This window comes from Pseudomonas sp. WS 5532 (assembly GCF_012985445.1).
Taxonomy (GTDB): Bacteria; Pseudomonadota; Gammaproteobacteria; order Pseudomonadales; family Pseudomonadaceae; genus Aquipseudomonas; species Aquipseudomonas edaphica.
Genome location: NZ_JAAQWK010000020.1, coordinates 1 through 57,671, shown reverse-complemented (window position 1 = coordinate 57,671; position 57,671 = coordinate 1). Strand labels below are relative to the sequence as shown.

The window sequence follows — 57,671 nt, the reverse complement described above, 5'->3', positions numbered from 1 at the left end:
CCTCATCCTCGCCGCCCTGCTGTTGCTGCCCTTTGCCGCACACGCCAGCGACGCCGAAGACTTCATCAACGCCAACCCGATGCAACAAGCCAAGCTGCTCCAGGACTGGGCCGCCCAGCCCGACCCGGCGCGCATCGAGCTGGTGGACGCGCTGCAACAAGGCCAACTTAACGTCAACGGCGAAACCAAAACCGTGCGCCTGAACAACCGCCTGCGCGGCTTGATCGACAACGTGCAAGCCAGCCAGCAACTGCTCGCCGCCGACCCCAAGGTGCGCCTCGCTGCTGCGCAAACCCTGCAAAAAAGCGCACAACCTGCACAGCTCAAATTCCTCGACCAGCAAGTGGCCGCCGAGACCAACGAGGCCGTGCACACCGCGTTGAGCCTGGCCCTGGCCAACCTGCAACTGGTCGACCCCGACCCGGTCATTCGTCTTGCCGCGGTGCGCCTGCTAGGCAGTACCGGTGACCCGCTGGCGCGCACACGCCTTGAGGCGCTGCTGGCGCCCGGTGTCGAAACCGATGCCGCCGTGCACACCGCCGCCGAGACCAGCCTGGCTCAGGTCAAACGCAAATTGATGTTCGGCGAGATCCTCGGCCAGGCTTTCAGTGGCATGTCTTTGGGTTCGATCCTGCTGCTCGCGGCCCTGGGCCTGGCGATCACCTTCGGCCTGCTTGGCGTGATCAACATGGCCCACGGCGAGATGCTGATGCTCGGCGCTTACTCCACGTATGTGGTGCAGTTGATGATGCAGCGCTACGTACCGTCGGCCATCGAGTTCTACCCGCTGATTGCGCTGCCGGTGGCTTTCTTTGTGACTGCCGCGATTGGCATGGCGCTGGAGCGCACGGTGATTCGCCACCTCTACGGGCGGCCGCTGGAAACCCTGCTGGCCACCTGGGGCATCAGCCTGATGCTGATCCAACTGGTGCGCCTGGTGTTCGGTGCGCAGAACGTCGAAGTCGCCAACCCCGAATGGCTGTCCGGCGGCATTCAAGTGCTGCCCAACCTGGTGCTGCCGTACAACCGCATCGTGATCATCGCCTTTGCCCTGTGCGTGGTAGTGCTGACCTGGCTGCTGCTGAACAAGACGCGCCTGGGCCTCAACGTGCGCGCCGTCACCCAGAACCGCAACATGGCCGCCTGCTGCGGCGTGCCCACCGGGCGTGTGGACATGCTCGCCTTTGGCCTTGGCTCCGGTATCGCGGGCCTGGGTGGTGTGGCGCTGAGCCAGATCGGCAACGTCGGCCCGGACCTGGGCCAGAGCTACATCATCGACTCGTTCCTGGTGGTGGTGCTCGGCGGCGTCGGCCAGTTGGCCGGTAGCGTGATGGCCGCCTTCGGGCTGGGCATCGCCAACAAGATTCTTGAACCGCAGATCGGCGCCGTGCTCGGCAAGATCCTGATCCTCGCGCTGATCATTCTGTTTATCCAGAAACGCCCGCAAGGACTCTTTGCACTGAAAGGACGGGTGATCGACTGATGAACCAGCCATTGATGCTTACCGCCGCGCAAAAGGCCGGCCCCAAGATCACGATAGCGGTGGGTACGGTGATTTTGGTCCTGCTGCTGGCGCTGCCTTTGTGCTCGCTGCTGTCGCCGGCAAATCCGTTTTACGTCTCGGCCTACACCCTGACGCTGGTGGGCAAGATCCTCTGCTACGCCATCGTCGCCCTCGCGCTGGATCTGGTGTGGGGCTATGCGGGGATGTTGTCCCTCGGCCACGGTTTGTTCTTTGCCCTCGGCGGTTATGCGATGGGCATGTACCTGATGCGCCAGGCGTCCGGCGATGAGTTGCCGGCGTTCATGACCTTTTTGTCGTGGACCGAATTGCCGTGGTATTGGGTCGGCACCGAGCACTTCCTCTGGGCCATGTGCCTGGTGGTATTGGCACCCGGTTTATTGGCGTTGGTGTTCGGGTTCTTCGCCTTTCGTTCGCGGATCAAGGGCGTGTACTTCTCGATCATGACCCAGGCGTTGACCTTTGCCGGGATGCTGCTGTTTTTCCGCAACGAAACCGGGTTTGGCGGCAATAACGGCTTCACAAACTTTCGCAGCATTCTGGGCTTTGGCATCACCGAGCCGGGCACCCGGGCGGTGCTGTTTGTGGCCACCGTACTGTTGCTGGTCGCCAGTTTGTACACCGGCTGGCGCCTGGCGCAGAGCAAGTTCGGCCGCGTGCTGACGGCATTGCGTGACGCCGAGAACCGCCTGATGTTCTGCGGCTACGACCCACGTGGCTTCAAGCTGTTTGTGTGGGTGTTGAGTGCGGTGCTGTGTGGTTTGGCAGGCGCGTTGTATGTACCGCAAGTGGGCATTATCAACCCCAGCGAAATGTCGCCGACCAACTCTATCGAAGCCGCCGTATGGGTAGCCCTGGGCGGGCGCGGCACCTTGATCGGGCCGTTGCTGGGCGCCGGTGTGGTCAATGGCATGAAGAGCTGGTTCACCGTGGCCTTCCCGGAATACTGGCTGTTCTTCCTTGGGGCGCTGTTCATCATCGTCACCCTGTACCTGCCCAAGGGCATCATCGGCCTGCTGAAGAAATGAGGAACGTCATGCTTGAACCTATTTTCGATGCAGGCAGCGGCCGCGATGCCATCGGTATCGGCCAGGCTGCCGGCAAGGGGCTGAACACACGCCACGGCACCATCCTGACCCTGGAAGACATCAGCGTCAGCTTCGATGGCTTCAAGGCGCTCAATGACTTGAACCTGTATATCGGCGTCGGCGAGCTGCGCTGCATCATCGGCCCCAACGGCGCGGGCAAGACCACACTGATGGACGTGATCACCGGCAAGACCCGCCCCAGCCACGGCAAGGCCTGGTTTGGCGAAACTCTCGACTTGACCAGCATGAGCGAAGTGCAGATCGCCCAGGCCGGCATTGGCCGCAAGTTCCAGAAGCCTACGGTGTTCGAAGCCCTGAGCGTGTTCGAAAACCTGGAGCTGGCGCAAAAGACTGACAAGTCGGTATGGGCCAGCCTGCGCGCACGTCTGAGCGGTGAGCAGAAAGACCGCATCGAGGAAGTGCTCGATACCATCCGCCTGACCGCCTCGGCACAGCGCCCGGCGGGCTTGCTGTCCCACGGGCAGAAGCAGTTCCTGGAAATCGGCATGTTGCTGATGCAGGACCCGCAACTGTTGCTGCTGGATGAACCAGTGGCGGGCATGACCGACGCCGAAACCGAGTTCACCGCCGAGCTGTTCAAGCGCCTGGCGGGCAAGCATTCGCTGATGGTGGTGGAACACGACATGGGGTTTGTCGGTTCGATTGCCGACCACGTGACCGTGTTGCACCAGGGCAGCGTGCTGGCCGAAGGGTCGCTTGCACAGGTGCAGGAAAACGAGCGCGTTATCGAGGTTTACCTCGGTCGCTGACGCGCACCGCTTTATGTGGGAGCTGGCTTGCCTGCGATAGCGGTGAGCCTGATACACCGCCATCGCAGGCAAGCCAGCTCCCACATTTGATCCAGTTCCCTCAGTGGGGAATTGAGGAGGTTTTGAACATGCTGCAAGTCGACAAGCTGCACCAGTACTACGGTGGTAGCCACATCCTGCGCGGGCTCTCATTTGACGTGAAGATCGGCGAAGTCACCTGCCTGCTCGGCCGTAACGGCGTGGGCAAGACCACCTTGCTCAAATGCCTGATGGGTTTGCTGCCGGCCAAAGACGGCGCGGTGAATTGGGAAGGCAAGGCCATCACCGGGTTCAAACCGCACCAGCGCGTACACGCGGGCATCGCCTACGTGCCCCAGGGCCGGGAGATTTTCGGGCGGCTGACGGTGGAAGAAAACCTGTTGATGGGGCTGTCGCGCTTCCCAGGCTCCGAAGCCAAGGAAGTCCCGGCGTTTATCTATGAACTGTTCCCCGTATTGCTGCAGATGAAACATCGGCGCGGTGGCGACCTGTCCGGCGGTCAACAGCAGCAGTTGGCAATTGGCCGCGCACTGGCCAGCCGCCCGCGCCTGTTGATTCTCGACGAGCCTACCGAGGGCATCCAGCCGTCAGTCATCAAGGAGATCGGTGCAGTGATCAAAAAGCTCGCGGCGCGCGGCGATATGGCGATCCTTTTGGTGGAGCAGTTCTACGACTTCGCCGCCGAACTGGCCGACCAGTACCTGGTGATGTCTCGTGGTGAAATCGTGCAGCAGGGCCGAGGTGAAAATATGGAAAGCGAGGGTGTGCGCGGGCTGGTTACGATTTAATCTGTTGTGTCCTGACGATAAGTAAAAAAACATGAACCTGCCCGTTACCCCTGCCCTGTTCACCCCCAGCTGGCATGCCGAGCTGGAACTCGGCTACGCGCGCTTCGGCGACACCACGCGCCCGGTAATGCGCCGCCACCTCGGCCCGCTGCGGGTGCAAAAGCACTTGTACGCCGAAGGCCCCGAGGTGTGCCAGCACATCATCGTCCACCCGCCCGGCGGGATTGCCGGCGGGGACCGCCTGGACATCAGCGCACACGTGGGTGCAGGCGCATGGGCGCAACTGACCAGCCCCGGTGCGGCCAAGTGGTATCGCGCCAGCGGCCCGGCCTATCAAACACTCGACCTCACCGTGGAAGCTGGTGCGACCCTGGAATGGCTGCCCCAGGAAACCATCGTGTTCAGCGCTGCCCAGGCCGAACTCAGCACGCGCATCGACCTGCAAGGCGATGCCCGGCTGTTCTACTGGGACGTGATCGCCCTTGGCCGCCCGGCCAGTGGTGAACGTTTTGACCTGGGCCACTTTCAATCGCAGCTGGATATTCGCCGCGACGGCCAGTTGCTCTGGCATGAGCGCCAGCGCATTGTAGGCGCCGACGGTTTGCTCGACTCGCCCATCGGGCTGGACGGGCAACCGGTGTTTGCCACGCTGTTGCTGACCGGCGATATAGACCCTCAATTATTGGAAACCTGCCGCGCCCTGCCCCATGCGATTCGCGGCGACCTGACCCAACTGCCCGGCTTGCTGGTCGCCCGCTGCCTGGCCAGTGAGGCGCTGCTGGCGCGGGGTTGGCTGATTGATTTATGGAAATTGTTACGTCCGAGTGTGCTTGGGCGAGAAGCGGTTCCACCCAGAATCTGGAGCACATGAAGATCAACCTGTGGAACTGAGTTTATGTGGGAGCTGGCTTGCCTGCGATGGCGGTGTGCCTGATACACCGCTATCGCAGGCAAGCCAGCTCCCACACAAGCCTGTTTCCACAGGGGATCTGCGGTGTTTTTATGAATGCTGTTTGAAGGACCTTGAACCATGGATTTGACCCCACGGGAAAAAGACAAACTGCTGATCTTCACTGCTGGCCTGGTGGCCGAGCGCCGCTTGGCGCGGGGTGTGAAGCTCAACTACCCGGAAACCATCGCCTATATCTCGGCCGCGCTGATGGAAGGTGCCCGCGATGGCCGCACCGTGGCCGAGTTGATGCACTACGGCACCACCCTGCTCAGCCGCGAGCAAGTGATGGAAGGCATCCCGGAAATGATCCCGGATATCCAGGTGGAAGCCACCTTCCCCGATGGCACCAAGCTGGTGACCGTCCACCAGCCAATCGCGTGAGGCCCGGCCATGATTCGTGATGCTACCGAGCAAGACCTGCCGGCGATCCGCGACATCTACAACGATGCGGTGCTCAACACCACGGCCATCTGGAACGAGCAACCGGTGGACCTGGCCAACCGTCAGGCCTGGTTCGCTGCGCGTCAAACCCAGGGCTATCCGATTCTGGTGGCGGTGGAAAACGATGAAGTCACCGGCTACGCCTCATTCGGCGATTGGCGCCCGTTCGAAGGTTTTCGCTACAGCGTTGAGCACTCGGTGTACGTGCGCAATGACCAACGCGGCAAAGGCCTCGGCCCGCGGCTGATGCAAGCGCTGATCGAGCGCGCCGCAACCTGCGGCAAGCACGTGATGGTCGCGGCTATCGAAAGCGGCAACCAGGCGTCTATTCGCCTGCATGAGCGCCTGGGTTTCATCACCACCGGGCAAATGCCGCAAGTGGGCATCAAGTTCGGCCGCTGGCTGGACCTGACCTTTATGCAACTGACATTGAATCCGGGCGCCGAACCGCCCAAGGAGTGAGATCGATGAGCGCTACGCAACTGCGTCGAGTCAATGCTGAAAGTTTTGCCCACTACCGCCTGGGTTTGATTGAGCTGTTGCTGGACGCGGTAAAGCACGGCGCTTCAATCGGCTTTATGGCTGACTTCGATGACGCCCAGGCCCGCACCTATTTGAGCGGCGTGCAGGCAAGTATCGAAGAGGGCAGCCTGCTGCTGTGGGTGGTGGTACGCGATGAGCAAGTGATCGCCAGCGTGCAACTGGCGCTGTGCCTGAAAGCCAACGGCCTGAACCGCGCCGAAGTGCAAAAGTTGCTGGTACACAGCAGCGCCCGCCGCCATGGCCTGGGCCAACAGCTGATGAACAGCCTGGAACTCGCCGCGCGCCAGCACAAGCGCGGCCTGCTGTACCTGGACACCGAGGCCGGCTCCGGCGCCGAAGCCTTTTACCAGTCGCTGCGCTACACCAAGATAGGTGAGTTGCCCGACTACTGCCAAAGCCCGGACGGGCGCTACACCCCGACCGCCATCTATTTCAAGACCCTGGGGCAACCTGCATGATTCCTGGTGAATATCAGATCCAGCCTGGTGACATCGAACTCAACGTCGGCCGGCGCACCCTCACCCTCAGCGTGGCCAACAGCGGCGACCGGCCGATTCAGGTGGGCTCGCACTACCATTTTTTCGAGACCAACGATGCGCTGACCTTTGATCGCGCCGCCAGCCGTGGCATGCGTTTGAATATTCCGGCGGGCACGGCAGTGCGGTTTGAGCCAGGGCAAAGTCGCGAGATCGAGTTGGTGGATTTGAGCGGGGGGCGGCGGGTGTTCGGGTTTGCCGGACGGATCATGGGCGACCTTTAGGGCCTCATCGCAGGCAAGCCAGCTCCCACAGTTGGAATGCGTTCCCCTGTGGGAGCTGGCTTGCCTGCGATAGCGATATCACATTCAACACCTATTTTTCAGGGCATACACACATGAAGATCAGCCGCCAAGCCTACGCCGACATGTACGGCCCCACCGTCGGTGACAAGGTCCGCCTGGCCGACACCGACCTGTTCGTCGAAGTCGAACAGGACTTCACCGTCTACGGTGAAGAAGTCAAATTCGGCGGCGGCAAAGTTATCCGCGACGGCCAGGGCCAGAGCCAACTGCTCGCCCATGAAGTGGTCGACACCTTGATCACCAATGCGCTGATCATCGACCACTGGGGCATCGTCAAGGCCGACGTCGGCCTGAAAAACGGCCGCATTCATGCGATCGGCAAGGCCGGCAACCCGGATATCCAGCCCGGCGTGACCATGGCCATCGGCGCCAGCACCGAGGTGATTGCCGGTGAAGGCATGATCCTCACCGCCGGCGGCATCGACAGCCACGTGCACTTCATTTGCCCGCAGCAGATCGAAGAAGCGCTGACCAGCGGCGTCACCACCATGATCGGCGGCGGCACCGGCCCTGCGACCGGCACCAACGCCACCACCTGCACCTCCGGCCCGTGGCACCTGGCGCGCATGCTGCAAGCCAGCGATTCGTTCCCGATGAACATCGGTTTTACCGGCAAAGGCAATGCCAGCTTGCCGGAACCCTTGATCGAGCAGGTCAAGGCCGGGGCCATCGGTTTGAAGCTGCACGAAGACTGGGGCACCACGCCCTCCAGCATCGACAACTGCCTGAGCGTTGCGGACGAGTACGACGTGCAGGTCGCGATTCACAGCGACACCCTTAACGAATCCGGCTTCGTCGAAACCACCCTGGCCGCGCTCAAGGGTCGCACCATCCACACCTACCACACTGAAGGTGCCGGTGGCGGCCACGCGCCGGACATCATCAAGGCCTGCGGCTTCGCCAACGTGCTGCCCAGTTCCACCAACCCGACGCGGCCGTTCACGCGCAACACCATCGATGAGCACCTGGACATGTTGATGGTCTGCCATCACCTGGACCCGAGCATCGCCGAAGATGTGGCCTTCGCCGAAAGCCGCATCCGCCGCGAGACCATTGCCGCCGAAGACATCCTGCACGACCTCGGCGCGTTTTCGATGATCAGCTCCGACAGCCAGGCCATGGGCCGTGTCGGCGAAGTGATCACGCGCACCTGGCAGACCGCTGACAAAATGAAAAAGCAGCGCGGCCCTTTGCCCGGCGACGGCCCGGGCAATGACAACTTCCGCGCCAAGCGCTATATCGCCAAGTACACCATCAACCCGGCGATCACCCACGGCGTCAGCCATATCGTCGGCTCGATCGAAGTGGGTAAGTGGGCCGACCTGGTGCTGTGGCGCCCGGCGTTTTTCGGCATCAAGCCGACCTTGATCCTCAAGGGCGGCGCGATTGCCTCAAGCCTGATGGGTGACGCCAACGCCTCGATCCCCACGCCGCAGCCGGTGCACTACCGCCCGATGTTCGCCAGCTTCGGCAGCTCGTTGCACGCCACCAGCCTGACCTTCATCAGCCAGGCCGCCCAGGACGCCGGGGTGCCCGAGGCCCTGGGGTTAAAAAAGCAGATTGCCGTGGTCAAGGGCTGCCGCGATGTGCAGAAAACCGACCTGATCCACAACGATTACCTGCCGGATATCGAGGTTGACCCGCAGACTTATCAGGTCAAGGCCGACGGCCAGTTGTTGTGGTGCGAACCGGCTGATGTATTGCCCATGGCCCAGCGCTACTTTTTGTTTTAGGTCGCACGGGGGCCGACACCCTCAGCCATGTCCAGCGGATGATCGAGCAACTCCTGACGGGTCAGCGTCTCGATCAGCGCGGCGTCTTTAATCTGCAATTGCAACTGAAGTTCGCCGGACCGATGCTTATAAAGTGCCTCGGTGATCGCGTTGGATTCAAACCTGCTCCGCAAGTCCGCCAGCTGATCGTGCAAGGGATGGCGCAGAGCGTCAAATTGCACGGCGTATTTACCGGTCAGGTAATCCTGCCAAAAGCCCCTGGACAGCAGCGCCTGAAGCTCTTGCGCGGAGTTATCCAGGGCTTTGATCGTATCAAAGGCAGTATCGAGCATCGATGCGGTCACGCCGCCCAAGTTGATATACCTGACCTGCTGCGGCTGCCCCGGTAGCTGGAGCCGATCCTTGAGGCCGTAACGATACGCCAGTCGAATTTCAACCTCTTCGGCCAGGCGCTGGGTATGGGGCACCTTATTGGCTACCGACACGCGGGGGTCATTGACGATGGCCTCGCTGCGCTGGATATCCGCCGACGCGATCTTGTCCACTTCGTGCAGGCGGAACAAACCTCTGGATAACCTTGCCAGTTGCACGCCCTGGGTCTGATCCGTGGCCTGCAAACGAGCCTTGTAGGCCATTGTGCGCACTTCCAGGTTGCTGAAGGAGAAAGCTGCAAGGTCGCAACATCCTGGCTCACCGGCCAGGTCGAGGAGTTCCTTGCGCAGGGTTTCCGATTCGGCGGTGTCCTGGGTGATGCTTTCGATCACTTCCCAGACACGGCGCTGCAAGTCGGCGTGGCCGGCACCCGCCGGTTCCAGACGCTCAAGGATGTCGAAGAACGGGGCAGCCCTCGGAGCGCGCTCCAACGCCACCCATAGGGGCCGTTTGCTACTCGCCTCTTGCGTGGACATGCCTTGGGCCCAACGCAGAAATGGATCCTGCGCGCCAGCTGTGGGGGCCACACGGTTAGGGGCAATATCAGCCGTCAACCGGAGCATGTTCGGAAGAACCTCAGACATCAGCCCAGCCTCCTCAAGGCGCCGGCTGTGTTCGCGGACTTGTTGCCGGGTTTGCTCGGTCAAAGGGTTCTCGCCGATATCCGTCACACGAGTCACGCGCTCCGTCTGCGCCAACTGCTCATCCGACGGTGCAATGACTGAGTCCGGGATAGTGGTAATTTCGTTCAGGCTCAGATCTACCCATTGCAGGTTCGTTCGCTCAACCAGCCCCGCAGGCCAGGTATCAATCCCCGTATTTCTCATCTGCAAGGTATTCAAACCCGTCATCTGGCTAAAATCCGGCGTCAGGCCGAGGGGGTTATTGTTGAGCATCACGTCACTGAGTGTCGCTCGCGAGGACAGGAGAGCCACCGACTCGGCAGTCAAGCGGATTCGATTGTTTTGCAGGGACAAACGGGTCAATTCGTTCATATTCCCCACGGCTGGCGGCAATTCGAACAAGTGGTTATCCGACATATCCAGTGAGCGCACACCTCGGCAGTGCGCCAGGAAACTTTCTGGTGACGTGCGCAGGTTCAGGCTGTTCAGTTTCAGTGACGTCGGGCGAATGAAATTCGCGCCAAGGTCGGGCAGGCTCGACAGGCGCAACCCACTGAGGTCCAGTTCGACGTCGATGAGTGTGGCGTCGTTGGTCAAAACGAGGGGATTACCCGCCCTCCAGCAGCTCATGATGCGTTGCCTGGCGCGATCACGATCGTTGAATTCCAGCAGACGCTCATTTCGCCCGACGCGCTCGTTACTCTGACGCTCGTTGGAGAGGTTCCAGGCTTTTAACTGACGCTTGAACGCTTTGAATTCCTGCTCACGCTGGGCCAACTCTGCATCGGCGCGCTCGCCCAGCGCCCAAATCATCTTCCGAGAAGTTTGCACGCTGTTGTCGGGATAGAGTTCCTGCATGACCCTGAGCCTTGGATTACCACTGTCAAAGGCGCCATCAAGGGCGCCTTGCAAAAGTTCGGGTCGCGTGCGCGTCAAGGTCTCCCAGTAGCGATCGAACTGCTGCCAATAGTCGGCAGGAAACTTATTGTGCTCAAGCATGACGACGTTGTTTGTCCGAACGATCGCTTCAAGCTGCTCAGGCGGTGGTGTCAAATGCTGTGGTGGAACCTCCTGCAGGCGGTTTTCGGACAAATCGACACGTCTCAATCCAGTCAGTGCGGTTAATCCCGAGGGCCACTGCTCAATCTGCGTGTTACTGAGGTTCAACTCCACCAGATTTGGCATACCGCTGACATCGGGGGCAGCACCCAGCGGGTTGCTGCGCAGATCAAGCGTGACAAGGGCGCTGAGGTTGCTCAGCATACGGCTGGTTGGTGGAGTCAACTCAAGATTATTACCGGTCAGGTTCAACGAAGTCAGGTAGCGCATTTCACCGATAGCACCGGGTAACTCGGTAAGCCGGCAATCGATCAAGGCCAAATGCTTGACGTGGGTGAACGATGTAAGGAAAGCATCAGTCTTGCCGGTCCAGCCGCTACCGTAGATCTCAAGCCCCTCAACATGGCTGAAGTCGACGCTTAGCAGTGGTAGTTCCAGATCGCCGCTCATCATCAGCTTCAGGGGGCCTTCACTCATAAGCCGCCAGTGACTCTTGATCTCGCGCGCGATATCGGACGCACCGGGAAAATCGGCATCCCAACCATCAGCACGCGGCGGCCCACTGGCGTAAACCCAGGCATCCAACTCCCTCGTAAACGTTTTGAACTCAGCCTTCCAGTGTTTCAACCCACCCTCGACGTCGTCGCCCAAAGTGCGGACAAACGCATTGACTGCCTCCTCGTCCATCAAAGGGAACAGATCGGTGACCTGCTCGTGTACTAAATCGACATCGCTATCGACATCACTGGCCGCCTGTCGGCTGGACCCGCCGCCACCACCGAGTAATCTCAGCGTCGAATCAATCGTCGGTTTGCGCACCGGATGCTCCAGCAACACCGTGCGCAGCGGCTCACGAGGCAAAGGCGATTGCTGGATCGCTGTCTTCAACTGCTGTGCATCGGTGAACCCGAGGCTCTGGCGTTCGGCGGTGGACAACAGGTCCCAGGTTGCCCCAAAGAAGTCCCTGGGCATGGGCGCCTCGAACAAACCATTGTCCTTGAGCACCAGGGCCTTGGTGGTGGTTGAATCCGGGGAACCGATAGCATCCAGCAACGTGCCTTGGGCCGAGTAGTGACGCAACTCCACCCGCGTTCCACGCTGCCATCCAGGCAAGGTTTCCAAAGTGCGCAAGGCGAGGCGCTGGCTGTCGATGCTTGCCAGAGTGTCCAGGTGCAGGCCTTCATAGGCACGCGATACCCGGGTTTCCTGCTCAAGCCACCTCGCCTGCTCAATACGTTCCTGGGGCAGAAACCCGGTATCTCGAAAGGTGTGCAACTGTTCAACGCTCAGCCTTCTGAGCAACTCAGTAGCCATCGACGCTGGCAGCCTGGGGTAAGTCGCCATGAGCAGGCGCACATCAGGATCGTTCGTGGCATTCAAGGCTTGATAGCGCTCTTCGACCAGCGAGCCCTTAAAGGTATCGACGACATTGGCGATGTGTTCACGCAGCTTACCGGCCCGCACCGCCAGCGACTCTTCGGCACTGCCGGGGATGTCCCGGAGCGTGGGGTCCACGCCTTGCAAGCTGAACAGCACCTCATTAAGCCACTCACCGCTCGCCAACTGGTTGTCACGGACCACCACTACGCGTTTGGGGGCAGTTGCGAAGGTCTCCTCCCACAAAATCCTGTTGTGGCTGTCCATGACCCGCAGCGGCGCATCAGGCAACATCCCTCGTCGACGCATGATTTGCAGCAGCAGCGTGAGGTCCGCCTGGGCATAGACGGCCGAGTCGCTGCTTCTCAATTGCTCGACAAACGTCGTCAGTGCCTGATGAGCCTTGAAGTGCTGGATCGTGTCATCCAACAACAAAGGCACCGGGTCATGCTCAACAAAGGCCTGGCGCAAGACGTCTTCCTCGACACCGCTGGCCATACGGGCTTGTTCCAGCATCGCGGAGTCAAGCCCACGCTGTTCCAGCCCCAGGCGCCTCATCAGGGTCGGTTTGTCCCAGGTCAGCGGCTGCTCGATTTCATGGCTCCAGGCGCCAGCATGGTTATGCTCCAACTGCGGCTCATACGCACCAGGGCGGCTGGGGTGCTGGATGCGATACTGCCCAGTGACGGGGTCCTGCCCAACTCGATAGTGGTCACCCTCATGGTGCAAAATCAACTGGCCGTCGTGCGAGTAAAGGCCCAAAGCGTCTGGCTTGGCGCCTGTGGCCAGCTCGACAGGCGCCTTATAGGGCGCAAGATCAGGCTTCCACAGGCGGATCTTGCCGCCGGGCAACGTGACGGCTTTGAGCCGTTCAATGAAGGGGGACACTGTGAAGCGCAACGCCACCGCCTGCGCCGCCAGCGTCGCCAGGTTTTCCACCACGTCGGTAACATGCGCCCAACCTGCCTCGCGGTCGCCTTCACTGAGTTCGACCGCACCCTCAAAGACCTCGTAAAGCAGCTGACCGGCCATCACCCCGGCCATCACCAGGCCCAAGGGTGGCACGGCCATCCCCACCAGGTTCAGGCCGAACATGCCGATACTCAGGTAATGGGCTGCACGCCTTGAACTCGATGCCTTGTCAGCAGCCTCAGTGCTCACGGCCTGGTGTTGGGCATCGTTAAACAGTCGCGTGCGCAGACTGGCATGGCGATACACCCACAAGTCCGCAGCCCGCCAGAGGCCAGCGATTTCGATGGCCTGAATATTGAATTCGGGGGCTTTTATCGGAACGCGTACGGTCGGTTGCGGCTCCCCCAGCGACGAGCCGGAGGAAAAGAATGGGGCCGTCAGTAAACGCCCCCATTCCGAACGCAGCGCCTGTGAACCGAACGGTTGGGGTGGCGCATCCACCACGAGTTCGGTCAGCCTGCGGTAGTAGTAAGCGCGATCCTTATAGGCTACAAACTGGGCAAAAAGCTGCTGGTATGGCGTGGTTTGTACCCCCATGGAGCGGTCGGCACCCTGGCTGACGCTCGCGGTCAGGTGATCAGTCAATTCGTTGCGAAACTCATTAAACGTTTCATAACGCTTGATGGGGTGCTCGAGGTGGTCAGGAATATAGACGATAACCCAGCTCGAATAACGCTGCTTGGCACATGGGGCGATGATCAGGCAGTCATGCAGGTGCAGGTTCATCAGGCTCAAGCAGCAGTAACCGACCGGCTGGTTGCCGATCACGATGTGCTTTTCGCCAGCCGTCACACGCATCAGCAACGTGTAATCGGTGGCACCGATATCACCCTTGAGCAAGGCCAGATACGCCGCCGCCTTGAAGGCATCTTTCTGATGGCGGATGAAGCGATCCCGAAACTCGGCACGGGACCGTACATCATCAGGTATCAACTGCGCCCTGAGGTGAGCCTGGTATTGACTCCCCAAATCGAGATCACGGCATAACTGGGCGAACTCATGAATTTTCAGGGTCGTGGTGTGGCGTTCGAAGTGCTCGCGAGTATCCGGCTCGGTGATAAATCCCGAAACGCTATCGTAAAAACCGTCCTCGGCCTCCCGCGCCTCAAAGTTGCCCAGGGCAGCCTTGAGCAAGGAGAACGTCTTGACCCTGGAACCGCCGGTTTTTTTGCCAAAGGCGTCTTCAACCGGAACATACAGGCGCAACCAGGTTTGATTGACGTCCAGCGCATAACCGGCAGCCTTTAATGCCGCTTCCAATAACGGCTGGGCGAATGCTTCCAGCGCCTGGACTTTGCTTAGGGATTTCTCCAGCTCATTCAGGGAGTGGCAACGGCTCTCCAACAGCGTCTTGAGCTGATCCTTCTGCGATTGAGACGTGGCGTCGTACCAAGTGGGGATATTCGCGGGGGTCTGTTTGAGGGCCTGGCGCCGCTCAGGTGAACTGCTGACCAGGCAGGACGGGATCGCCTGTTTGATTAATTCGTAGTGTTGTCCCTGTTCACCGGGCGGGAGCGTGGAGGGGGCAATAACCTGAAGTTCGAGCATGGGAAGACAACCTTGTGGTGAGAAAGATTGTCATCCTATGCAGTGCGTTTTTTTGCTGGAGCTAACTATTTAGCAAGCTCGAAAACTCATCGGGTCAGCTCGTTCAGAAGTGCTCACGGGGGTCGAAAGCGGCCTTTTCAGCCAGCGCCTGCCACAATGCCTTGACCTCATCGTCTGCAGCCTTAGGCATCACAGCCTTGAGCTGGATAAACAGATAACCGCGTTGCCCGCCCTTGTTCAACAAGCCATGGCCCTTTGCGCGCATGCGTTGGCCGTTCTGGCTGCCGGCCGGCACCTTGAGATTGATCTTGCCGGTAAGGGTCGGCACTGCGACTTCCGCGCCCAACGCCAGCTCCCACGGGGCCAGCGGCAGGTTGATGATCAGGTTTTCGCCATCCACCTCGAACTTGGCGTGCGGCGCAAACTTGATGATCAGGTACAGGTCGCCATTGGCACCACCGCCCACACCCGGTGCGCCCTGGCCCTTGAGGCGGATGCGCTCGCCATCGGCCACACCGGCCGGAATCTTCACATTCAGGCTCTTGACGGTATTGCTGACATGCCGGCCAGACGCATCGTATTGCGGCACCTGGAAGCTGATCTGCTTGGACTCGGTGGACAGCGTTTCCTCAAGGGAAACGCTCAGTTGCATCTCCACATCCTGGCCCTTGCGCCCGGTAGGACGGCGCTGGCCGCCGCCAAAGGCGTCGCCGCGCGCGCCGAAGATCGAGCTGAAGAAGTCCGAGAAGTCGCCCGTGTCCTGGCCACCGCCATAACCACCACGGCTCTGCCAGCCCGGTGGCCCCTGGAACGGCTGGCCATGCTGGCCGTATTTACGCAGCTCATCGTACTCGGCGCGTTTGTCGGCGCTTTTGAGCGCCTCATAGGCTTCGGACGCGTCTTTGAATTTCTCTTCGGCGTCCTTTTCCTTGCTCACGTCCGGGTGATACTTGCGTGCGAGCTTGCGATAGGCGGCCTTGATTTCCTTGTCATCGGCGCTCGGCTCGACACCCAGAATCTTGTAATAGTCTTTGAAATCCATCGGCAGTTCACCATCCTTAATCGAGATCGCACAGCCCGGGGCACAACGTGCGCTGCTTTGCACCTGTTGAGTGGTGTGGCCTGGGGGTGCGTCAAAGTGTTATCGGCGCTAGCCGTATGCAACAGATGTGGGGGCAAATACCCAACTTTCAAGCACGATTTAGCGGATAGTCGGCCTACGCATCTGCGCGCGAGTGACATACACTGCGCGGCCGTTTTTTAACCGGAACCTGGAAGACATGAACAACACATCCCCAGCCCGTGCCTGCGGCATCGACTTCGGCACGTCCAACTCCACCGTCGGCTGGATCCGCCCCGGCGAGGAGACGCTTATCGCGCTGGAGGACGACAAGATCACCCTGCCGTCGGTGGTGTTCTTCAACTTCGAGGAGCGCCGCCCGGTGTACGGTCGCCTGGCGCTGCACGAATACCTGGAAAACTACGAAGGCCGGCTGATGCGCTCGCTCAAGAGCCTGCTGGGTTCCAAGCTGATCAAGCACGACACCAGCGTGCTCGGCACGGCCATGCCGTTCACCGACCTGCTGGCGCTGTTTATCGGCCAGCTCAAGAGCCGCGCCGAAGCCAACGCCGGTCGCGAGTTCGAAGAAGTGGTGCTGGGCCGCCCGGTGTTCTTCGTCGATGACGACCCGATGGCCGACCAGGAAGCCGAAAATACCCTGGTGGACGTAGCGCGCAAGATCGGCTTCAAGGACATCTCGTTCCAGTACGAGCCGATTGCGGCCGCGTTTGACTATGAGTCCACCATCGAGAAAGAAGAACTGGTGCTGATCGTCGACATCGGCGGCGGTACGTCTGATTTCTCGCTGGTGCGCCTGTCGCCGGACCGTCGTCACAACGACAACCGCCAAAGCGACATCCTCGCCACCGGCGGCGTGCACATCGGCGGTACCGACTTCGACAAACAGCTGAGCCTGCAAGGCATGATGCCGCTGTTCGGCTATGGCAGCCGCATGAAAAGCGGCGCCTACATGCCCACCAGCCACCACATGAACCTGGCCACCTGGCACACCATCAACTCGGTGTACTCGCAAAAATCCCAGCTGGCCTTGGGCAGCATGCGCTACGACATCGAAGACACCGGCGGCATCGACCGCTTGTTCAAGCTGATCGAACAGCGTGCCGGGCACTGGCTGGCCATGGAAGTGGAAGAAACCAAGATCCAGCTGACCCACGAAGACAACCGCCACGTGGCCCTGGACCGCATCGAAAAAGGCCTGAGCGTCGACCTGAGCCGGGCATTGTTCGAGTCGTCCATCGACGCGTTGCTGGAGCGTGTGCGCAACAGCGTCACGCAACTGCTTAACGATGCCTCGGTGAGCGTGGCCCAGGTGGACACGGTGTTCTTCACCGGCGGCTCCAGCGGCATTCCGGCACTGCGCCACAGCATCTCGGCGATGCTGCCGAATGCACGACATGTGGAAGGCAATATCTTCGGCAGTATCGGCAGCGGTCTGGCGATTGAGGCGAGCAAGCGTTACGGCGCAATGGAGTAGATCGTTCCCACGCTCCGCGTGGGAATGCATCCTGTGACGCTCCGCGTCACGACTTCAACAGCGGACGCAGAGCGTCCAGGGCAGCATTCCCACGCAGAGCGTGGGAACGAGCTAACGGGCCAGTTAAACCATCCCCGCCAGCTTCAACTCACTCTTCAGATACGCATAATAAATCGGCCCCGCCACCACGCCCGGCAGGCCGAATGCGGCTTCAAACACCAGCATCGCCAACAGCAATTCCCACGATTTGGCACTGATCTGCCCGCCGACAATGCGCGCGTTGAGGAAGTACTCGACCTTGTGGATCACGATCAGATATCCCAACGCCGCCACCGCCACCCAGATCGACAGCGACAGCGCGACGATGGTGATCAGGGTGTTGGAGATCAGGTTGCCGATCACCGGCAGCAGGCCGACCAGGAAGGTCAGCACGATCAGGGTTTTGGTCAAAGGCAGGTGAATGCCGCAGAGCGGCAACACAACCGCGAGAAAAATCGCAGTGAAGGCCGTATTGAGCGCGGCTATCTTGATCTGGGCGAAGACGATATTGCGAAAGGCCTGGACCAACAGGTGCAGGCGGTCGAACAGCGCGGCCGCCAGGGGTTTGCGTTTGGTCAGGTCGGGCACTCGCTGCAGGGCGATAATGGCGCCGAGCACCATGCCGATCAGCAGGGTGACGAACATGTGGGCGGCGTCTTTGCCGACCAGTTGCAGCTCGCTCAGGTGTTTGCTCAGCCAATCGCCGATGGCCACGCGGAATTCGGCGGCACTGGCGGGCAGGTAGGCGTCGACGAACGGCGGCAGTTGCCCGCGCGCGCGGTCGACCACGCCCATGAATTTGTCCAGGGAAGCCCCGGGGTTTTCCGCTTCGTGGAGCAGAAAGCTGATGGCGCCGGCAAAGATCAGGGTCAACACGCTGACGATCAAGGTGCCCAGCAACGCTACTGCCAGCCAACGCGCACGCCGGCCTTCAATCAGTCGCTGCAACTGCGGGGTAAGCATGTTGACCAGTTCATAAACCAGCAGGCCGGCCAGCAAGCTCGGCAACAGCTTGAGCGGCAGGACCAGCAATAGCCCGCCGAAAATGATGACGCAACTGACCAGCAACAACACGTGACGCTGAGAAAACGTTGGCATACAGCCTCAAAACGAACGGCGTTAAAGGATGGGCAGTCTGCCAGCCTTGAGGGAATCAAGCGAGAGGTCTGAATTGTGAACACCGTCAGTGTGGGAGCTGGCTTGCAGTGGCGAGGGAGCTGGCTCCCGTTCGACAGCGCAGCTGGAGCCCGCTTTTTTGGGGGCGCTTCGCACCCCAGCGCAAGCAAGCTTGCTCGCCACAGCAAGCCCGACTCCCACATGGGATCTATGTTGTTAGCTGCCTTTGAGGCAGGTGCTCATAAAGGTTTTACGCGCATCGCCAGCCAACGCCTTGGTTTTCGCCGAGGCATTGCAATCTTTCATTTTCTGCTGCTGTGGGGTCAGGGTCTTGGCATCGTTGGCAGCTGGCGCCGACAGGCAGGTCTTCATAAAGGCCTTGCGGTCATCACCTTTGAGCGTCTTGGTGGTCGCTTGTGCATTGCAGGTGGTCATTTTATTTTGCTGGGCTGTGGCAGCGAAGCCTTGGGAACACAGCAGCAGGCCCATCATCAACAACGGAATACGCAGCATCTTCATGGAGTTTTCTCCCTGTTACCGCACCAAAGGGGCACGGCCTACGCAGCAGTGTAGTCAAAACCTGTTACATCTTCAGCGTCCGCGAATATTCGACCGTCGGTACTGCTCCGGGGTGCAGCCGGCGTGACGCTGGAACATGGCGATAAACGCCGAGGCCGTGCTGTAACCCAAGTCAAAGGCTACATGTTGCACGCTGCGGTCGCTGTCCAGGGCTTCGATGGCGGCAAGATAGCGCAGGCGCTGGCGCCATTCGCCGAAGCTGATGCCCAGCTCGCGCACAAATTGGCGTGCCAAGGTGCGCTCACTCACATGCACCTGCTCCGCCCACTGCGCCAGCGGGCGATTGTCGCCAGGGTCGGCCTGCATGCCTTCGAGCACGCCGAGCAGCCCGGGGTGGCGCGCGTAAGGCAGAAAGCAATCATGCATCGGTGCCTGTTTGAGCTGGTCCACCAGCACCTGGGCCAGGCGTATATCGGCCTCACTTTGAGGAACATTGACGTCACGCTGGGCAAAATCGCTGAGGATCGCCTTGAGAATGTCACTGATCGCCAAGGTGCACGGCGCCTGCGGGAGTTGCGCGCACAATGCCGGGGCCAGGCCCACGGAGCGATACACAATCGCCTGGGCGTTGTAGGAGCTGTGCTCGGTATTGGGTGGGATCCACACCGCGTACTGCGGAGGCGACATAAAGCGGCTGCCGGCCACCTCCATGCGCATCACGCCATTGGCCGAATAGTCCAGCGAGCCCCAGCCATGCCGGTGCGGCGTACACTCGGTGTCGGGCGCAAATTCGGAGTAGCGGAAGTAGACCGGACTCGGCAGGCTGCGAAAATCCGCGAGGCGTACGGTGTGTCTGGCCATATTGTCTGGATACAAAGGTCGGTTGTCTGGATCGCAGTATAGGCTTCTATCCAGACAGGGGGATAATCGCGGCTCATCAACACACCTGGTTTCTTTCGATGCAATACGCGTACCCCCTGCTGGCCATCTTTATCTGGGCCGGCAACACCGTGGTCAACAAACTGGCCGTGGGCTCGATCTTCCCCGCAGAAATCGGCTTTTACCGCTGGTTGCTGGCGGCATTGCTGTTTACCCCATTCATGCTCAAGCCGGTGCTGGCCAACTGGGCGCTGATCCGCCCGAACCTGGGCAAGATCTTCATCCTCGGCGTGCTGGGCATGGCGGTGTATCAAAGCCTGGCCTATTACGCCGCGACGCTGACCAGTGCCACCAACATGGGCATCATCCTGTCGCTGATGCCGTTGATGTCGCTGACCGCTGCCATCATCAGCCTCGGCCAACGCCTCACCTTCGGCGCGCTGACCGGCGCAGTGCTGTCGTTCGCAGGCGTTGTCGTAGTGGTATCAGCCGGCAGCCTCGGCGCGTTACTGCAACACGGGCTCAACCTGGGTGACGCCATGATGCTGTTCGCCACCCTGGCCTACGCGGTCTACAGCACCCTGCTGAAAAAATGGCATTTGCGCCTGCCGCCGCTGGTGTTGCTGTATTTGCAGATACTGGTGGCGGTGGTGGTGCTGTTTCCGCTGTTCCTGTTCTCGGCCAAGGCCGGCTTGGGCTGGGCGAATATCCCACTGGTGCTGTACGCGTGCCTGCTGGCGTCGATGCTGGCGCCACTGGCGTGGATGCACTCGGTGAAACACCTGGGGCCAAGCCGCACCACACTGTTTTTCAACTTGCTGCCGTTGATTACCGCATTGATTGCGGCGGTGGTGCTGAAGGAAAAACTGGCGATGTATCACTTGGTCGGCGGCTTGCTCACCTTGGGTGGGGTGATTTTGTCGGAGCGTTGGATTACGCCGGTACGCCGTGAGGTTGGCGTCGCCTGACAGATCGCTATCGCAGGCAAGCCAGCTCCCACATTCGACCGGGTTCCAACTTTGGAATGGGGCCAACTGTGGGAGCTGGCTTGCCTGCGACGAACGATAACCCGGTCTCCCGGTTAAACCCCAGCCGCCTTCAGCCGCCGCGCATGCTCGACAAACAACCGGATCGGCTCGGCGCCCTTGCCCACCAACCCCAAGGATTGGTTGACGATATCGAAGTGATCCAGGGCGTAGTCATCGCCGATGACCGTGCCCAGGTGCGAGCTGTAGCGCCCGACCATGCCGTCACACTGGCCCTTCTCGCGCACAAAGCTGCGGGCGAACAACCGGCAACTGCGATTCGTGCCGTCCAGCAGGTTGCGCCCACGATCGGTCTTGCCCGGCTGCAAGGTGCCGGACCACGAGTAATAACGCACGCCATTGACCACCTCGGCGCCCTGCCCGCCCCAGGTTTCGGGCAGCCCTTGGGGATACTGGCGGTTAAACAAGGCCACACCGTCACGGGTCAGGGATTGGTGCGAGGCCTGCAAATCGGCCTTGAAGCGCGGGCCGCGATAGCCGGTTTCCAGCAGGCCCATCACCCAGGCAACCAGGTGAAACACCGCGCTCATGAGCCTGCCTTTCACGCTGTCAGCCGGGTAATGGGCGTGGATATGGTCCGCCAGCTCCGAGCCATGGTTGGGGCCAGCCACCGACGTCACTGACGCCACCCACTCCGGGCGCCTGGCGGCGGCATAACGCGCGGTGAGCGCGCCCTGGCTATGGCCGATCAGGTTGACCTTGTCGGCGCCGGTCTCGCGACGAATCTGCGCAATGTGTACCAGCAACTGCTCGCCACGCACCTCGCTGGAATCCAGCGGCGCCACCTGAACGGCAAATACCTGCGCCCCACCCGCCCGCAGCGCCGGGACAATCCCGTACCAGTAAGGGAAAAAGCCTACGCGCACAAAGCCCAGCATGCCGGGTACCAGCACCAGGGGGTAACGCGTGGCGAGGGAATCGGGCATAGGGCGGACATCCTGGTAGGGGAAGCGATAACGCCATCCTAGACCACCCGACATGACTGCCCCATGACTGTGCCGTTTAGAAGTGTCCGGTCAGGCGGTGTGAAATCCGATAAAACTTTTTGCGCTGCCCGGGACTCACAACTTGGAGTGATCACGCCGACAGAGCGTGGCGCAAAACCGGATTAGCACCAGGAGATTGAGATGACCCAAGCAAACTTGACCGACGTTGCAACCCTGCGCAGCCGCGCCCGCCAGCACGTCGAGAACGGTGCCGTGACCGAAGGCTACGACGCCGACCGTGAGGAAATTATTCGCCTGCTCAACGAGTCGCTGGCCACTGAACTGGTCTGCGTGTTGCGCTACAAGCGTCACTACTTCATGGCCAGCGGCCTGAAAGCCAGTGTCGCGGCCGATGAGTTCCTGGAGCACGCCACCCAGGAAGCCGAACACGCCGACAAACTGGCCGAACGCATCGTGCAGTTGGGCGGTGAGCCGGAGTTCAACCCCGACCTGCTGTCGAAGAACTCCCACGCCCAATACGTGGCCGGCAATACCCTGAAGGAAATGGTCTACGAAGACCTGGTGGCCGAACGGATCGCGGTGGACAGCTATCGCGAAATCATCCAGTACATCGGTGATAAAGACCCGACTACACGTCGAATCTTCGAAGATATCCTGGCCCAGGAAGAAGAACACGCCGATGACATGGCGGATATTCTGCAGGACCTGTAACGCGCTTCACCGCTGAACCCCATGTGGGAGCGGGCTTGCCCGCGATAGCAATCTAACAGTCAGTGCCTGTATCGACTGTTACAGCGCTATCGCAGGCAAGCCAGCTCCCACATTTTTTGCGCCGGGTCCTGATCGTTCCCACGCTCCGCGTGGGAATGCATCCAGTGACGCTCTGCGTCACATCCCCTCTAGGAGCGGACGCCTTACTTAACGGTTTTCGGCGCCTTGCCTTCCTTCATCTGTTGCAGCAACGGTGCGCACTGGTTGGGCTCATCCCCGCTCGGAGCGACCAACGCCAGCAACCCGGCAGCCGGGCCGGCGATCACACCCAGCGCGACCATGCCGGCACCCCGCAACATCAGCGGCACGGCCTTTACACCCGCATTAGGCTTGATAAACGGGCCATTGACGTACAACGGTGAACGCAGGGAGAACAAGCGAAAGCCCTTGGACTCTGGCGTGATGGTCAAGTCCAACTGCTCGGTCGCCATGTTCGCCGTGCCATCGATATAGATAATCGCGTTCTCGGTATCGAACACAAACAGCCGCGTCGTCGCCAAACCCGTCTTGATGCCAAAGTCTGCCGCCGCGCAGTTGATCTTCACTTCCTTGTCGCCAAACAAGCGGCCCACCACGTAGTTGCCCACGTTGAGCCCGGCAATTTCCATCAGGCCGCGGCTGATGGCGCCGTCATTGATCAGCATTTTCAGGTCACCGTTGGAGGTGCCCAACAAGGCCGCCACGGAGTTGCCGCGCCCGGAAATATCAGCGTCGCCGTTGAGCTCACCAAAGCTGGTCTTCATCGGTTCGAACGTCGGGAACAACTGTTTGAGCTTGAAGTTGCGTGCAGTCAACCTGGCACGGCCTTCCATTGGCGTGATGCGCCCGTTCAAGCGAATCTGCGCATCCAGCTTGCCACCCGCCACGCCAAAGCGCAGGGGTTGCAGGCTCAGCTCGCCATCGTTGAGAACCAAGTGGGTGTAGAGGTCGGTGAACGGCAAGTCGGCGCTGTGCACGATACGTTTGCCGGTGAATTCCACGTCGGCGTCCATGTCGCGCCAGCGCTCGGTGCGGAACTCTTCCACCGGCAGCACTTTGGTCGCCGGTTGCTTGCTCTCGCCACCACGGGCCTTCTGTTTAGCGTTGGAGTCGGCACCGATCAACGGTGCAAGGTCGGTCATCAGCAGTTGGTTGGACACCAGCGTACCGCTGAGCTTGGGGCGTGGCTGGCTGGCGACGTAGCTGAGGTTGCCGTGGATATCACTGTTGCCGATCTTGCCGTTGAAGTTTTCATAGGTGAATGACGCGCCGCTGGCCTCATGCAGCTTGGCGATCAGATGGCCGTCGGTGGAATAGGCCGGAGAATCGGGCAGCGTCACGCCGGTCAGCGGGTAAAGGTTGCCCAGGCTACTACCGGACAGTTTCAACCGCAGGTCCAGGGCACCCAGGTTCAGCGGATCGGTCAGGGTGCCGGCCAGTGCGATGCTGGTGTCGGCGATTTTCACTTGCGCTTGCAGCGGGAACGGCTTGGCCGCGTCCTGCAAGGCTAATAGCCCGCCTATCTTGCCGGTGCCATCGAGTTTCTGGCCGTGGTACTGGCCTTTGACCTTGAGGCCGAATGCGTAGTCCTGCGGCGCCGAACCTTTTTCCAGGGCCTTCTTGGCATCCGCGTCGCCGACGATTTCACCGAAGGGAATCGGCTTGCCAAGCAGGTCGATGATCACATCCAACTGGGTCTTGAGGGTTTGGTCGTCGAGGGTCACGTGGCCCTTGTCGAAGCCGATGGAGCCGATGTCCACCACCCAGCTGGAAGGCTCGGCGTTGGGGTCTTTGGGGTCGAACTTGAAGGTCCAGTTGGCGCGACCGTCGGCAAGGCGCTGCAAGTCGGCGCTTGGCTCGGTGAGGTCGATACGCGGGATCACCACGCGCTGAGCCAACAGCGCCAGGGGCGAGATGCGCAGCTCAACGCGTTTGAGCGTGACCATCTGCGGTTTTTTTGACCAGTCCGGGTTGCCCAGGGTCAGGTCTTCGGCAATCACGTGCGGCCACGGCACCCAGGCACGCCAACCGCCTTCATCGGCCTCGCGCGCCCACACCACGGCGAGGTTGCCATTAATGGCAAACGGGCGATGCAATTCTTCGGAGACCTTGGCATTGAGCGGCGGCTTGATGCGGTTCCAATCAAAGAACACCAGCACCAAGACCACGATAGCGATTAACACAGCGAAGCTGGCGCAGCTCCAAACCACGATTTTACGAGTGCGCGTCATTGCACAGGACTCCTCAACACAGATAGCAAAACTAAAGCTTATAAGGCTACGACTGGCAAACCGCCGGGGGGTTTAACCCGATCAGCGATTTAGTCGCAAAAAGCCACATTCCTGATCGACCAGACAGTTTTCATCATCGACAGCGCACCATTGTTACCCAGGTTCGTGTCGAAAATACCCATCACGGTGCAAAAGCGCGGGCTTGAGAGGCGCGTTCTAGAGCCTCTGCGGGGAACAATCAATTCTGTTGATTATTACCATTGTGTTTATGAACTTTTATATCGACTTCTCGAGAGTAACATTAGCCCTGTACCCACTTTATCGCCCTCCCAAGGAGCAACCCATCATGAAACGCCAAATACTCGCTACTGTTCTGCTGTCGGTCCTGGCTTCCAGCGCATTTGCCCTGCCAGCCGCTGAACAAGCTACCCCACAGAACAAAGCTCAAGCCGTTCAGTCGAGCCAGACCCTGGCCCGCAGCGGTTCGCAAGAAGACGAAAACCGTGACTACGCCAAAGGCGCCGTTGCTGAAAACGGTCGCAACCGCCTGGAAGAGAAAGGCCTGGTAGAAGGTGGCGCTGAACAAGCCAACAAACGTGCTTACACCGAAGGCGTTGCTGAAGGTGGCCGTGATCGCCTGGAACAAAAAGGCCTGGTAGAAGGCGGTGCTGAGCAAGCCCACAAACGCGCTTACACCGAAGGCGTTGTTGAAGGCGGTGCTGACCGTCTGCAAGAACTGCATCAAGCACAGAGCTAACCCCGTGGTGGCCGAGAAAAAAGCCCGATCTGAAGATCGGGCTTTTGCTTTTATCTGACGCTTATCTGAACTGCATCACACCCCAACACCCCGCCAAGTTCGACGTAGCTGAAGCTGTTTTGCTAGAGTGCGTCGCTGTACTTGCCGACAAAGCCCGCCCGCCGATGCTGCCCCGCGCCGAACAGAAGCAACAGACCCGCCTCGCCTTGATGGACGCAGCCCGCCATCTGATGGAGTGTGGCCGTGGGTTCGGCAGCCTGAGCCTGCGCGAAGTGGCCAAGACCGCCGGGATTGTGCCGACCGGGTTCTATCGTCACTTTGAGGATATGGACCAGCTGGGGCTCGTGCTGGTCAGTGAAGTCGGTCAGACCTTTCGCGCCACCATTCGCCTGGTCCGTCACAACGAGTTCGTGATGGGCGGCATCATTGATGCCTCCGTGCGGATCTTTCTGGACGTGGTTTCAGCCAACCGTTCACAATTCCTGTTCCTGGCCCGCGAGCAATACGGTGGCTGCCTGGCCGTGCGCCAAGCCATCGGTGCGCTGCGTGAAGACATCACCAGCGACTTGGCTGCCGACCTTACGTTGATGCCCAAGCTCCAGCACCTGGATGCCGACGGCTTACATGTGATGGCCGACCTGATCGTCAAGAGTGTGTTCGCCACCCTGCCCGACATCATCGATCCACCGGCCCAGGCCCTGCCTGCCCACCTTACGCCCCAGGCGAAAATCACCCAGCAACTGCGCTTTATCTTTATCGGCCTCAAGCATTGGCAAGGGCTGGGCAGCACCGAATAAGCCCGGTCAGCCCGCCGTGTGGAAGCGCTTGGCGGTGGTGTAGTGCTTTTTCCAGTAGCTGTTGCTCAATGAATCGATACGCACGCGTTTGCCGGTACTGGGCGAGTGGATGAATTTGCCCTTGCCGATATAAAGGCCGACATGGCTGACCTGGCCGCGCCCATTGCCTTTGAAAAATACCGCGTCGCCGGGCTTGAGGGCCTCGCGCTTAACGGTCGCAGCGCTTGATCGATGCATTTCTGTGGTGGTGCGCGGCAGGCGGATATTGGCTTCGGTCTTGAACAGGTAGACCAGGAAGCTGCTGCAATCAAACCCCTGGTTAACCTTGGTACCGCCGCTTTTATACGGCGTGCCGAGCAGCTCATGGGCACGATCGATCACGTTGTCGATGGTGGCGGAGGGTTCGAAGGCCACAGGCGCTTTTAAATTGGCCGAGGCCGGTATGACGGAGCAGGACAAGCTGAGAATAAGTGAAACCAAAAATACTTTGAACATGATCGGCGTCGCAGTGGATTAAACACGGCGCACATCGTAATGAAACAGCGCGTAACTTTTTGAACGGCAAATCCTTCAATCACGTAGGACAAATCCTAGAAAAATCCAGTGCGAAACAGATGAAGGAAATTTCATCCTTCACGCAACGGTTCTCAACGAAAAGCGCCCCCATCCAGTGCTATAAATCCAATAGCGCACCAATTTGAAGCGCGACAGCCATTGGCTGACGCCCTATTCGGTGGCATGTCCGTGCTTGCCTACAGGGATTTCCCGCCCATACACACGGTTGGCAAGCCCCTTGCTCTAGCTCATTTATCGCTCATAGCTGGAAGCCTCCTGATGCTGGTGATCCACCGCCGAATCGCCCCCCAAGCCCTCTGGGCCGCCGAACTGCTGCTGAACTTCGAAGCCCGCAGCAAAAGCCGCCTGCGCTGTTTCAGTGCCGACGGCGAAGACGTCGGCCTGTTTCTGGAGCGTGGCCAGCCGCCGCTGCACGATGGCGAATGCCTGCAAGCGGAAGACGGGCGCGTGGTACGCGTGGTCGCCCGCCCTGAACAGCTGCTGCACGTGACCTGCAGCAACGCCTTTGAACTGACCCGCGCGGCGTATCACCTCGGCAACCGCCATGTGGCCTTGCAAGTCGGCGACGGCTGGCTGCGCCTGCTCGATGACTACGTACTCAAAGCCATGCTCGAACAGCTCGGCGCCACCACGCAAACCCTCGAGGCTCCGTTCCAGCCGGAACACGGTGCCTATGGCGGTGGCCATCATCATTCGCGTCATGGCGATGAAGACTTCAATTACCCGCCCAAACTGCACCAGTTCGGCGTGCGTCTATGAACCCAGCCTGGGCGCTGTTGCGTCTGGCCAGTCCGCAATTGCCGATTGGTGGCTACAGCTATTCCCAAGGCCTGGAGATGGCGGTGGAGAACGGCCGCGTCAATGATGCAGCCAGTGCCCGGCGCTGGATCAGCGACCAGTTGCTGCTCAACCTCGCCCGTTTTGAAGCGCCGCTGTTGCTCGCCCATTGCCACGCCGCCGCCGAACAGGATTGGCCGCATTTGGCGCAGCTGTGCGAAGAGCACCGCGCCAGCCGCGAGACCCGCGAGCTGTATCAGGAAAGTCGCCAGATGGGCTATTCCCTGCAACAGCTGCTCAACGGTTTACCGGAGCTGGACGACGCCGCGCGCCACTTTCTGGCCCAACGTGATGAACCCCACCTGGCCCTGGGCTGGGCTTTGGCCGCCCGCGCCTGGCACATCAACCCCGATGACGCCCTGGCCGCGTGGCTGTGGAGCTGGCTGGAAAACCAATTGGCGGTGCTGATGAAAACCCTGCCGCTGGGCCAGCAAGCCGCCCAACGCCTGACCAGCCAATTGCTGCCCCTGTTGCAACAAGCCCAGCAGGACGCGGCACGCATCGACCCTCCCCATTTCGGCAGCGCCGCGTTCGGCCTGTCCCTGGCGTGTATGGCCCATGAGCGCCAATACAGCCGCCTGTTCCGTTCCTAGGAGACCTACATGAACACACAACCTTTGCGTGTCGGCATCGGCGGCCCAGTGGGCTCCGGCAAGACCGCCCTGACCCTGGCGCTGTGCCTGGCGCTGCGCGACCGCTACAACCTGGCGGTGGTCACCAACGATATCTACACCCGCGAAGACGCGGATTTTCTGGTGCGCAACCAGGCACTGGCGCCCGAGCGCATCATCGGCGTGGAAACCGGCGGCTGCCCGCACACGGCGATTCGTGAAGATGCCTCGATCAACCTCGAAGCGGTGGACCAACTCAACCGCCGCTTCCCCGGCCTGGACCTGATCCTGGTGGAGTCTGGCGGCGACAACTTGTCGGCCACGTTCAGCCCGGAACTGTCAGACCTGACCATCTACGTGATCGACGTGTCTGCCGGTGACAAGCTGCCGCGCAAGGGCGGGCCCGGTATTTGCAAATCCGACTTGCTGGTCATCAACAAGATCGACCTGGCGCCCCTGGTCGGCGCCTCGCTGGAACTGATGAACAGCGACACCACACGCATGCGCAACGGTAAGCCCTTTGTGTTCAGCAACCAGAAAACCGGCATCGGCCTGGATGAAATCGTCGCCTTTATCGAACGTCAGGGTTTGCTGACTGCAGCCTGATCACACCCCCAAAAGGAGCCTGTATGGGACTCAACAAAATTCTTGCAACCGCCGCCCTGCTGCTGGCACCGGCCCTTGCCTTCGCTCACCCCGGGCATGGCGATAATGGTCTGGTGGCCGGTATCAGCCACCCATTGGGCGGTATTGATCATTTACTGGCCATGGTCGCGGTCGGGTTGTGGGCCGCGCAGCAACAAGGCAAGGCGCGCTGGGCACTGCCTTGCGCGTTTGTCGGCACCATGCTGGTGGGCGGCCTGCTCGGCTTTGAAGGCCTGGAACTGCCGGCGCTGGAAAGCGGGATTGCTGCCTCGGTACTGGCGCTGGGCTTGGCGGTAGCGCTGGCAGTGCGGCCGCCGTTGTTTGTGGCGGTGGCGGCGACGGCGTTGTTTGCGTTGTTCCACGGTGTGGCGCACGGCCTGGAGCTGCCTGACATGTCCAGCCCGTGGGCGTATGCGGCCGGCTTTGTGGCCGCGACGGCGGCGCTGCATGCTGCCGGGTATGCGGTGGTGCGTTTCCTGCCAGCTGCTGCGGCGCCGCTGGTACGGGTTGCCGGGGCAGCTTCGGCGGCAACCGGGGTTTGGTTGCTGGCGGGCTGATTGGCGGCGCTGCTGAGGGCACCATCGCAGGCAAGCCAGCTCCCACCTTTGACTGTGTTCACAGATCCAAAGGTGGGAGCTGGCTTGCCTGCGATGGCGGTGGCACAAACACCACAGAACTCAAGCCTGCTACCATGCGCGCCTACACCTCTGCCGTGACGACGCCAGCCGATGCCCATCGCTTCCCAACCTTCCTTGAATGCCGTGCTTACGCACTTCCACACCCTGATCGTGCCATTGTGGCAAGGCCCAGGCTGGAACGCCGAGTTGGCGTTGCCCTACGAGGCCGTGGACGCCAATCACCAGCCATTGCCCCCGCAACGCTACCGCGCCATGGCCTGCGCCCGGCAGTTGTACCTGTTCGCCAGCCTGATCGGCGAGCCGGGTGCAGCGTTTGCCGAAGAGCGTGCAGCGGCGCTGTTTCGTTCGCTGCAACGGCATTTTCATGATGCCGAACACGGCGGTTGGTTTTACAGCATCGACGCCCACGGCAAACCGCTGGACAAGCGCAAAGACCTCTACACCCACGCTTTCATCATCTTCGCCTGCGCCCACTATTGGGCCAAAGTCCGCGAGCCGTTGGTGGAGTCGGTACTCGATGCGGCCCTGGCCGTGGTCGCCGAACGTTTCGCCACCGGCGACGGCCTGTACGAAGCCGTATTGGAGCGCAACTGGTCATCGCTCAAGTCCGGCCCACTGCAAAACCCACTGATGCACCTGGCCGAAGGTTTCCTCGCCACCCTGGCCGTGCGTGAAGACGCGATCACCCAGGATGCGTTGCTGGACCTCGCCACCGCCCTGCAGAAGCGCTTCATCGACCGCCAGCACGGCGTGATGATGGAAAAACCGCTGGGCGCTGTGGATAACTGGTTTGAGCCGGGACACCAGTTCGAGTGGTTCTTTTTGCTCGACTCTTCAGAGGTACTGCGCGGCACACCCTTGCATGCCTCGCTGACGCGGGCATTTGCCTATGCAGAGCTTAAGGGTGTGGATAAGTTAAGTGGCGCGGTCAGCGGCATGCTCGCGCTGGATGGCAGCGTGCGCGACGGCACGCAACGGATCTGGGCACAGGCTGAATACCTGCGGGCGCTGACCTTGCGGCCGGGCAGTGAAGCGGTGTTGCAACGCCAATTGCTGGCGCTGCAGCAGAACTTTTTGCATGAGAAAGGCTGGCATGAATGCCTGGATGCCAAGGGGGCGGTGAGCCGGCGGGATATGCCGTCGACTACGCCGTATCACTTGGCGACTTGCTATCAGGGGCTGATCCAGCATCTGGGTTGAGCTTTAGTGCCTCATCGCAGGCAAGCCAGCTCCCACATTTTGATGTGTGAACACAGTCAAATGTGGGAGCTGGCTTGCCTGCGATAGCGGTCTACCTGACTGTCATGCAATCCACTTGCGATCCCCAGTAAAACTGATCGTCAGCCAGCGCGCCGCATCCGGCGTACCCAACCCTGTGGATATCTCCTCGCGCAGCCCATCAAGCGTCGCCACGTTATCTACCGGGTAATTGGCCGGCAACACCACATGAATCTCGATAAACCGCGCCCGCCCGTGCTTTTGCACGTAAGACACGTAATCATCAAAACCGTGCTTGGCCTGGGCGGCATCCATCACTTCGCGCACTTTGTCATCCAAGTGGTCCGGGGCAATGCCCAGCACCTCACGCAACGCCGGGCGCAGGATCTTGAACGCCGGCGCCAGCATGCTCAGGGCCAGCAGAATCAGGATCAATGGGTCGACATACACCGCCCACTCGCCATAGCCCTGGGACTTGAGCAACAGCGCAGCGAGGAAGCTGATCAGCAAGCCCACCGACAGCATCGCGTCCACCAGCCAACTGATGTTGTCGAACTGGATCAGTGAAGATTTGAGCTTGCGATTGCGATAGCGCACGTAGAAGAAGTAGGCAAACTCGACCACGGTAAACACTGCCGCGTAGACGATCACCAGTCCCAACTCAATCTCACGCCCGCCATTGATGATGCCGAACACACCGTTGAGAAACGCGTAGATCGCGATCAACAACAGGAAGCTGCCTTCGATCAGCAGCACCATCGGTTCCAGGTGCCAGTAGCCGAACTGGAAACGCTCGTTGCTTTTCTTGGCGATCAGCTTGGCCGTGATCAGCATCAGCACCTTGATGGCGGTGGCGATCAGCGAGAAAAAGCCGTCGAATAGAATGGACTGGGCGCCAGATATCACACCCGTGACAATCCCGGCGATCGCGACCGCGAACATCAGAATCGTCGATTGTTTGAGCAGTGCCTGCTCACCTCGGTTACTCACATTTCCTCCCGTCAAAACCTTTAAACCGCACAGTGCGGAGGGGTTTTCAGGAGTGGAGTGTACCTTATGTCCTGTTTTGGCCGATTTGACGCCATCGCAGGCAAGCCAGCTCCCACATTCGGCCGCATTCTCATGCAGGAACTCGGTCAAGTGTGGGAGCTGGCTTGCCTGCGAAGGACGCAACGCGGTCTTAAGCCTTACTTGGCCCCACGCTCAATCGCAAACCCAGCCCAGGTCTGGCTCACCGGCATCAGCTCCAACCGGTTGATGTTCACGTGCGCCGGGGTATTCATCACCCAGAAGATCGTGTCGGCAATGTCCTGCGGCTGGATCGGCTCGGCACCGGCATAGGTCGCGTCATAACGCGCCTGGTCACCGCCAAAGCGCACCAGCGAGAACTCGCTCTCACACAGGCCTGGCTCGATGTTGGTCACGCGCACGCCGGTGCCTTGCAGGTCGCAACGCAGGTTCAGCGAGAACTGCTTCACGAACGCCTTGGAGCCGCCATACACGTGGCTGCCCGGGTACGGGTAGTTGCCGGCGATGGACCCCAGGTTGATGATGCCGGCGCCACGGCCATGGGCGATCAGGCGCGGCAACAGCAGGTTGGTGGTGGTCAGCAGGCCCTTGATGTTGGTGTCGACCATGGTTTCCCAATCGTCGAGGCTGCACTTGGGCGCAGGGTCGGTGCCCACGGCCAGGCCGGCGTTGTTGATCAGCCCGCGCAACTTGGCGAACGACGGCGGCAGGTTGGCGATGGCCTCCTCCATACCCTTGCGGTCACGCACGTCCACCACCAGGCCATGCACTTCGGTCTGCTTGGAAAGCTCTTCGACCAAGGCATTCAAACGGTCAGCACGACGGCCGGTAAGCACCAGTTTCCAGCCAGCGTCGGCAAAACGACGGGCGCAAGCTTCGCCAAAACCAGAGGTGGCGCCAGTAATAAACAGCGTGTCGGACATGGTGTTCTCCTTGCGGGCATCGGAAAAAAAACAGCCAGCAGAATGCCCTTACGCCGCGATTGCAGCAACCGCTAAGCGCATAACTTCATACACGGCTGGTTGTTTTTTGATCACTTCAGGCAAAGCCTTATAGAACGTGGCGTGCAGCCATATGCACGCAGGTTATCCACAACTGCGCCCACAGTCTTTGGGGGCAAGTGTAAAAAGCGCCAAGCCGCTCTATACAAGGCTTGCAGGCGATTTCAGAAAGTTTTTTGCTTGACCTTGGCCAAGGCGTATGTAGCCCAATGGCAAGAGGGAAAATCCGAACGATGGCTCCAGGCCAGTCATTCCGGCCTCTGCGGCCGTCTTTCCAGAGTTTAGTCACAGACTTATCCACAGGCTGTTCCGACATAAATCAGTCATATACCTGTGTCTTTAAACAGGTTGACAAAGCCCTCGGCAGGCCAGCAAAAACCGGCTGATCAATAAACAACCACCACGCTGCAAGCCACGGTTTTAAAGGCTTGCAGCCAGCTACTCCCACGTTACCCACAGCCGGTTCCACAGCGGATGGGGACAAGTCAAAACTGTGACAAAACAGGGATTTGCGGCGGCTATATGTCGCGCTTTGGAGGTGGGCTGGATTTGTTTTCCACAATTTGGCGGGAGCACTGAAAACACCCCAAAAATACCTGTGGGAACCGTTTCATGTGGGAGCTGGCTTGCCTGCGATGGCATCTCCTCGGTCTACCTGAAAGACCGAGGTGCTTGCATCGCAGGCAAGCCAGCTCCCACAGAGAGCCGGTTCCCACATGGGGTTATTGCGTCAGGCCTTTAGATCAATGCCCGCCGAGGTAGGCGTTGCGCACTTCCTCATTCACCAGCAATTCCTTGCCGGTGCCCGTCAGGCGAATCTCGCCGTTGACCATCACATAGGCCCGGTCCGACAGGCGCAGCGCGTGGTTGGCGTTCTGTTCCACCAGGAAGATAGTCATCCCGGTGGCGGCCAGCTCGCGCAGTGTGGAAAAGATCTGCTTCACCACAATGGGCGCCAGGCCCAGGCTCGGTTCGTCCAGCAACAGCAGTTTGGGCCGGCTCATCAGCGCGCGGGCGATGGCGAGCATTTGCTGCTCACCACCGGACATGGTCATTGCGCGCTGGGTGCGCCGCTCCTTGAGCCGCGGGAACAGCTCGAACATGCGCTGCATGTCTTCCTGCGCATACTTGTCGCCAATCGGGATGGTGCCCATCAGCAGGTTTTCCTCGACGGTCATGTCGGGGAACACCCGCCGCCCTTCCGGCGACTGCGCAATGCCGTTGGAGGCGATGTAGTGGGACGACTTGTGGGTAATGTCGACGCCGTTGTACAGAATTTGCCCGGACTCGGCGCGCGGCTGGCCGAAAATCGACATCAGCAGCGTGGATTTACCCGCGCCGTTGGAGCCGATCAGGCTCACGGTTTCGCCTTCGTTAATGTGCATCGAGACTTTTTTCAGGGCCTGGATCGGGCCGTAAAACACGTCCAGGTCCTTCATTTCGAGGATAGGTGCACTCATACCAGCTCCTCTTCGTCTGCGCCCAGGTAGGCGGCAATCACTTTCGGGTCGTTGCGGATCGCGTCCGGGCCGCCTTCGGCGATCACGTTGCCGTGGTCGAGCACCACGATGTGGTCGGAAATACTCATCACCATGCCCATGTCGTGTTCGATCAGCACCACTGTCAGGTCGTGTTCGTCGCGCAGCAGGCGAATCATCGCGCTGAGGGCTTCGGTTTCCTGCGGGTTGAGGCCCGCTGCCGGTTCGTCCAGGCAGATGATCTGCGGCCGGGTGCACATGGCGCGGGCGATTTCCAGGCGGCGTTGCTGGCCGTAGGAAAGCTCACCGGCCAGGCGGTTGGCGCAGTCGACCAGGTCCACCACTTCCAGCCAATAGAAGGCGTGGTCGAGAGCATCGCTTTCGGCCTTGCGGTAGCCCTTGGTGTTGAGGATGCCCGCCAGCATGTTGCGGTTGACCCACATGTGCTGGGCCACCAGCAGGTTTTCCAGTACCGACATTTCCTTGAACAGGCGAATGTTCTGGAAGGTCCGCGCCAACCCTGCGCGGTTGACCAGGTGGGTGCCGCCGAACATTTTGTAGTACACGCGGCTGAAGAAGCTTTTTGGCGATACAAAGTCGACGGCCTTGAAGCGTTCGCCGAGCAACTGGATCACGTTGGTCTGCTTGCCACGAATGTTCAGTTCGATCTTGCCGCCGCTGGCTTTGTAGAAGCCGGTGAGGCAGTTGAACACCGTGGTCTTGCCCGCGCCGTTGGGGCCGATCAGGGCGAAGATCGAGTTGCGTTTGACCTTGAGGCTCACATCGCTCAAGGCCTTGATGCCACCGAAGTGCATCATCAGGTGTTCCACTGAGAGGACGACTTCTTTGCTCATGGCGCCACTCCTTTACGTGGGGTCACACCGGTTCGGCTGATGCGGATCAGCCCGCGTGGCCGCCAAATCATCATCACCACCATCAACACGCCAAACAGCAGCACACGGTACTCGGAGAAGCTGCGCAGCAACTCCGGCGCGACGGTCAAGACGAACGCCGCAATCACCACACCGACTGTCGAGCCCATGCCGCCCAACACCACGATGGCCAGGATCAGCGCAGACTCGAAGAAGGTAAACGACGACGGGTTGACGAAGCCCTGATAGCTGGCAAAGAACACCCCGGCCAGCCCCGCAGTCGAGGCCCCGATGGTGAACGCCGAAAGCTTGACCAGTACATGGTTCAGGCCCATGGAACGGCAGGCGATTTCATCTTCGCGCAAGGCTTCCCAGGCGCGGCCCACTGGCATGCGGGTCAGGCGGTGCTTGATGTACAGCACGGCCAGCACCACCAGGAACAGCACGATGTAGATGAACATGAACTTGATGTTGGGGTTGTAATCGATGCCGAAGAACTCGTGGAACGGAATCCCGCCATCCTTGGCCTTGCGCCCGAACTCCAGGCCGAGAAAAGTCGGCGAAGGCACCGGCATACCGTTGGGGCCACCGGTGAACGACAGCCAGTTGTTGAGCACCAGGCGGATGATTTCACCAAAGCCCAGGGTCACGATGGCGAGGTAGTCACCGTGCATTCGCAACACCGGGAACCCGAGTATGCAGCCCGCCAGCGCGGCAGCGATGGCCGCCAGGGGCAACACACTCCAGAAGCCCAGGCCCAGGTATTGATAACCGAGCGCCAGGCCGTAGGCGCCGATGGCGTAGAACGCCACGTAACCCAGGTCGAGCAAACCGGCCAGGCCCACCACGATGTTCAGGCCAAGGCCGAGCAACACGTAGATCAGCCCGAGAATCACCACGGTCAGCAGGTACTTGTTGGCGAAGATCGGGAACACGATCGCGATCACGATCAGTGCCGGGATGATCCAGCGCAGCCGCGATTTGTAGTCCGGCGGCAACACGTGCACGCCGGAGCCACTGCTCTCGAAACCCTGCAGGATCTTCACGCCCTTGGGGGTTTGCAGGAACAGGCTCAAGGCAAAGCGCCCGGCCATCACGATGGCGACCAACGTGGCCACCCGCGCAGGCTCGAGGTTAAAGCTATAGCCGTCGAGGACCACGCCGACGATCGGGCCGAACACGATCAACGAAATCAGCCCGGCAAGGACCGTATCGACCACACTTTTCTTGATATCGATAGATTTGGCAGCAGACATGTTTACACCTTAGCCACGAGTGGGCGACCAAGCAGGCCCTGAGGACGGAAGATCAGAATCACCACCAGCAGGGAGAAGCTGAACACGTCTTTGTAGTCAGAGTTGATCAACCCCGAGAACAGCGACTCGGAAATACCCAGGATGATCCCGCCCAACATCGCCCCAGGCAGGGAGCCGATGCCGCCGAGTACCGCTGCGGTAAATGCCTTGATGCCGATGATGAAGCCGGCATAGAAGTCGAAGGTGCCGTAGTTGAGGGTGATCAGCACGCCGGCCAGGGCGGCCATGGCGGCACCAATGACGAACACGTAGGAGATCACGCGGTCGGTGTTGATGCCCAGGATCGAGGCCATCTTGCGGTCTTGCTGGGTGGCGCGGCACATGCGGCCGAGCTTGGTGTATTTGATGATGTAGGTCAGCAGGCCCATGCCGAGAAACGCGGCCACCAGGATAAACACCTTGGTGTAGGTCAACTGCACGAAGCCCGTGCCGATATCGACGCGCCAGGCGCCGGCCAGCAGGGTTGGAATGCCTTGTTGTTTCGCGCCCTGAGCGATCTGCGCATAGTTTTGCAGGATCAGGGAGATACCGATGGCGCTGATCAGCGGTGCCAGTCGGGTGGAGTTGCGCAGCGGTTTGTAGGCGACACGCTCGATGACCCAACCGTACACGCCGGTGACGACCACGGTGAAGATCAGAGTGCCGAGAATGAGCAGCGGGAAGGATTCGATGCCGAAGTAAGCCAGCAGTGCCAGACTGATCGCCGCGAGGTAAGCGGAAATCATATAAACCTCGCCGTGGGCGAAGTTGATCATGCCAATGATGCCATAGACCATTGTGTAGCCGATGGCGATCAGGCCGTAGACCGACCCGAGGGTCAGGCCGTTGACCAGTTGCTGCAGGAAAATACCATCCATAACGCAATCTCACGCGGTGAGCACCTGCACACGGTTGAGTGCGCGGCGCTTCTGGAGGAAAAGACAGATATCGATATCAACACCACTCCCTGTGGGAGCGGGGCCCTGTGTGGGAGCCAGCTCCCACAACAAGCCCGCTCCTACATGGGTTCCGTGGTGCTTGTTCTTACTTCTGCTTTTCCAACTGGTGGTATTTGCCGTCTTTATCCCACTGGTAAACCACGTAGTCGGAGATTTTCAGGTCGCCCTTGGTATCCCAGGCTTTTTCGCCCATGACGGTTTTCACCGGGTGAGCCTTGAGCCACTTGGCGGCGTCTTCGCCTTTGTTGGATTTGGAGCCGTTGAAGCCAGCCGCCAGGGCCTGGATCGAGGCGTAGGCGTACAGGGTGTAGCCTTCTGGCTCAGTGCCGTTTTTACGGAACTCTTCCACCACGGTTTTGCTGTCTGGCAGCAGGCGCGGGTCGGCGCCGAAAGTCATGTACACACCATCCACGTATTGCTTGCCGCCAGCGGTGGCCACCAGTTCGTCGGTCACGACACCATCATCGGACATGAACTTGACGTCCTTGAGGCCGGCTTCACGAATCTGGCGGACCAGTGGGCCGGCTTCCGGGTGCAGGCCGCCGAAGTACACGACGTCCGCACCAGTGGAGCGGATTTTGGTGACCAGCGCGCTGAAGTCTTTCTCGCCACGGGTCAGGCCTTCTTCCAGCACCGGCTTGACGCCGCGCTTGGTCAACTGGGCAGCGGTGGCGTCGGCCAGGCCTTTGCCGTAGGTGTCCTTGTCGTTGATGACCGCTACTTTTTTGCCTTTGAGCACGTCGACGATGTAGTCGCCGGCCACGATGCCTTGCTGGTCGTCACGGCCACACATACGGAATACGGCACTCAGGCCACGCTCGGTAACCTGCGGGTTGGTGGAACCCGGAGTGATCATGATGATGCCCGCTTCGTCGTACACCTCTGACGCCGGGATGGTGTTGGAGGAGCAGAAGTGCCCGACCACGCCGATCACTTTGTCCTGGTCGGCCAGGCGGTTGGCCACGGCCACGGCTTGCTTGGGCTCACAGGCGTCATCACCGGCAACCAGTTTGATCTGCTCGCCGTTGATGCCACCGGCCTTGTTGATAACATCGGCTGCCGCTTGGGCACCCTTCATGTACTGCTCACCGAAAGCTGCGTTGGCGCCCGTCATCGGGCCTGCCACGCCAATCTTCACATCAGCTTGAACAAACGCAGAAACACCCAACGCCGCTGCAACGGCGAGGGCCAGAAAACCTTTCTTGTAAAACGTCTGGGACATGAGTGGTGCTCCGAGGTTTTTGTTTATTGGCACTACGAATTCGCGTCAAACTTTCACAGGAAAGCCCAGAGCAAGGCGCGTGCCATTACTTTTTTATTCTTCAAAAAGACACGGTGTCATTGTTATTACAGGCGTTCCGACTCCCTTTGCCAGTACGTGCAACCGTCTAGCATCGAAAGGTGCAACCAATGGATCCAAAAAGTACAACCCTGGCAGGTCGCACCTGCAACCGGATGCCTAAACGACAGTTCCTACAGCTGTAACAATGTGCGTAACGGAACTGCACATTTACAGTGCGTGATTGCTACGACTTGCACCAATACAGATTAGTAGCCTGCTAAGAAGATGCAGGCTTTTGACAGGTATTTCGCTGATCAGACCACGATCCGCAGGCATTGCCCGGCGTGATACAGCGAGAACCCCGCTTCATACAGGCAACTGCGCAGGCCCACCCCGGCCAGCGGTTGCATCGGCGCAAACGGGATCGGCAACGCCTGTGGATCCTGGTGACATAAGTAGTCGGCAAAGGCCTTGCCCACCACACTGCCCGTGGTCACGCCGCGGCCGTTATAACCGGTGACGGCGACCAGACCGGGGGCCGGCTCGAACAGGCGCATCAGGTGGTCCGGGGTGAAGGCGATGCAGCCGGTCCAAGTGCATTCCCACTGCACCGATTTGAGGTACGGGAAGTAATGCTGCTGCACCCGATCGGCCCACGCCTTAAGGAACCACGTCGGTTTCTGGTTGCCATTGCCCAGGCTGCCGAGCAACAAGCGGCCATCCGCGTCGCGGCGGATGCTGCTTAACACCTGGCGTGTGTCCCACGAGCCCTGCCCGCCGGGGAGGATCTGTTTGGCGGCGTCGTCCGTCAGCGGTGCCGAGGCGACCTGGTAGTAATAGCCGGGGAAAAAGTTGCGCCGCAGCTCAGTCCATTCACCTTCGGTATAGGCGTTGGAGGCGATCACCACTTGCGCCGCCTGCACTGAACCTTGGGTGGTCTGCACCGACCAGACTGCACCTTGGCGTTCAAGCTGAGTGACTGGCGAATGATCGAACAGTTGCCCGCCAAGCCCCACGGCGGCATTCGCCAGGCCACTGGTGTAGGCCATTGGGTTCAAGGTGCCAGCGCGCCGGTCCAGCAGGGCGGCGGCGATCTTTTTGGTCCCGGTGGCCTGTTCACACGCCTGGCCCGTGAGCAACTCGACGGGGGCGCCACGGCGTTTCCATTGCTCTTCGCGACTGCGCAAATCCGCCTCGCCACGGGCGTTATGCGCCATGTGCAAGGTGCCCTCACGGCGCAGTTGGCAATCAATCTTGTATTTGTCGATCAGGCTGAACACCAGCGACGGTGCCGCGCCCAGCATGCGGTTGAGCTGACTGCCCACCGCCTCGCCAAAACCGGCTTCGATCTCGTCCGGCGGGATCCACATACCGGCGTTGACCAGCCCGACGTTACGCCCCGAACCGCCATGGCCGGTGCGATGAGCCTCCAGCACGGCGACGCTTTTACCTTGTTCCAGCAAATGAATGGCGGCCGACAAGCCGGTGATACCGGCACCGATCACGCACACATCAACCTTGACCTCGCCCTTGAGCGCGGCGCGATCGGGCCGGCCTGGGGTGAGTTGTTCCCATAAACATGTTTCGCGTAGTGCCATTGCCAGACTCCGATGAGACCCAACAAACAACTATTGTTCTGAATTGCAAATGAGACCAAATGTGGGAGCTGGCTTGCCTGCGATAGCGGTGTATCAGCCACCACCGCTATCGCAGGCAAGCCAGCTCCCACATTGATCCCACTTCGACTTGGGGGATCAGTCGAAGGTGATGCCTTGGGCCAAGGGCAGCTCCAACGAGTAGTTCACGGTATTGGTCTGGCGACGCATATACCCGCGCCATGCATCCGAACCCGACTCACGCCCACCACCGGTCTCTTTCTCACCACCAAACGCGCCACCAATCTCCGCGCCGCTCGGGCCGATGTTGACGTTGGCGATGCCGCAGTCACTGCCCACCGCCGACATGAACTGCTCGGCTTCACGCACGTCGGTGGTGAAGATGCACGAGGACAGGCCTTGCGGCACGGCGTTATTCAGGCGCAAGGCTTCGGTGAAGTCGCTGTAGCCAACCACATACAGAATCGGCGCGAAGGTTTCGGTACACACCACGTCACTTTGCTCGGGCATCTCCACAATGGCCGGCGACACGTAGTAGGCATTCGGGAACTTGTCTTCCAGCTGGCGCTTGCCGCCGAACACCTTGCCGCCTTCGCTCAAGGCTTGCTCCAGGGCGTCCTGCATGTTCTCGAAGCCGTGCTTGTCGATCAGCGGGCCGATCAGGTTGCCTTCCAGCGGGTGGCCGATGCGCACTTTGGAATAGGCGGCTTTGAGACGGGTAACGATTTCTTCCTTGACCGACTCATGGGCGATTAAACGGCGCAAGGTGGTGCAACGCTGGCCGGCAGTGCCGACGGCGCTGAACAGAATGGCGCGCACGGCCATGTCGAGGTCGGCGCTTGGGCCGAGGATCATCGCGTTGTTGCCGCCCAGCTCAAGGATGCTGCGGGCGAAACGTGCGGCGACTTTCGGCGCCACTTCGCGGCCCATGCGCGTGCTGCCGGTGGCGCTGATCAGCGCAACGCGCGGGTCATCCACCAGCGCCGCACCGGCGTCACGGCCGCCAATGATCACTTGGCTGAGGTAGTCGGGGGCGCCGTCGAACTTCTTCAGTACGCGCTCGAACAATGCCTGGCAGGCCAAGGCGGTCAGCGGGGTCTTTTCCGAGGGTTTCCAGATCACCGCGTTGCCGCACACCAGCGCCAGCGTGGTGTTCCACGCCCACACGGCGACCGGGAAGTTGAAGGCGCTGATCACGCCGACCACACCCAGCGGGTGCCAGGTTTCACGCATGTGGTGGCCTGGGCGCTCGGAGGCGATGGTCAAGCCGTACAACTGGCGGGACAGGCCCACGGCGAAGTCGCAGATGTCGATCATCTCCTGCACTTCACCCAAACCTTCCTGGGTGATCTTGCCGGCCTCCCACGACACCAACTCGCCCAGGTCGGCTTTATATTCGCGCAATACATCGCCGAACTGGCGCACCAGCTCGCCGCGACGCGGTGCCGGCACCTTGCGCCAGGCCTCGAATGCATGCTCGGCGCGACTGACCTGCTGCTCCACTTCAGCGGCACCTTCCCAGTGCACACTGCCGATACGGCTGCCATCAATCGGCGAATGCACGGGCTGTTTACCCGACTGGTACAGCGCCGGGTTTACCCCGAGACGGTCAAGCAATGCGGCAACCATGGGTCACTCCTTCAAACTCAAACAGAAAATTCGCGCCGCCACAGACACGGCGATCCAGACCTTATTTGTAGCTGGCCCAAGACTTGCCAACAAACGACGATTAGGCGAGATATCATTCCGTTTACTCATGCAAAGAATAAAAAGAGGCGTGCCGTGCTGAATAAAAGACATTTGCCCTCGATCACCGCCCTGCAGTGTTTCGAAGCCGCCACCCGCCACCTGAGCTTCACCCGCGCTGCCGAGGAACTGAACCTCACGCAAAGCGCGGTGAGCAAGCAGGTCGCGCAGCTGGAAGAATTGCTCCAACACCTATTGTTTCGCCGGGTGCGCCGCCGCTTGCAGATGACCCCGGCAGGGGATTTGTACCTGGTGGAAGTGCGCAAAATCCTCACGCAAGTGGAGATGTCCACCCACTACCTGCGCTCCTACGGCGGCGAGACCGAAGTGCTGCGCGTGTCCACGCCCTACACGTTCGGCGCGCGCTGGCTGGTGCCGCGCCTCAAGGGCTGGCGTTTGCGTCACCCGCAGATCCACCTGGACCTGTGCAACGAGCAGGAGCCGGACGAACTGTTGCAAGGCAAGGCCGACATGGCTTTCTACTTCGGCCAGCGTTCACGGCCGGGCACCGAGAGCCTGAAACTGTTCAGCGAAGAGTTGGTGCCGGTGTGTGCGCCAGAGAGCTTGCCTGCGCAGCCATTCACCGACCCCACGCAACTGAGCAACCTGGTGCTGCTGCAAAACGCCTCGCGACCGCAAGGCTGGCATGACTGGTTCGCCAGCCAGGGCTACCAGACCGAGCACAGCTACCACGGGCCGCGTTTTGATACCTTTTATATGTGCATTCGGGCGGCGCAGGTCGGCTGTGGCGTGGCCTTGTTGCCGCGCTTTCTGGTGGAGGAAGAGCTGGCCGAGGGCAAGCTGGTGATTCCCTGGCAGCATGCGATGCCCAGCCAGGATGCGTATTACCTGGCGTATCCCGAGCATTCGGCGGAGGTGCCCAAGGTGCGTGAGTTTGTGAAGTGGATGATGGAGCAGGTTTAGCTCTTTTTGGGCTGCACCACCGCTATCGCAGGCAAGCCAGCTCCCACCTTTGGAATGCATTTCAAGTGTGGGAGCTGGCTTGCCTGCGATGAGGCCAGTGGCCGCACTGAAAAAATCACTGGCAAAACCCTACAGGTCTATGCGCCACTAGCACCCTTCCTTAATTGTGCGTAAAGGCCGGCGCCCATCGCCGACCCGTCTGGAGATTCCCGTTATGAGCGAGAGTGTGTTTGCCGATCGCATCGTGCAGAACTTGCTCGACACCGACTTCTACAAGTTGACCATGATGCAGGCGGTGCTGCACAACTACCCGAACGTGGAAGTTGAATGGGAGTTTCGTTGCCGCAACAGTGAAGACCTGCGCCCGTACCTGGCGGAAATCCGCTACCAGATCGAACGCCTCGCCGAGTTGAGCCTGAGCCCCGACCAGTTGGGCTTCCTGGAACGCATCAGCTTTATGAAGCCGGACTTCCTGCGCTTTCTGGGGCTGTTTCGCTTCAACCTGCGCTATGTGCAAACCGGCATCGAGAACGGCGAGCTGTTTATCCGCCTGCGTGGGCCGTGGCTGCATGTGATCCTGTTTGAAGTGCCGATGCTGGCCATCGTCAGCGAAGTGCGTAACCGCTACCGCTACCAGACCGTCATCCTCGAACAGGCCCGCGAACAGCTGTACCGCAAATTCGACTGGCTGTCCGCCAATGCCAGCAGCGAAGAGCTCTCGGAGCTGCAAGTGGCCGACTTCGGCACCCGCCGGCGCTTCTCGTACCGCGTGCAGGAAGAAGTGGTCAGCGTGCTCAAGCACGACTTCCCCGGGCGTTTTGTCGGCACCAGCAACGTGCACCTGGCCCGCGAGTTCGACATGAAACCGCTGGGCACCATGGCCCACGAATGGATCATGGCCCACCAACAACTCGGCCCGCGCCTGATCGACAGCCAGATCGCCGCCCTCGATTGCTGGGTACGCGAATACCGTGGCCTGCTCGGCATCGCGCTGACCGACTGCATCACCACCGACGCGTTCCTGGGCGATTTCGACCTGTACTTCGCCAAGCTCTTCGACGGCCTGCGCCACGACTCCGGTGACCCGATTCAATGGGCCGAAAAAGCCATCGCCCACTACCACAAGCTCGGTATCGAGCCGATGAGCAAGACCCTGGTGTTCTCCGACAGCCTGACGCTGCCCAAGGCCCTGGAGATTTTCCGCGCATTGCGCGGTCGCATTAATGTCAGCTTCGGTATCGGCACCAACCTGACCTGTGACATTCCGGGTGTTGAACCGATGAGCATCGTGCTTAAAATGACCGCCTGCAATGGCCAGCCCGTCGCGAAAATTTCCGATGAGGCGGGCAAGACCCACTGCACCGATCCGAATTTTGTCGCCTATTTGCGTCACGTTTTTAAAGTACCTGCCCTTTCCAGCAAGGAGTGAATCATGCAAGCCGTACAGCGTGAGATTGCGCAGCAGCTCAAGGTCCAAGCACCGTTCAACGACCAGGCCGCCCTTGAGGCCGAAGTGGCGCGCCGCGTAGGGTTTATCCAAGGCTGCCTGCGCAATTCCGGGCTCAAGAGCTTGGTGCTGGGCATCAGCGGCGGTGTCGACTCGCTGACCGCCGGCCTGCTTGCCCAGCGTGCAATGAAAGAACTGCGCGCCAGCACAGGTGATGAAGCCTACCGTTTTATCGCGGTGCGCCTGCCCTACGAAACCCAGTTCGACGAACACGACGCCCAGGCGTCGGTGGACTTTATCGACCCGGACGAACGCCACACCGTGAACATCGGCCCGGCGGTTAAATCCCTGGCCAATGAAGTGGCGGCGTTTGAAGGCAAGGCGGCGGTGTCGCGTGATTTCGTGCTGGGCAACACCAAGGCGCGCATGCGCATGGTGGCGCAGTACACCATCGCTGGCGCGGCCGGTGGTTTGGTGATCGGCACTGACCATGCGGCGGAAGCGGTGATGGGTTTCTTCACCAAGTTCGGTGACGGTGCCTGCGACCTGGCGCCGCTGAGCGGATTGGTGAAGAACCAGGTGCGTGCGATTGCGCGGCACTTTGGCGCGCCGGAGTCGCTGGTCGAGAAGATCCCGACTGCCGACCTTGAAGACCTGTCGCCGGGCAAACCGGACGAAGCCTCACACGGCGTGACCTACGCCGAGATCGATGCGTTCCTGCACGGCGAGCCGGTGCGTGAGGAAGCGTTCAAGATTATCTGCGACACGTATCGCAAGACTGAGCACAAGCGCGTCATGCCATTTGCGCCGTGAGGTAGACCGCAATCGAGCGGTGCGACGATTCGACAAGCCAGCTCCCACACTTGACCGAGTTCCAACAGGGGAACGCGGTCAAATGTGGGAGCTGGCTTGCCCGCGATGAACGATAACGCGGTGTTACTTGACTACCACAGTGCCTTTCATCATCGAGATGTGGCCTGGGAACGAGCAGAAGAACGCGTAATCCGTGCCGGCAGCCAGTTTCGACACATCAAACGTCACCGAATCTTTCTCACCAGCACCAATGATCTTGGTGTGAGCGATGATGCGAGTGTCGCCGTCTTTGAGGTAGTTTTTGTCGATACCAGCGGCCATGCCGTCGCTGGCAACGCCCGGCATGTCGGCGGCGGAACTCAGCACCCAGTTATGGCCCATGACGTTTTTCGGCAAGCTGCCGGAGTGTTCAAGGTTCACGGTGAACTTCTTGCAGCTCTTGTCGATGGTGATTTCTTTGGTGTTGAAGGACATCTGGTCGGTGGAATCAACAGTGACCGCGCACTCTGCAGCAAGCAACTGGCCGCTCGCCAGTGTCAGCAGGGAAACAGCAACGATTTTGGCAAACATGTGAATCTCCAAGGCAGGGTTTAAAAAACGCGTATTGCGACTAGGGTGCCCCAAGCAGGCTGAAATTCTTATGATCTGAATCAACAGATTGTATACAACTTTAGGCTATCAGACTGATCAACACAATCTACCAGCTAAACAACAGCCACCCGCTTATGATCGCTCCATCACCCACCGGAGCGTCTGCCATGCACTTCAATCAATTCTTCAACGGCCTGTTGGCTGCGTATGCCTGCGGTAAGTGAAGGCCAATCGCGCTGCTAAGCTGCTACCATAGCGACCCAAGGCAGCTGCGCGCCGCCCACCCTCACCTTCGACCCTAGAGGATCGCCCATGGCCAAACCTAATTACTCCTTCGCCAAACGTCAGAGAGACTTGGCCAAGGAGCAGAAGAAAGAGGAAAAGCTGCAACGCAAGAAAGCCGCTGCAGATGAAGAAGCAGGCGCACTGAACCCGGATGCTGAAGGTGAAGTGGCTGCTGATGACACCGAGACACCGAAAGACCCGGCGGAATAAATTTTGTTGAGGTGAGCAGGCCCTCCCTGCTCACCCCAACCCACTGTTACTCCAGCGGCATCACCGTCACCCGAACCTCCGGGTCATGGTTCCCTCCTCCCAGAATCACCCCACGCAACGGCGACACATCCGAGAAATCACGGCCCCAGGCCAGAGTGATGTGCTCCAGTGCCGGCTGCACGTTATTCGTCGGATCAAAATCCACCCAGCCCGCCACCGGGCAAAACACCGAGACCCAGGCGTGGGATGCATCGGCGCCGATCAGACGTGGCTGGCCGGGCGGTGGCTGGGTCAGCAGGTAGCCGCTGATGTAACGCGCGGCCAGGCCCCGCGAGCGCAGGCACGCGAGCATCAGGTGAGCGAAGTCCTGGCACACGCCGCGTCGGCGCTCCAGCACTTCCACCAAGGGCGTGGCGACCTGGGTGGCTTCGGCATCGAAGGTGAATTCGCTGAAGATCTTCTGCATCAAGGCCTGCACGCCCAGCAGCAACGGCACGCCTGGCGGGAAGCAGCTTTCGGAGAACTCGACGAAGGTGCTCTTCAGGTGCACGTAGGGCGACTCGAAGCGATAACGGCAGGCTTCGAGCATCTCCGGCGACAGCACCTGGCTGCTGTAGGTCAGGCTGTCGCGCGTCTGGTCCCAAGGCGGTGACTGCTGGAAATCCAGCGCCGGCCGCGCCAGCACTTCCACGGTCAGCCCGGCATTGACCAGCAATTCATCATGGGGCCGTTCGAACGCCAGCCGGGTGATCGGGTTGCCGAACACGTCCAGCTCATCACGACGCGACGACGGCTGCGGGCTGATATCCAATTGCTGGGAACTGCAGCGCTGCCACGCACATGGGCGCGGCCACAGGTGTGCCAACTGCTGGGCCAGGGACACCGGGCTGTCGTAGTGGTAATGGGTATCGTGAAAGATCTGATAGCGCGCACTCATCACACCGACACCGTTTGCTGGCTGACATCATCCACATGGGCAAAGTGGCGCAACGCCAGGCGATCCGACACTTGCCCGCTCTCATCGGCGACCGCTTGCAGCAGGTCCGCCAGGCCGTCCAACGCGGCACGTACGCTGGATTCGCCGAACAGCGGGTTCTCCAGGCAGCCCAGATCAAAACGCGACAGGCGCTCCACCAACGGCGCCAGGCCGGTTTCCCGTGGCACGCCAAAGTCATCATTGAGACGCCGCAGGGTGCGGCTGACCAGCTTCAACTGGAACAGCACCGCATGCGGGTTCTGCTCATCGAGCAGCAACAAGTCGAGCACCGGGATCAGTTGCGGCACGGCCAGGTAACGCGAGCGATAGGTGATGCTGCTATTGCCCAGCTCCAGCAGCCATTCCAGCCCGGCCTGATCAAATACCGCCACGCCACGCAGGAACGCGGCGAGGCTGCTGCTGAGAAATTGCAGGCGCTCAATACGCCGGCCCATCATCAAAAAGCGCCAGCCTTCATCACGGGTCATGTCATCCAGGGCAAACCCGGACAGCGCCGCCAGGGACATCACCAGGCGGTTGAGGAAGTCCAGCAACTCGCCAAAATCCGGGGCCTCGCTTTCCAACTCCAGGGCTTCGCGCTGCAACTCCACTAGCGCTTGCCAGTTCTCGCGGGACAACTTGCCACGCACCTGGGACGCCGCCCACTGCAAGCGTTGCAGGTTGGCGCGCAGGCTCGACGGCCAGTCATCGCCGAGCAAAGCGGCAAGCAGGCGCTCGGGCAGTTCGCCCTCCTCCGGCAACAAGCGCAGGGTCTCGCCCAGCTCGACAGCGGCCTGCAAGGCTTGCGGGTCGTCGCCATCGACATAACGCGCCAGCACAATGCGCAGCCAGCGCGCGCTGTCATCACAGCGTTCGCAGTAACGGCCAAACCAGAACAGGTTTTCCACTACGCGCGACGGCAGATAAGGGTCGCGCCGCACCAGATCATGTACGCCAATCGCCCGTTGCGCGCGCCAATGCTCGCCGCCGACAGCGCGATCGCCGAGCACCCACGTGTCTTTGCTCGCGCCACCACGCTGCATCGACACCACTTCGGCATCCGCCTCAGCCGCCACGCGAGTCAGGCCGCCGGGCAGTACACGGTAGCCGTCAGCGCTGGCCACCGCGTACACGCGCATGCCGATGGCACGGTGTTGCAGATGGTCGTCGACGGTGTGCCATACCGGCGCCTGGGACAATTGCGCCAGCTCCTGGGCCACATAGGCGTAAGGCCGCGCACGCATGCGCTCTGCCAGGGCCAGGCGTTGCTCTTCGTTCAAATCGCGGCCGAATACCGGCGCGAAGCTTTGCGAAGGAAACGCTGGTTTGATCAGCAATTCCGGTAGCTTTTCCAAGGCTTCGGCCAGCACCGGCGCCTCGCCGCACCACCAGGTGGCGATGGACGGCAGGATCAGTTCTTCACCAAACAAAAACTCGTTGATCTTCGGCAGAAAGCCGAGCAAACCGGGCGACTCCAGCACGCCGCTGCCCAAGGCATTGGCCACCAGCACATTGCCCTGGCGCACCGCATCCAGCAGGCCGGGCACGCCCAGCGCCGAGTCGGTGCGCAGCTCCAGCGGGTCGCAGAAATCGTCATCCAGGCGCCGCATGATCGCGTGCACCCGGCGCAGGCCGCTGAGGGTTTTGAGGAACACCGTGCTGTCGCGCACCGTGAGGTCGCCGCCTTCTACCAATGGGTAGCCGAGCTGGCGCGCCAGGTAGAGGTGTTCGAAATAGCTTTCGTTGAAACGCCCCGGCGTGAGCAGCACGATCAACGGTGGCTGGTCGTCACCGGGCGCCTGGCGGGCCAGGGTTTCCTGGAGCGTGCGGAAGAAACCGGTGAGGTGTTGAACCTGCAAATCGCGGTACAGATCCGGGAATGCACGGGACACGATGGTGCGGTTTTCCAGCGCGTAACCTGCGCCCGATGGCGCCTGGGTACGGTCGGCGGTGACCCACCAACGGCCATCCGGGGTGCGCGCCAGGTCCACGGCATACAGGTGCAGAAACGCGCCGTCCGGTGGCTGAATGCCCTGGCACGGCCACAGGAAGTTGTTGTGCCCAAACACCAGCTCCGCCGGCAACAGGCCTTCTTTGATCAAGCGCTGCGGGCCGTACAGGTCGGCGAGCACGGCATTGAGCAAACGCGCACGCTGGGCGATACCGGCCGACAGGTGCAGCCACTCATCGGCGGCCAGCACATGGGGCAGCAAGTCCAGCTCCCACGGGCGGTCGGCGCCTTTGGGGTCGGCGTAGACGTTGTAGGTCACGCCGTTTTCCTGGATCTGCCGGGTCAGCAACGCCTGGCGCTGGGCCAGTTGCACGGGCGTACTGCGTTGCAGGTGATCGAGCAGGCGCTGCCAATGGGCACGCACCGCGCCACTGTCGTCGAGCAGTTCGTGATAGGTGCCCGCAGTGAGCGGGTAACGGTCGAGCAAGTCGGGCATGGAACGCTCGGCAGAGGCAAGGGAAGTCAGTTTAAATCAAATTCACTGCAATCAAGTGTGGGAGCTGGCTTGTTGTGGCGAGGGAGCTTGCTCCCGGTCGACTGTGTAGCAGTCGCCTGCTTTGGGGGCGCTTCGCACCCCAACGGGAGCAAGCTCCCTCGCCACAAAAGCCATCCCACATTTGGATTGTGGTTTAGTCATTTTTATTGGGGAAACGCCGCAAATCCAGGGTCATTGGTAGTTCATCGTTAATCACCAAGGGCGGCACAGGCAATTTGCCTGGGCTGTGGCCGAGGCGGAAAAACCGCGCCATGCGCCGGCTCTCCGCCTCATTGGCATTCACCGGCAAGCTGTCGTAATTGCGCCCACCCGGATGCGCTACGTGGTACTGGCAGCCGCCCAGCGAGCGTTGCATCCAGGTATCGAGCAAGTCGAACACCAACGGCGCATGCACCGCGATGGTCGGTTGCAAACAGTTAGCCGGTTGCCAGGCGCGATAACGCACGCCAGCGACGAACTCGCCGATACGCCCGGTCGGCTGCAACGGCACCGGGATGCCGTTGCAGGTCAGCAGGTAGCGTTGCGGCGCCAAGCCGCTCAACTTCACCTGCAAGCGTTCCAGGGATGAGTCCACGTAACGCACCGTGCCACCGACGGCGCCTTCTTCGCCCAGCACGTGCCAAGGCTCCAACGCCTGGCGCAACTCCAGTTCGATACCGCTGACGGCGTAGTCGCCGACCTTGGGGAAACGAAACGCCAGGTGCGCGGCAAACCATTCGGCGCGCAGCGGGTAACCAGCAGCATTCAGCTCGACGATCACGTCGGCAAAATCCTGCTCGATAAAGTGTGGCAGCAAGAAACGGTCGTGCAGCTCAGTGCCCCAGCGCGCCAGTTTTGCTGGCGCATACGGCTCACGCCAGAAGCGCGCGACCAAGGCTCGCAACAGCAATTGCTGGGTGAGGCTCATGCGCGCATGGGGCGGCATTTCGAACGCACGCAGTTCCAACAGACCCAGGCGGCCAGTGGCGCCATCGGGCGAGTAGAGTTTGTCGATGCAGAATTCGGCGCGGTGGGTGTTGCCGGTCACGTCGATCAGCAGGTTGCGCAACAGCCGGTCGACCAACCATGGCGGGCATTCTTCGCCAGGCTCGGGCATTTGTGCGAAGGCGATTTCCAGCTCATACAGCGCGTCGTTACGCGCTTCATCCACCCGTGGCGCCTGGGAGGTCGGGCCGATAAACAGCCCGGAAAACAGGTACGACAAGGACGGATGGTTATGCCAGTAGCTGATCAGGCTGCGCAGCAAATCCGGGCGGCGAAGGAACGGTGAGTCTTTCGGCGTAGCGCCGCCCAGCACAAAGTGGTTACCACCGCCGGTGCCGGTGTGGCGCCCGTCGATCATGAACTTTTCGGTGGTCAGGCGGGTTTGCCGCGCCTCTTCGTAGAGGAACTCGGTGCGTTCTACCAGCTCATCCCAAGTGGCGGACGGCTGTACATTGACCTCGATCACACCCGGATCCGGCGTGACCCGGAAGTTGCTCAAGCGCGTATCGAACGGCGGCTCGTAACCTTCCAGCAACACCGGGCAATGCAGTTCTTCGGCGGTGGCTTCAATAGCGGCCACCAACTCCAGGTAATCCTCGACGCGTTCCAGCGGCGGCATAAACAGGTACAAACGCCCTTCCCGTGCTTCGGCACACAAGGCGGTGCGAGTCAGCCAATCGGCGGATTCGTCGACCTTGGGCACGCGCTCGTCGCTCGGCGCAGGCGTGCCATGGCTTTGCAGTTGCGCGGTGGTCGGCAGGTCCGGCTGATCCTGATTCGGGTCGGTGGGATGCACAAATGGGTATTCCGCCGCCGTCACCCATGGCTGCGAGGCCAACGGCAGGCGGTAACCCAACGGCGAATCACCCGGCACCAGACGGCAGTGGTTATCACGCAGGTACCAGCGCCCACTCTGCCAGCGGTCATTGGCCGCCGTGCGCGCCAGCGGCAACACTTGGCCGATGACTTTATCCAGGCCCTGGCTGAACACTTTGCGCAGACGCTCGCGCTCCAGGTCATCACTCAGGCGCGGGTCCTGGGCGGTGACGTTTTGCGGCAGCGCACCTTCGCGCCACAGGTAGTAGAAGTTGTCTTCGAAAGCCGGGAACACAAAGCGTGCCGGCAGTTTAAGGCGCTCGGCGACACTGGCCAGGAAGCGCCCGGCCATCACGCCATCGGCGCCGTAGTCCTGTTGTTCATCGGCGATCAGCGCGCTGTTGTGCCAGATCGGCACGCCGTCCCGGCGCCAGTAGCAATTGAGCGACCAGCGCGGCAGTTGCTCGCCGGGGTACCACTTGCCCTGGCCGAAATGCACCAGGCCTTTGGGCGCGTAGTGTGTGCGCATGCGCTGGAACAGCTCGGCAGACAGGCGACGCTTGTCCGGCCCCAGCGCCGCGGTGTTCCACTCGGCGCCGTCGGGATCATCGATGGAGACAAAGGTCGGTTCGCCGCCCATGGTCAGGCGCACGTCATCCTTGAGCAGGTCGGCGTCGATCTGCCGGCCCAACGCCTGGATCGCCAGCCATTGCTCTTCGGTGTAGGGCTTGGTGACGCGCGGCGCTTCCCAAATGCGCTCCACCGACATCTCGTGGGTAAATTCGCACTCGCAGGGTTCCACCAGCCCGCTGATTGGCGCAGCGGACGAAGGATCAGGGCTACAGGCCAATGGGATATGCCCTTCACCGGCGAACAGCCCGGAGGTGGCGTCCAGGCCGATCCAGCCCGCGCCGGGCAAATACACCTCGCACCAGGCGTGCAGGTCGGTGAAGTCGACTTCGGTGCCGGACGGGCCATCGAGGGCTTTGACGTCGGCGGTGAGCTGGATCAGATAACCGGACACAAACCGCGCCGCCAACCCCAGGTTGCGCAGTAGTTGCACCAGCAGCCACGCCGAATCGCGGCAGGAGCCGGAAGCGGCGCCCAAGGTGAATTCCGGCGTTTGTACGCCCGGCTCCATGCGGATCAGGTAACCGATATCGGCGGCCAGGCGCTGGTTAAGCCCGACCAGAAAATCCACAGCCGGCAGCGGCGTGCGGTCGATGCCGGCCAGATAGGCGGCAAACTTTGGCGTCAGCGGCAAGGTTTCCAGGTACGGCGCCAGCTCGCGCTGCTCATCGGCGGCGTAGCTGAAGGGGATTTTTTCGGCGTAGGGCTCAAGGAAAAAATCGAACGGGTTGAATACCGCCATCTCGGCGACGAGGTCGACCTCAATGCGCAACTCATCGGTCTTTTCCGGGAATACCAGGCGCGCCAGGTAATTGCCCTGCGGGTCTTGCTGCCAATTGATGAAGTGCTGCTCGGGCAGCACTTTGAGCGCGTAAGACAAGATCCGCGTGCGGCTATGGGCAGCCGGGCGCAAGCGCACGATCTGTGGGCCGAGTTCGACAGCGCGGTCATAGCGGTAATGCGTAACGTGGTGCAACGCGACATGAATCGACACGGCGGCCTCCTGCGAGCCAGGGCATGAACACAAAGCGCGCAAGACTTATGCCAGAGCGGCCGTCATTGCGCTTTATCGTAAGACCCGGTGCAGTACAGCACCAAAACGGCGCCAACGTGGGTGCCGTGGTGCAAGGCTTGCACATATTTGTGGCGTGCGTGTGAGGCCGGGTGGTGAATCTACCCAGTCAGCGCGTTTTGTGGCGAGCGATCGTGGCTTCGCGAAGGTGGCGGACTTCGAGCAGCTTTTGGCGCATTTCGCGGTGGCGCTTGCTGTTAAGCAGGAGCAACCCCAACAGCGGAAAGAGCACAGCCGAGCCGTAGACCAGTTTGGGAATGGGGTACTGGATCATCGGCAGCACGAACAGCAGGCAGCAACCCAGATAACCCGCCACCAGGCCGGTGGCCCATGGGCGGCCACGCGTAACCATCACGTTGGCAAAGACCAGCACCGTCACCAGCAGCAAAATCGCCAGGCCTGAGTAGTCGGATTTAAGCGACGGATCGACACCCCGCAAATACGTCACGCCGGCGAGGGATACAGCAGACGCGCCGGAAAAGATCGCCATGAAGATCGTGCCCATGAACACCGGGAAATAGCGCGCGAGAAAACTGCCCATGTCGGGGAAACCTTTCATTCGGTGAGGTCCTCGTACAAGCCGATTGCAAGGGTGGTGGCAGTGCCCACGCTACCGCTGCGGTAGCTGCCCACGATACCGAGGATGCCGCCCAATGCGTCTTTCATCTGGGTCAGGGTGGCATGCCGAATTTCCGTGGAGCTGAAGCTCTTGGTCAGTTTGCCTGCACGCTGCTGCAACTTGAGCAACTTGGGCGTCAGGCTGGGGTCGCGCAGGCTTAGCAGCTCCTTGGTCAGTTTCTTGCGTTCCTGGCGATTTAAACCCTTGAGCAATTCATACCAACTCTTGCCCAGAGCGGCAGCCTTTTTGGCCCTGAGCAGCTTCACCGTGGTCAGCGCGCCGGTGCCGATCCCCACCAGGGAAGCCGTATCAAGGATGGTTGAAACAGCGCCGAACCATTCGGCGTCATCCATCCGGTCGTTAGCGTCAGGGTCGAGTATCTCGTTGTAGGTACGCGCCACGCCAAACCCGCATTGCGCACTGCTGGCCAGCGCCGCCGTCACGCCAATGCCCACCACGAACGCGCTGGCGCCCGCCGTAAAAGGCACGGCGACGCTGCCGCTGAACACCACGATCCAACCGATAATCGCGGCGGTGCACGACAAGCCCATATCAAACGCCTCTTTTCTGAGGCGTTCTTCCCGTGGGTCGGTCTTGACCTGCTCCACAAATTGCGCGGGCGAAATGTACTTCTGTGCTTCGCGCAAAATGATGCGCTTGGGCTTGATGCTGCAGAGGGGCTTGAATTCGCGCAGGGTGATGACATTGAAGTCGGCGTCGATGTACACCACACCGGCGCCGACAATGCCGGGGTCGGCATCGATGGCGGCGAACAACCGTGGCAGGTTGATCTGGCTTTCGATGCGCTGGCGCGCCATGAATTGGGAGCGGTTGGAGTCCATGCCGATGGAGAGCAGGGGGTTGCTCATGGGTGTTCTTCCTTGAATATGAGGGTGGCCGGGCCGGCTTTGTGGGAGCTGGCTTGCCTGCGATGGCGATCTAATGGGCGCCACCTTAACAAACAGGCACGCCAGCGAATAGAAAGCAAAACGCCAGCACGAGGCTGGCGTTTTGCATATTCAGGTTGCGATCAGCGCGGCACGACCGGCTTGCGCGCAGGCTTGCCGCCTTTGCCCTTCGCCGCATCACTGCGTTCTTTAGCCGCCTGCTTGTTACGCGCCTGAGCTGCCGCCTTGGCTTGCTCACGCTTGTCCCACGGGTTGCTGCCATCACTGCCGCGCGGTGGCAGGCCGGTGTGCTGGGTGAGGATCCTGGTGGTGGTCTCCTTCGCAACCTTATGGCTGCCAGCCGGCGTCGAGTTCTTGCGACGGGCGCTCTGGTAGCTGTCGGTGGACGGCTGGTGCAGCGGGATCAACTGATCCTTGCCCGGCCCGATCAGGTCGGCGCGGCCCATGCGCGTCAGTGCTTCACGCAGCATCGGCCAGCCTTTCGGGTCGTGGTAGCGCAGGAAGGCCTTGTGCAGACGGCGCTGTTCCTCGCTCTTGACGATGGTGACCGCGTCGCTCTTGTAGGTGACCTTGCGCAGCGGGTTCTTGCCCGAATGGTACATGGCGGTGGCGGTGGCCATCGGCGACGGGTAGAACGCCTGCACCTGGTCGGCGCGGAAGCCATTGCCCTTGAGCCACAGGGCCAGGTTCATCATGTCTTCATCGGTGGTGCCCGGGTGGGCGGCGATGAAGTACGGGATCAGGTACTGTTCCTTGCCCGCTTCCTTGGTGTACTTCTCGAACATGCGCTTGAACTTGTCATAGCTGCCAATGCCCGGTTTCATCATCTGGTTGAGCGGACCTTCCTCGGTGTGTTCCGGGGCGATCTTGAGGTAACCGCCGACGTGGTGGGTAACCAGCTCCTTGACGTACTCCGGCGACTCGACCGCAAGGTCGTAGCGCAGGCCGGAAGCAATCAGAATCTTCTTCACACCCGGCAACGCACGGGCGCTGCGATACAGCTGAATCAACGAGGAGTGATCGGTGTTCAGGTTCGGGCAGATGCCCGGGAACACGCATGACGGCTTGCGGCACGCGGATTCGATTTCCGGGCTCTTGCAGGCGATGCGGTACATGTTCGCGGTCGGGCCGCCGAGGTCGGAGATCACGCCGGTAAAGCCTGGCACTTTGTCGCGGATCTCTTCAATCTCGCGAATGATCGACTCTTCGGAACGGTTCTGGATGATGCGGCCTTCGTGCTCGGTGATCGAGCAGAAAGTACAGCCACCGAAGCAGCCACGCATGATGTTCACCGAGAAACGGATCATGTCGTAGGCCGGGATCTTTTCCTTGCCGTACACCGGGTGCGGGACGCGGGCGTAAGGCATGCCGAACACGTAGTCCATTTCTTCGGTGGTCATAGGGATGGGCGGCGGGTTGAACCACACGTCCACTTCGCCATGCTTCTGCACCAAAGCGCGGGCGTTGCCCGGGTTGGTTTCCAGGTGCAGCACGCGGTTGGCGTGGGCGTACAGGACCGAGTCGCCACGGACTTTTTCCATGGACGGCAGACGAATGACCGTCTTGTCACGGGTCATGCGCGGGCTGGCAAGAATTTGTACGACCTTGGCTTCTTCCGGGTCTTCAACCGGGCCTTTTTCCTGCTCGATGGCGCAGGCCTGGGTGTCCTGGGTATTCACATACGGGTTGATGATCTTGTCGATCTTGCCCGGACGGTCGATACGCGTGGAGTCCACCTCGTACCAGCCTGCAGGCGTGTCACGGCGAATGAACGCGGTGCCGCGCACGTCGGTGATGTCTTCGATCTTGTGGCCCCACGACAGGCGCTGGGCAACTTCGACGATGGCCCGCTCGGCGTTGCCGTACAGCAGGATGTCGGCGCAGGCATCGATCAGGATCGAGTTGCGCACACGGTCCTGCCAGTAATCGTAGTGGGCGATGCGGCGCAGGGACGCTTCGATGCCGCCAAGTACGATCGGCACGTTCTTGTAGGCTTCCTTGCAACGCTGGCTGTACACCAGGCTGGCGCGGTCCGGGCGTTTGCCGGCCATGCCGCCTGGGGTGTAGGCGTCGTCGGAACGGATTTTCTTGTCAGCGGTGTAACGGTTGATCATCGAGTCCATGTTGCCGGCCGCGACGCCGAAGAACAGGTTCGGCTCGCCGAGCTTCATGAAGTCGTCTTTGGACTGCCAGTTCGGCTGCGCAATGATCCCGACGCGAAAGCCCTGGGACTCCAGCAGCCGGCCGATGATCGCCATGCCAAACGACGGGTGATCCACATACGCATCACCGGTGACGATGATGATGTCGCAGGAATCCCAGCCAAGCTGATCCATCTCCTCCCTGCTCATCGGCAGGAATGGCGCAGGACCGAAACATTCGGCCCAGTACTTGGGATAGTCAAATAACGGCTTGGCTGTTTGCATGACGGTGACCGGTGTTGAGATGAAAAATCGCGGGCGCGGAATATAGCACAAATTTTGACCAATTCCGACGGTAATGGTCGGAATTGTGCTGATGCAATCGAAGGCAAGCCAGCTCCCACACTCGAACGGTGAATACCTTCAAATGTGGGAGCTGGCTTGCCTGCGATGAGCATAGGTATCTACACAACTTTTAAAAGCAGCCTATTTCTCCTGTGGCGAGCAGGCTTGTCCTGCGTTGGGCTGCGAAGCAGCCCCAAAAACAGACGCTGAGTACTTTCAGCAAAATTGCCGTGCCT

General features: G+C 60.6%; 48 protein-coding genes (1 of these 48 running past the window's edge). 24 read left to right on the top strand and 24 right to left on the bottom strand.

Annotated elements, in window-relative coordinates; genetic code table 11:
* The 10 genes from urtB to ureC form a co-directional block, all read left to right on the top strand.
* Nucleotides 1–1,483 carry the 3' portion of an urea ABC transporter permease subunit UrtB gene (gene urtB, locus HBO23_RS26420; RefSeq protein ID WP_099548121.1) on the top strand. 20 nt of this gene lie to the left of the window's left edge, so only the last 1,483 of its 1,503 coding nucleotides appear in the window; its start codon lies beyond the left edge, outside the window; it ends in the stop codon at nt 1,481–1,483.
* Entirely contained in the window at nt 1,483–2,550 is a 1,068-nt protein-coding gene (gene urtC, locus HBO23_RS26415) for an urea ABC transporter permease subunit UrtC (protein WP_138450633.1), read from the top strand. The genes urtB and urtC overlap by 1 nt, the downstream gene beginning before the upstream one ends.
* Nucleotides 2,547–3,380 (top strand): urea ABC transporter ATP-binding protein UrtD, encoded by an 834-nt coding sequence (gene urtD, locus HBO23_RS26410; protein ID WP_170040326.1) that lies wholly within the window; start codon nt 2,547–2,549, stop codon nt 3,378–3,380. The genes urtC and urtD overlap by 4 nt, the downstream gene beginning before the upstream one ends.
* Nucleotides 3,381–3,508: 128 nt before the next feature.
* Nucleotides 3,509–4,207 carry an urea ABC transporter ATP-binding subunit UrtE gene (gene urtE, locus HBO23_RS26405; RefSeq protein WP_065930636.1) on the top strand — a complete coding sequence of 233 codons (699 nt, stop codon included), beginning with the start codon at nt 3,509–3,511 and terminating at the stop codon, nt 4,205–4,207.
* 31 nt (nt 4,208–4,238) lie between these two features.
* The gene (locus HBO23_RS26400; RefSeq protein ID WP_017136776.1) at nt 4,239–5,078 is read left to right on the top strand and encodes an urease accessory protein UreD; all 840 of its coding nucleotides are present in this window, start codon (nt 4,239–4,241) and stop codon (nt 5,076–5,078) included.
* A gap of 159 nt (nt 5,079–5,237) precedes the next feature.
* Nucleotides 5,238–5,540 carry an urease subunit gamma gene (gene ureA, locus HBO23_RS26395; RefSeq protein ID WP_017136777.1) on the top strand — a complete coding sequence of 101 codons (303 nt, stop codon included), beginning with the start codon at nt 5,238–5,240 and terminating at the stop codon, nt 5,538–5,540.
* Nucleotides 5,541–5,549: 9 nt separating this feature from the next.
* Nucleotides 5,550–6,062 (top strand): GNAT family N-acetyltransferase, encoded by a 513-nt coding sequence (locus tag HBO23_RS26390; RefSeq protein ID WP_017136778.1) that lies wholly within the window; start codon nt 5,550–5,552, stop codon nt 6,060–6,062.
* A gap of 5 nt (nt 6,063–6,067) precedes the next feature.
* On the top strand, nt 6,068–6,601 hold the full coding sequence (locus HBO23_RS26385) for a GNAT family N-acetyltransferase (protein ID WP_099548118.1): 534 nt from the start codon (nt 6,068–6,070) through the stop codon (nt 6,599–6,601).
* Complete coding sequence (locus tag HBO23_RS26380) at nt 6,598–6,903, top strand: urease subunit beta (protein WP_099548117.1); 306 nt, start codon at nt 6,598–6,600, stop codon at nt 6,901–6,903. Before HBO23_RS26385 ends, HBO23_RS26380 begins: the two co-directional genes overlap by 4 nt.
* A gap of 113 nt (nt 6,904–7,016) precedes the next feature.
* Nucleotides 7,017–8,717 carry an urease subunit alpha gene (gene ureC, locus HBO23_RS26375; protein WP_170040324.1) on the top strand — a complete coding sequence of 567 codons (1,701 nt, stop codon included), beginning with the start codon at nt 7,017–7,019 and terminating at the stop codon, nt 8,715–8,717.
* Here ureC and HBO23_RS26370 read toward each other — a convergent pair.
* Nucleotides 8,714–14,728: a DUF6543 domain-containing protein gene (locus HBO23_RS26370; protein WP_170040322.1), complete on the bottom strand. Its 6,015-nt coding sequence runs from the start codon at nt 14,726–14,728 to the stop codon at nt 8,714–8,716. The genes ureC and HBO23_RS26370 overlap by 4 nt on opposite strands.
* Nucleotides 14,729–14,831: 103 nt before the next feature.
* Nucleotides 14,832–15,770, bottom strand: a complete 939-nt coding sequence (locus HBO23_RS26365) for a DnaJ C-terminal domain-containing protein (protein WP_170040320.1) — start codon at nt 15,768–15,770, stop codon at nt 14,832–14,834.
* 238 nt (nt 15,771–16,008) lie between these two features.
* Between HBO23_RS26365 and HBO23_RS26360 the strand changes: the two genes are divergently transcribed.
* Nucleotides 16,009–17,283, top strand: coding sequence for an Hsp70 family protein (locus HBO23_RS26360; RefSeq protein ID WP_017136783.1), 1,275 nt, complete (start codon nt 16,009–16,011; stop codon nt 17,281–17,283).
* Between the two features lie 123 nt (nt 17,284–17,406).
* Here the strand turns inward: HBO23_RS26360 and HBO23_RS26355 are convergent, their stop codons facing one another.
* The 3 genes from HBO23_RS26355 to HBO23_RS26345 form a co-directional block, all read right to left on the bottom strand.
* On the bottom strand, nt 17,407–18,420 hold the full coding sequence (locus HBO23_RS26355; RefSeq protein WP_017136784.1) for an AI-2E family transporter: 1,014 nt from the start codon (nt 18,418–18,420) through the stop codon (nt 17,407–17,409).
* Nucleotides 18,421–18,654: 234 nt separating this feature from the next.
* Nucleotides 18,655–18,957 carry a PsiF family protein gene (locus HBO23_RS26350; protein ID WP_017136785.1) on the bottom strand — a complete coding sequence of 101 codons (303 nt, stop codon included), beginning with the start codon at nt 18,955–18,957 and terminating at the stop codon, nt 18,655–18,657.
* A gap of 72 nt (nt 18,958–19,029) precedes the next feature.
* Entirely contained in the window at nt 19,030–19,818 is a 789-nt protein-coding gene (locus HBO23_RS26345; RefSeq protein ID WP_017136786.1) for a helix-turn-helix transcriptional regulator, read from the bottom strand.
* A 98-nt stretch (nt 19,819–19,916) separates the two neighbouring features.
* On the opposite strand from HBO23_RS26345, the gene HBO23_RS26340 reads away from it, so the two are divergent.
* Nucleotides 19,917–20,804, top strand: coding sequence for a DMT family transporter (locus HBO23_RS26340; RefSeq protein WP_138449247.1), 888 nt, complete (start codon nt 19,917–19,919; stop codon nt 20,802–20,804).
* A gap of 113 nt (nt 20,805–20,917) precedes the next feature.
* On the opposite strand, the gene HBO23_RS26335 is transcribed toward HBO23_RS26340, so the two are convergent.
* The gene (locus HBO23_RS26335) at nt 20,918–21,808 is read right to left on the bottom strand and encodes a triacylglycerol lipase (RefSeq protein WP_170040318.1); all 891 of its coding nucleotides are present in this window, start codon (nt 21,806–21,808) and stop codon (nt 20,918–20,920) included.
* A gap of 201 nt (nt 21,809–22,009) precedes the next feature.
* Between HBO23_RS26335 and HBO23_RS26330 the strand changes: the two genes are divergently transcribed.
* Nucleotides 22,010–22,540 (top strand): ferritin-like domain-containing protein, encoded by a 531-nt coding sequence (locus HBO23_RS26330; protein WP_017136789.1) that lies wholly within the window; start codon nt 22,010–22,012, stop codon nt 22,538–22,540.
* Between the two features lie 203 nt (nt 22,541–22,743).
* On the opposite strand, the gene HBO23_RS26325 is transcribed toward HBO23_RS26330, so the two are convergent.
* On the bottom strand, nt 22,744–24,810 hold the full coding sequence (locus HBO23_RS26325; RefSeq protein WP_170040316.1) for an AsmA family protein: 2,067 nt from the start codon (nt 24,808–24,810) through the stop codon (nt 22,744–22,746).
* A 346-nt stretch (nt 24,811–25,156) separates the two neighbouring features.
* Between HBO23_RS26325 and HBO23_RS26320 the strand changes: the two genes are divergently transcribed.
* Together HBO23_RS26320 and HBO23_RS26315 are read left to right on the top strand one after the other, a co-directional pair.
* On the top strand, nt 25,157–25,567 hold the full coding sequence (locus tag HBO23_RS26320) for a hypothetical protein (protein WP_099548110.1): 411 nt from the start codon (nt 25,157–25,159) through the stop codon (nt 25,565–25,567).
* A 164-nt stretch (nt 25,568–25,731) separates the two neighbouring features.
* Nucleotides 25,732–26,364, top strand: a complete 633-nt coding sequence (locus HBO23_RS26315) for a TetR family transcriptional regulator (protein ID WP_017136792.1) — start codon at nt 25,732–25,734, stop codon at nt 26,362–26,364.
* 6 nt (nt 26,365–26,370) lie between these two features.
* Here the strand turns inward: HBO23_RS26315 and HBO23_RS26310 are convergent, their stop codons facing one another.
* A complete protein-coding gene (locus tag HBO23_RS26310; protein ID WP_170040314.1) occupies nt 26,371–26,859 on the bottom strand; it encodes a C40 family peptidase in 489 nt (162 codons plus the stop codon).
* A gap of 339 nt (nt 26,860–27,198) precedes the next feature.
* On the opposite strand from HBO23_RS26310, the gene ureE reads away from it, so the two are divergent.
* The 5 genes from ureE to HBO23_RS26285 all read left to right on the top strand — a co-directional run bounded on the left by ureE (nt 27,199) and on the right by HBO23_RS26285 (nt 30,871).
* On the top strand, nt 27,199–27,699 hold the full coding sequence (gene ureE / locus HBO23_RS26305; protein WP_017136794.1) for an urease accessory protein UreE: 501 nt from the start codon (nt 27,199–27,201) through the stop codon (nt 27,697–27,699).
* Nucleotides 27,696–28,370 (top strand): urease accessory UreF family protein, encoded by a 675-nt coding sequence (locus HBO23_RS26300; RefSeq protein ID WP_169986509.1) that lies wholly within the window; start codon nt 27,696–27,698, stop codon nt 28,368–28,370. Before ureE ends, HBO23_RS26300 begins: the two co-directional genes overlap by 4 nt.
* A gap of 9 nt (nt 28,371–28,379) precedes the next feature.
* Entirely contained in the window at nt 28,380–28,994 is a 615-nt protein-coding gene (gene ureG, locus HBO23_RS26295; RefSeq protein WP_017136796.1) for an urease accessory protein UreG, read from the top strand.
* A 23-nt stretch (nt 28,995–29,017) separates the two neighbouring features.
* Nucleotides 29,018–29,590 (top strand): HupE/UreJ family protein, encoded by a 573-nt coding sequence (locus tag HBO23_RS26290; protein WP_017136797.1) that lies wholly within the window; start codon nt 29,018–29,020, stop codon nt 29,588–29,590.
* Between the two features lie 171 nt (nt 29,591–29,761).
* Nucleotides 29,762–30,871 carry an AGE family epimerase/isomerase gene (locus HBO23_RS26285; RefSeq protein WP_170040312.1) on the top strand — a complete coding sequence of 370 codons (1,110 nt, stop codon included), beginning with the start codon at nt 29,762–29,764 and terminating at the stop codon, nt 30,869–30,871.
* A gap of 102 nt (nt 30,872–30,973) precedes the next feature.
* Here the strand turns inward: HBO23_RS26285 and HBO23_RS26280 are convergent, their stop codons facing one another.
* From HBO23_RS26280 to HBO23_RS26240, 9 genes are all read right to left on the bottom strand, one after another.
* Entirely contained in the window at nt 30,974–31,879 is a 906-nt protein-coding gene (locus tag HBO23_RS26280; protein WP_170040310.1) for a cation diffusion facilitator family transporter, read from the bottom strand.
* A gap of 197 nt (nt 31,880–32,076) precedes the next feature.
* The gene (locus tag HBO23_RS26275) at nt 32,077–32,841 is read right to left on the bottom strand and encodes an SDR family oxidoreductase (protein ID WP_058422443.1); all 765 of its coding nucleotides are present in this window, start codon (nt 32,839–32,841) and stop codon (nt 32,077–32,079) included.
* Between the two features lie 821 nt (nt 32,842–33,662).
* On the bottom strand, nt 33,663–34,379 hold the full coding sequence (locus tag HBO23_RS26270) for an ABC transporter ATP-binding protein (protein WP_170040308.1): 717 nt from the start codon (nt 34,377–34,379) through the stop codon (nt 33,663–33,665).
* Nucleotides 34,376–35,251 (bottom strand): ATP-binding cassette domain-containing protein, encoded by an 876-nt coding sequence (locus HBO23_RS26265; protein WP_017136078.1) that lies wholly within the window; start codon nt 35,249–35,251, stop codon nt 34,376–34,378. Before HBO23_RS26265 ends, HBO23_RS26270 begins: the two co-directional genes overlap by 4 nt.
* A complete protein-coding gene (gene livM, locus HBO23_RS26260) occupies nt 35,248–36,525 on the bottom strand; it encodes a high-affinity branched-chain amino acid ABC transporter permease LivM (protein WP_017136077.1) in 1,278 nt (425 codons plus the stop codon). Before livM ends, HBO23_RS26265 begins: the two co-directional genes overlap by 4 nt.
* A gap of 2 nt (nt 36,526–36,527) precedes the next feature.
* Nucleotides 36,528–37,442, bottom strand: coding sequence for a branched-chain amino acid ABC transporter permease (locus HBO23_RS26255; protein WP_017136076.1), 915 nt, complete (start codon nt 37,440–37,442; stop codon nt 36,528–36,530).
* A 166-nt stretch (nt 37,443–37,608) separates the two neighbouring features.
* Nucleotides 37,609–38,745 (bottom strand): branched-chain amino acid ABC transporter substrate-binding protein, encoded by a 1,137-nt coding sequence (locus HBO23_RS26250; protein WP_170040306.1) that lies wholly within the window; start codon nt 38,743–38,745, stop codon nt 37,609–37,611.
* 374 nt (nt 38,746–39,119) lie between these two features.
* Entirely contained in the window at nt 39,120–40,403 is a 1,284-nt protein-coding gene (locus HBO23_RS26245) for an FAD-binding oxidoreductase (RefSeq protein WP_170040304.1), read from the bottom strand.
* 156 nt (nt 40,404–40,559) lie between these two features.
* The gene (locus tag HBO23_RS26240; protein WP_017138439.1) at nt 40,560–42,050 is read right to left on the bottom strand and encodes an aldehyde dehydrogenase family protein; all 1,491 of its coding nucleotides are present in this window, start codon (nt 42,048–42,050) and stop codon (nt 40,560–40,562) included.
* 153 nt (nt 42,051–42,203) lie between these two features.
* Here HBO23_RS26240 and HBO23_RS26235 point away from each other — a divergent pair, with 153 nt between their 5' ends.
* The 3 genes from HBO23_RS26235 (at nt 42,204) to nadE (ending at nt 45,351) form a co-directional block, all read left to right on the top strand.
* Nucleotides 42,204–43,091 carry a LysR family transcriptional regulator gene (locus HBO23_RS26235; protein WP_017138440.1) on the top strand — a complete coding sequence of 296 codons (888 nt, stop codon included), beginning with the start codon at nt 42,204–42,206 and terminating at the stop codon, nt 43,089–43,091.
* A 214-nt stretch (nt 43,092–43,305) separates the two neighbouring features.
* On the top strand, nt 43,306–44,520 hold the full coding sequence (gene pncB / locus HBO23_RS26230) for a nicotinate phosphoribosyltransferase (protein ID WP_017138441.1): 1,215 nt from the start codon (nt 43,306–43,308) through the stop codon (nt 44,518–44,520).
* Between the two features lie 3 nt (nt 44,521–44,523).
* Complete coding sequence (gene nadE, locus HBO23_RS26225) at nt 44,524–45,351, top strand: ammonia-dependent NAD(+) synthetase (RefSeq protein WP_017138442.1); 828 nt, start codon at nt 44,524–44,526, stop codon at nt 45,349–45,351.
* Nucleotides 45,352–45,474: 123 nt separating this feature from the next.
* Here nadE and azu read toward each other — a convergent pair whose 3' ends face one another.
* Nucleotides 45,475–45,921: an azurin gene (azu, locus tag HBO23_RS26220; RefSeq protein WP_017138443.1), complete on the bottom strand. Its 447-nt coding sequence runs from the start codon at nt 45,919–45,921 to the stop codon at nt 45,475–45,477.
* Between the two features lie 333 nt (nt 45,922–46,254).
* On the opposite strand from azu, the gene HBO23_RS26215 reads away from it, so the two are divergent.
* A complete protein-coding gene (locus tag HBO23_RS26215; protein WP_017138444.1) occupies nt 46,255–46,437 on the top strand; it encodes a hypothetical protein in 183 nt (60 codons plus the stop codon).
* A gap of 46 nt (nt 46,438–46,483) precedes the next feature.
* On the opposite strand, the gene HBO23_RS26210 is transcribed toward HBO23_RS26215, so the two are convergent.
* The 6 genes from HBO23_RS26210 to HBO23_RS26185 form a co-directional block, all read right to left on the bottom strand.
* Nucleotides 46,484–47,374, bottom strand: coding sequence for a transglutaminase family protein (locus tag HBO23_RS26210; protein ID WP_170040302.1), 891 nt, complete (start codon nt 47,372–47,374; stop codon nt 46,484–46,486).
* Entirely contained in the window at nt 47,374–49,860 is a 2,487-nt protein-coding gene (locus HBO23_RS26205) for a circularly permuted type 2 ATP-grasp protein (RefSeq protein WP_099548103.1), read from the bottom strand. The genes HBO23_RS26210 and HBO23_RS26205 overlap by 1 nt, the downstream gene beginning before the upstream one ends.
* Nucleotides 49,861–50,053: 193 nt before the next feature.
* Nucleotides 50,054–53,344, bottom strand: coding sequence for a transglutaminase family protein (locus tag HBO23_RS26200; protein WP_170040300.1), 3,291 nt, complete (start codon nt 53,342–53,344; stop codon nt 50,054–50,056).
* 187 nt (nt 53,345–53,531) lie between these two features.
* The gene (locus HBO23_RS26195) at nt 53,532–53,981 is read right to left on the bottom strand and encodes a hypothetical protein (protein WP_170040298.1); all 450 of its coding nucleotides are present in this window, start codon (nt 53,979–53,981) and stop codon (nt 53,532–53,534) included.
* A complete protein-coding gene (locus tag HBO23_RS26190) occupies nt 53,978–54,910 on the bottom strand; it encodes an NAD synthetase (RefSeq protein ID WP_099548100.1) in 933 nt (310 codons plus the stop codon). Before HBO23_RS26190 ends, HBO23_RS26195 begins: the two co-directional genes overlap by 4 nt.
* 161 nt (nt 54,911–55,071) lie before the next feature.
* Nucleotides 55,072–57,375, bottom strand: a complete 2,304-nt coding sequence (locus HBO23_RS26185; RefSeq protein WP_138451339.1) for a YgiQ family radical SAM protein — start codon at nt 57,373–57,375, stop codon at nt 55,072–55,074.
* Nucleotides 57,376–57,671: the final 296 nt, after the last annotated feature.

Bases quoted from the DNA above. Each gene is read 5' to 3' on its own strand.
- urtC (WP_138450633.1), top strand. From the start codon at position 1,483: ATGAACCAGCCATTGATGCTTACCGCCGCGCAAAAGGCCGGCCCCAAG.
- urtD (WP_170040326.1), top strand. From the start codon at position 2,547: ATGAGGAACGTCATGCTTGAACCTATTTTCGATGCAGGCAGCGGCCGC.
- urtE (WP_065930636.1), top strand. From the start codon at position 3,509: ATGCTGCAAGTCGACAAGCTGCACCAGTACTACGGTGGTAGCCACATC.
- HBO23_RS26400 (WP_017136776.1), top strand. From the start codon at position 4,239: ATGAACCTGCCCGTTACCCCTGCCCTGTTCACCCCCAGCTGGCATGCC.
- ureA (WP_017136777.1), top strand. From the start codon at position 5,238: ATGGATTTGACCCCACGGGAAAAAGACAAACTGCTGATCTTCACTGCT.
- HBO23_RS26390 (WP_017136778.1), top strand. From the start codon at position 5,550: ATGATTCGTGATGCTACCGAGCAAGACCTGCCGGCGATCCGCGACATC.
- HBO23_RS26385 (WP_099548118.1), top strand. From the start codon at position 6,068: ATGAGCGCTACGCAACTGCGTCGAGTCAATGCTGAAAGTTTTGCCCAC.
- HBO23_RS26380 (WP_099548117.1), top strand. From the start codon at position 6,598: ATGATTCCTGGTGAATATCAGATCCAGCCTGGTGACATCGAACTCAAC.
- ureC (WP_170040324.1), top strand. From the start codon at position 7,017: ATGAAGATCAGCCGCCAAGCCTACGCCGACATGTACGGCCCCACCGTC.
- HBO23_RS26370 (WP_170040322.1), bottom strand. From the start codon at position 14,728: ATGCTCGAACTTCAGGTTATTGCCCCCTCCACGCTCCCGCCCGGTGAA.
- HBO23_RS26365 (WP_170040320.1), bottom strand. From the start codon at position 15,770: ATGGATTTCAAAGACTATTACAAGATTCTGGGTGTCGAGCCGAGCGCC.
- HBO23_RS26360 (WP_017136783.1), top strand. From the start codon at position 16,009: ATGAACAACACATCCCCAGCCCGTGCCTGCGGCATCGACTTCGGCACG.
- HBO23_RS26355 (WP_017136784.1), bottom strand. From the start codon at position 18,420: ATGCCAACGTTTTCTCAGCGTCACGTGTTGTTGCTGGTCAGTTGCGTC.
- HBO23_RS26350 (WP_017136785.1), bottom strand. From the start codon at position 18,957: ATGAAGATGCTGCGTATTCCGTTGTTGATGATGGGCCTGCTGCTGTGT.
- HBO23_RS26345 (WP_017136786.1), bottom strand. From the start codon at position 19,818: ATGGCCAGACACACCGTACGCCTCGCGGATTTTCGCAGCCTGCCGAGT.
- HBO23_RS26340 (WP_138449247.1), top strand. From the start codon at position 19,917: ATGCAATACGCGTACCCCCTGCTGGCCATCTTTATCTGGGCCGGCAAC.
- HBO23_RS26335 (WP_170040318.1), bottom strand. From the start codon at position 21,808: ATGCCCGATTCCCTCGCCACGCGTTACCCCCTGGTGCTGGTACCCGGC.
- HBO23_RS26330 (WP_017136789.1), top strand. From the start codon at position 22,010: ATGACCCAAGCAAACTTGACCGACGTTGCAACCCTGCGCAGCCGCGCC.
- HBO23_RS26325 (WP_170040316.1), bottom strand. From the start codon at position 24,810: ATGACGCGCACTCGTAAAATCGTGGTTTGGAGCTGCGCCAGCTTCGCT.
- HBO23_RS26320 (WP_099548110.1), top strand. From the start codon at position 25,157: ATGAAACGCCAAATACTCGCTACTGTTCTGCTGTCGGTCCTGGCTTCC.
- HBO23_RS26315 (WP_017136792.1), top strand. From the start codon at position 25,732: ATGCTGCCCCGCGCCGAACAGAAGCAACAGACCCGCCTCGCCTTGATG.
- HBO23_RS26310 (WP_170040314.1), bottom strand. From the start codon at position 26,859: ATGTTCAAAGTATTTTTGGTTTCACTTATTCTCAGCTTGTCCTGCTCC.
- ureE (WP_017136794.1), top strand. From the start codon at position 27,199: ATGCTGGTGATCCACCGCCGAATCGCCCCCCAAGCCCTCTGGGCCGCC.
- HBO23_RS26300 (WP_169986509.1), top strand. From the start codon at position 27,696: ATGAACCCAGCCTGGGCGCTGTTGCGTCTGGCCAGTCCGCAATTGCCG.
- ureG (WP_017136796.1), top strand. From the start codon at position 28,380: ATGAACACACAACCTTTGCGTGTCGGCATCGGCGGCCCAGTGGGCTCC.
- HBO23_RS26290 (WP_017136797.1), top strand. From the start codon at position 29,018: ATGGGACTCAACAAAATTCTTGCAACCGCCGCCCTGCTGCTGGCACCG.
- HBO23_RS26285 (WP_170040312.1), top strand. From the start codon at position 29,762: ATGCCCATCGCTTCCCAACCTTCCTTGAATGCCGTGCTTACGCACTTC.
- HBO23_RS26275 (WP_058422443.1), bottom strand. From the start codon at position 32,841: ATGTCCGACACGCTGTTTATTACTGGCGCCACCTCTGGTTTTGGCGAA.
- HBO23_RS26270 (WP_170040308.1), bottom strand. From the start codon at position 34,379: ATGAGTGCACCTATCCTCGAAATGAAGGACCTGGACGTGTTTTACGGC.
- HBO23_RS26265 (WP_017136078.1), bottom strand. From the start codon at position 35,251: ATGAGCAAAGAAGTCGTCCTCTCAGTGGAACACCTGATGATGCACTTC.
- livM (WP_017136077.1), bottom strand. From the start codon at position 36,525: ATGTCTGCTGCCAAATCTATCGATATCAAGAAAAGTGTGGTCGATACG.
- HBO23_RS26255 (WP_017136076.1), bottom strand. From the start codon at position 37,442: ATGGATGGTATTTTCCTGCAGCAACTGGTCAACGGCCTGACCCTCGGG.
- HBO23_RS26250 (WP_170040306.1), bottom strand. From the start codon at position 38,745: ATGTCCCAGACGTTTTACAAGAAAGGTTTTCTGGCCCTCGCCGTTGCA.
- HBO23_RS26245 (WP_170040304.1), bottom strand. From the start codon at position 40,403: ATGGCACTACGCGAAACATGTTTATGGGAACAACTCACCCCAGGCCGG.
- HBO23_RS26240 (WP_017138439.1), bottom strand. From the start codon at position 42,050: ATGGTTGCCGCATTGCTTGACCGTCTCGGGGTAAACCCGGCGCTGTAC.
- pncB (WP_017138441.1), top strand. From the start codon at position 43,306: ATGAGCGAGAGTGTGTTTGCCGATCGCATCGTGCAGAACTTGCTCGAC.
- nadE (WP_017138442.1), top strand. From the start codon at position 44,524: ATGCAAGCCGTACAGCGTGAGATTGCGCAGCAGCTCAAGGTCCAAGCA.
- azu (WP_017138443.1), bottom strand. From the start codon at position 45,921: ATGTTTGCCAAAATCGTTGCTGTTTCCCTGCTGACACTGGCGAGCGGC.
- HBO23_RS26215 (WP_017138444.1), top strand. From the start codon at position 46,255: ATGGCCAAACCTAATTACTCCTTCGCCAAACGTCAGAGAGACTTGGCC.
- HBO23_RS26210 (WP_170040302.1), bottom strand. From the start codon at position 47,374: ATGAGTGCGCGCTATCAGATCTTTCACGATACCCATTACCACTACGAC.
- HBO23_RS26205 (WP_099548103.1), bottom strand. From the start codon at position 49,860: ATGCCCGACTTGCTCGACCGTTACCCGCTCACTGCGGGCACCTATCAC.
- HBO23_RS26195 (WP_170040298.1), bottom strand. From the start codon at position 53,981: ATGAAAGGTTTCCCCGACATGGGCAGTTTTCTCGCGCGCTATTTCCCG.
- HBO23_RS26190 (WP_099548100.1), bottom strand. From the start codon at position 54,910: ATGAGCAACCCCCTGCTCTCCATCGGCATGGACTCCAACCGCTCCCAA.
- HBO23_RS26185 (WP_138451339.1), bottom strand. From the start codon at position 57,375: ATGCAAACAGCCAAGCCGTTATTTGACTATCCCAAGTACTGGGCCGAA.